This window comes from Gilliamella bombi (genome assembly GCF_900103255.1).
In the GTDB taxonomy this organism is placed as follows: domain Bacteria; phylum Pseudomonadota; class Gammaproteobacteria; order Enterobacterales; family Orbaceae; genus Gilliamella; species Gilliamella bombi.
Window position 1 is genome coordinate 1 of record NZ_FMWS01000001.1, and the last position, 57,671, is coordinate 57,671.

General features: G+C 35.4%; 51 protein-coding genes (1 of these 51 running past the window's edge). 30 read left to right on the forward strand and 21 right to left on the reverse strand.

What is annotated here, in order from left to right; translation table 11 throughout:
* From B9N71_RS00005 to tssB, 8 genes are all read right to left on the reverse strand, one after another.
* Positions 1 to 208: hypothetical protein (locus B9N71_RS00005; RefSeq protein WP_143421960.1), on the reverse strand; the 208-nt coding region annotated here is incomplete at its 3' end.
* Positions 209 to 228: 20 nt separating this feature from the next.
* Positions 229 to 3,051 carry a type VI secretion system ATPase TssH gene (gene tssH / locus B9N71_RS00010; protein WP_085163667.1) on the reverse strand — a complete coding sequence of 941 codons (2,823 nt, stop codon included), beginning with the start codon at positions 3,049 to 3,051 and terminating at the stop codon, positions 229 to 231.
* Between the two features lie 77 nt (positions 3,052 to 3,128).
* Complete coding sequence (locus B9N71_RS00015) at positions 3,129 to 3,617, reverse strand: Hcp family type VI secretion system effector (RefSeq protein ID WP_065590676.1); 489 nt, start codon at positions 3,615 to 3,617, stop codon at positions 3,129 to 3,131.
* A 36-nt stretch (positions 3,618 to 3,653) separates the two neighbouring features.
* Positions 3,654 to 5,414, reverse strand: a complete 1,761-nt coding sequence (locus B9N71_RS00020) for an OmpA family protein (RefSeq protein WP_085163668.1) — start codon at positions 5,412 to 5,414, stop codon at positions 3,654 to 3,656.
* A gap of 10 nt (positions 5,415 to 5,424) precedes the next feature.
* Positions 5,425 to 6,090: a type VI secretion system protein TssL, short form gene (gene tssL, locus B9N71_RS00025; RefSeq protein ID WP_085163669.1), complete on the reverse strand. Its 666-nt coding sequence runs from the start codon at positions 6,088 to 6,090 to the stop codon at positions 5,425 to 5,427.
* 10 nt (positions 6,091 to 6,100) lie between these two features.
* Positions 6,101 to 7,453 (reverse strand): type VI secretion system baseplate subunit TssK, encoded by a 1,353-nt coding sequence (gene tssK / locus B9N71_RS00030; RefSeq protein WP_065590679.1) that lies wholly within the window; start codon positions 7,451 to 7,453, stop codon positions 6,101 to 6,103.
* A 27-nt stretch (positions 7,454 to 7,480) separates the two neighbouring features.
* Entirely contained in the window at positions 7,481 to 9,013 is a 1,533-nt protein-coding gene (tssC, locus tag B9N71_RS00035) for a type VI secretion system contractile sheath large subunit (RefSeq protein ID WP_085163670.1), read from the reverse strand.
* 74 nt (positions 9,014 to 9,087) lie between these two features.
* Positions 9,088 to 9,588 (reverse strand): type VI secretion system contractile sheath small subunit, encoded by a 501-nt coding sequence (gene tssB / locus B9N71_RS00040; RefSeq protein ID WP_065590681.1) that lies wholly within the window; start codon positions 9,586 to 9,588, stop codon positions 9,088 to 9,090.
* Between the two features lie 606 nt (positions 9,589 to 10,194).
* Here tssB and ubiU point away from each other — a divergent pair.
* The 4 genes from ubiU to csdE all read left to right on the forward strand — a co-directional run bounded on the left by ubiU (position 10,195) and on the right by csdE (position 13,798).
* Positions 10,195 to 11,190 (forward strand): ubiquinone anaerobic biosynthesis protein UbiU, encoded by a 996-nt coding sequence (ubiU, locus tag B9N71_RS00050; RefSeq protein WP_065590577.1) that lies wholly within the window; start codon positions 10,195 to 10,197, stop codon positions 11,188 to 11,190.
* An 85-nt stretch (positions 11,191 to 11,275) separates the two neighbouring features.
* Positions 11,276 to 12,154 (forward strand): U32 family peptidase, encoded by an 879-nt coding sequence (locus B9N71_RS00055; RefSeq protein WP_065590578.1) that lies wholly within the window; start codon positions 11,276 to 11,278, stop codon positions 12,152 to 12,154.
* Positions 12,123 to 13,334, forward strand: coding sequence for a cysteine desulfurase CsdA (gene csdA, locus B9N71_RS00060; protein WP_085163672.1), 1,212 nt, complete (start codon positions 12,123 to 12,125; stop codon positions 13,332 to 13,334). Before B9N71_RS00055 ends, csdA begins: the two co-directional genes overlap by 32 nt.
* 68 nt (positions 13,335 to 13,402) lie before the next feature.
* Positions 13,403 to 13,798, forward strand: coding sequence for a cysteine desulfurase sulfur acceptor subunit CsdE (gene csdE, locus B9N71_RS00065; protein ID WP_065590580.1), 396 nt, complete (start codon positions 13,403 to 13,405; stop codon positions 13,796 to 13,798).
* Positions 13,799 to 13,842: 44 nt separating this feature from the next.
* Here csdE and dolP read toward each other — a convergent pair whose 3' ends face one another.
* Entirely contained in the window at positions 13,843 to 14,421 is a 579-nt protein-coding gene (dolP, locus tag B9N71_RS00070) for a division/outer membrane stress-associated lipid-binding lipoprotein (RefSeq protein WP_085163673.1), read from the reverse strand.
* Between the two features lie 240 nt (positions 14,422 to 14,661).
* On the opposite strand from dolP, the gene B9N71_RS00075 reads away from it, so the two are divergent.
* Together B9N71_RS00075 and B9N71_RS00080 are read left to right on the forward strand one after the other, a co-directional pair.
* Positions 14,662 to 15,360, forward strand: coding sequence for a DUF1266 domain-containing protein (locus tag B9N71_RS00075; protein ID WP_065590581.1), 699 nt, complete (start codon positions 14,662 to 14,664; stop codon positions 15,358 to 15,360).
* Positions 15,357 to 18,065, forward strand: coding sequence for a hypothetical protein (locus tag B9N71_RS00080; RefSeq protein ID WP_085163674.1), 2,709 nt, complete (start codon positions 15,357 to 15,359; stop codon positions 18,063 to 18,065). The genes B9N71_RS00075 and B9N71_RS00080 overlap by 4 nt, the downstream gene beginning before the upstream one ends.
* Before the next feature lie 66 nt (positions 18,066 to 18,131).
* Here B9N71_RS00080 and B9N71_RS00085 read toward each other — a convergent pair whose 3' ends face one another.
* From B9N71_RS00085 to xthA, 3 genes are all read right to left on the reverse strand, one after another.
* Entirely contained in the window at positions 18,132 to 19,802 is a 1,671-nt protein-coding gene (locus B9N71_RS00085; RefSeq protein WP_085163675.1) for a molecular chaperone HscC, read from the reverse strand.
* Positions 19,803 to 19,927: 125 nt separating this feature from the next.
* A complete protein-coding gene (gene xseA / locus B9N71_RS00090) occupies positions 19,928 to 21,262 on the reverse strand; it encodes an exodeoxyribonuclease VII large subunit (protein ID WP_085163676.1) in 1,335 nt (444 codons plus the stop codon).
* A gap of 40 nt (positions 21,263 to 21,302) precedes the next feature.
* Positions 21,303 to 22,109, reverse strand: coding sequence for an exodeoxyribonuclease III (gene xthA, locus B9N71_RS00095; protein ID WP_085163677.1), 807 nt, complete (start codon positions 22,107 to 22,109; stop codon positions 21,303 to 21,305).
* Positions 22,110 to 22,229: 120 nt separating this feature from the next.
* Between xthA and tyrA the strand changes: the two genes are divergently transcribed.
* The 10 genes from tyrA to B9N71_RS00145 all read left to right on the forward strand — a co-directional run bounded on the left by tyrA (position 22,230) and on the right by B9N71_RS00145 (position 31,472).
* Positions 22,230 to 23,351, forward strand: coding sequence for a bifunctional chorismate mutase/prephenate dehydrogenase (gene tyrA / locus B9N71_RS00100; protein ID WP_085163678.1), 1,122 nt, complete (start codon positions 22,230 to 22,232; stop codon positions 23,349 to 23,351).
* 107 nt (positions 23,352 to 23,458) lie between these two features.
* Entirely contained in the window at positions 23,459 to 24,790 is a 1,332-nt protein-coding gene (gene glmM / locus B9N71_RS00105) for a phosphoglucosamine mutase (RefSeq protein WP_085163679.1), read from the forward strand.
* Between the two features lie 258 nt (positions 24,791 to 25,048).
* On the forward strand, positions 25,049 to 25,831 hold the full coding sequence (atpB, locus tag B9N71_RS00110; protein WP_085163680.1) for a F0F1 ATP synthase subunit A: 783 nt from the start codon (positions 25,049 to 25,051) through the stop codon (positions 25,829 to 25,831).
* A gap of 36 nt (positions 25,832 to 25,867) precedes the next feature.
* Positions 25,868 to 26,095 carry a F0F1 ATP synthase subunit C gene (gene atpE / locus B9N71_RS00115; RefSeq protein ID WP_143421962.1) on the forward strand — a complete coding sequence of 76 codons (228 nt, stop codon included), beginning with the start codon at positions 25,868 to 25,870 and terminating at the stop codon, positions 26,093 to 26,095.
* Positions 26,096 to 26,120: 25 nt separating this feature from the next.
* Complete coding sequence (atpF, locus tag B9N71_RS00120; RefSeq protein ID WP_034911222.1) at positions 26,121 to 26,591, forward strand: F0F1 ATP synthase subunit B; 471 nt, start codon at positions 26,121 to 26,123, stop codon at positions 26,589 to 26,591.
* Between the two features lie 13 nt (positions 26,592 to 26,604).
* Positions 26,605 to 27,138: a F0F1 ATP synthase subunit delta gene (gene atpH / locus B9N71_RS00125; protein WP_085163682.1), complete on the forward strand. Its 534-nt coding sequence runs from the start codon at positions 26,605 to 26,607 to the stop codon at positions 27,136 to 27,138.
* Between the two features lie 11 nt (positions 27,139 to 27,149).
* Positions 27,150 to 28,691 carry a F0F1 ATP synthase subunit alpha gene (gene atpA / locus B9N71_RS00130; RefSeq protein WP_085163683.1) on the forward strand — a complete coding sequence of 514 codons (1,542 nt, stop codon included), beginning with the start codon at positions 27,150 to 27,152 and terminating at the stop codon, positions 28,689 to 28,691.
* Between the two features lie 14 nt (positions 28,692 to 28,705).
* Entirely contained in the window at positions 28,706 to 29,575 is an 870-nt protein-coding gene (atpG, locus tag B9N71_RS00135; RefSeq protein WP_065590589.1) for a F0F1 ATP synthase subunit gamma, read from the forward strand.
* Between the two features lie 47 nt (positions 29,576 to 29,622).
* Positions 29,623 to 31,005, forward strand: coding sequence for a F0F1 ATP synthase subunit beta (gene atpD, locus B9N71_RS00140; protein WP_034911215.1), 1,383 nt, complete (start codon positions 29,623 to 29,625; stop codon positions 31,003 to 31,005).
* 41 nt (positions 31,006 to 31,046) lie between these two features.
* A complete protein-coding gene (locus B9N71_RS00145; protein ID WP_034911289.1) occupies positions 31,047 to 31,472 on the forward strand; it encodes a F0F1 ATP synthase subunit epsilon in 426 nt (141 codons plus the stop codon).
* Positions 31,473 to 31,639: 167 nt separating this feature from the next.
* On the opposite strand, the gene B9N71_RS00150 is transcribed toward B9N71_RS00145, so the two are convergent.
* From B9N71_RS00150 to B9N71_RS00175, 5 genes are all read right to left on the reverse strand, one after another.
* Positions 31,640 to 32,038, reverse strand: coding sequence for a hypothetical protein (locus B9N71_RS00150; protein WP_085163684.1), 399 nt, complete (start codon positions 32,036 to 32,038; stop codon positions 31,640 to 31,642).
* 108 nt (positions 32,039 to 32,146) lie between these two features.
* Positions 32,147 to 32,494 (reverse strand): hypothetical protein, encoded by a 348-nt coding sequence (locus B9N71_RS00155; protein ID WP_065590591.1) that lies wholly within the window; start codon positions 32,492 to 32,494, stop codon positions 32,147 to 32,149.
* A gap of 97 nt (positions 32,495 to 32,591) precedes the next feature.
* A complete protein-coding gene (locus B9N71_RS00160) occupies positions 32,592 to 32,933 on the reverse strand; it encodes a hypothetical protein (RefSeq protein ID WP_085163685.1) in 342 nt (113 codons plus the stop codon).
* Between the two features lie 303 nt (positions 32,934 to 33,236).
* Positions 33,237 to 33,386, reverse strand: a complete 150-nt coding sequence (locus B9N71_RS13450) for a transposase (protein WP_085163686.1) — start codon at positions 33,384 to 33,386, stop codon at positions 33,237 to 33,239.
* Positions 33,387 to 33,914: 528 nt separating this feature from the next.
* A complete protein-coding gene (locus tag B9N71_RS00175; protein ID WP_085163688.1) occupies positions 33,915 to 35,204 on the reverse strand; it encodes an NAD(P)/FAD-dependent oxidoreductase in 1,290 nt (429 codons plus the stop codon).
* Positions 35,205 to 35,541: 337 nt separating this feature from the next.
* On the opposite strand from B9N71_RS00175, the gene B9N71_RS00180 reads away from it, so the two are divergent.
* The 5 genes from B9N71_RS00180 (at position 35,542) to rraA (ending at position 40,437) form a co-directional block, all read left to right on the forward strand.
* Complete coding sequence (locus tag B9N71_RS00180; RefSeq protein WP_085163689.1) at positions 35,542 to 36,513, forward strand: HlyD family secretion protein; 972 nt, start codon at positions 35,542 to 35,544, stop codon at positions 36,511 to 36,513.
* Positions 36,513 to 37,634: an ABC transporter permease gene (locus B9N71_RS00185; RefSeq protein WP_202983963.1), complete on the forward strand. Its 1,122-nt coding sequence runs from the start codon at positions 36,513 to 36,515 to the stop codon at positions 37,632 to 37,634. The genes B9N71_RS00180 and B9N71_RS00185 overlap by 1 nt, the downstream gene beginning before the upstream one ends.
* A 17-nt stretch (positions 37,635 to 37,651) precedes the next feature.
* Entirely contained in the window at positions 37,652 to 38,812 is a 1,161-nt protein-coding gene (locus B9N71_RS00190) for an ABC transporter permease (RefSeq protein ID WP_085163709.1), read from the forward strand.
* A gap of 141 nt (positions 38,813 to 38,953) precedes the next feature.
* Positions 38,954 to 39,856 (forward strand): 1,4-dihydroxy-2-naphthoate polyprenyltransferase, encoded by a 903-nt coding sequence (locus B9N71_RS00195; protein ID WP_085163690.1) that lies wholly within the window; start codon positions 38,954 to 38,956, stop codon positions 39,854 to 39,856.
* Positions 39,857 to 39,945: 89 nt separating this feature from the next.
* On the forward strand, positions 39,946 to 40,437 hold the full coding sequence (rraA, locus tag B9N71_RS00200) for a ribonuclease E activity regulator RraA (RefSeq protein ID WP_065590596.1): 492 nt from the start codon (positions 39,946 to 39,948) through the stop codon (positions 40,435 to 40,437).
* 88 nt (positions 40,438 to 40,525) lie between these two features.
* On the opposite strand, the gene dprA is transcribed toward rraA, so the two are convergent.
* Positions 40,526 to 41,632, reverse strand: a complete 1,107-nt coding sequence (gene dprA / locus B9N71_RS00205; protein WP_141672756.1) for a DNA-processing protein DprA — start codon at positions 41,630 to 41,632, stop codon at positions 40,526 to 40,528.
* 156 nt (positions 41,633 to 41,788) lie between these two features.
* Here dprA and def point away from each other — a divergent pair, with 156 nt between their 5' ends.
* Complete coding sequence (gene def, locus B9N71_RS00210; protein ID WP_065605826.1) at positions 41,789 to 42,301, forward strand: peptide deformylase; 513 nt, start codon at positions 41,789 to 41,791, stop codon at positions 42,299 to 42,301.
* A 44-nt stretch (positions 42,302 to 42,345) separates the two neighbouring features.
* Here def and grpE read toward each other — a convergent pair whose 3' ends face one another.
* Positions 42,346 to 42,930 carry a nucleotide exchange factor GrpE gene (gene grpE, locus B9N71_RS00215; RefSeq protein ID WP_085163691.1) on the reverse strand — a complete coding sequence of 195 codons (585 nt, stop codon included), beginning with the start codon at positions 42,928 to 42,930 and terminating at the stop codon, positions 42,346 to 42,348.
* A gap of 158 nt (positions 42,931 to 43,088) precedes the next feature.
* Between grpE and nadK the strand changes: the two genes are divergently transcribed.
* The gene (gene nadK / locus B9N71_RS00220) at positions 43,089 to 43,967 is read left to right on the forward strand and encodes an NAD(+) kinase (protein ID WP_085163692.1); all 879 of its coding nucleotides are present in this window, start codon (positions 43,089 to 43,091) and stop codon (positions 43,965 to 43,967) included.
* Positions 43,968 to 44,022: 55 nt separating this feature from the next.
* Here the strand turns inward: nadK and B9N71_RS00225 are convergent, their stop codons facing one another.
* Positions 44,023 to 44,520 carry a phosphatidylglycerophosphatase A family protein gene (locus B9N71_RS00225; protein WP_085163693.1) on the reverse strand — a complete coding sequence of 166 codons (498 nt, stop codon included), beginning with the start codon at positions 44,518 to 44,520 and terminating at the stop codon, positions 44,023 to 44,025.
* Positions 44,521 to 44,615: 95 nt separating this feature from the next.
* Positions 44,616 to 45,626 (reverse strand): ornithine carbamoyltransferase, encoded by a 1,011-nt coding sequence (argF, locus tag B9N71_RS00230; protein ID WP_085163694.1) that lies wholly within the window; start codon positions 45,624 to 45,626, stop codon positions 44,616 to 44,618.
* A 270-nt stretch (positions 45,627 to 45,896) separates the two neighbouring features.
* On the opposite strand from argF, the gene carA reads away from it, so the two are divergent.
* From carA to csy2, 7 genes are all read left to right on the forward strand, one after another.
* Positions 45,897 to 47,057, forward strand: coding sequence for a glutamine-hydrolyzing carbamoyl-phosphate synthase small subunit (gene carA / locus B9N71_RS00235; RefSeq protein WP_065590600.1), 1,161 nt, complete (start codon positions 45,897 to 45,899; stop codon positions 47,055 to 47,057).
* 2 nt (positions 47,058 to 47,059) lie between these two features.
* On the forward strand, positions 47,060 to 50,275 hold the full coding sequence (gene carB, locus B9N71_RS00240) for a carbamoyl-phosphate synthase large subunit (RefSeq protein WP_085163695.1): 3,216 nt from the start codon (positions 47,060 to 47,062) through the stop codon (positions 50,273 to 50,275).
* Positions 50,276 to 50,440: 165 nt separating this feature from the next.
* Positions 50,441 to 51,394 carry a type I-F CRISPR-associated endonuclease Cas1f gene (cas1f, locus tag B9N71_RS00245; protein WP_085163696.1) on the forward strand — a complete coding sequence of 318 codons (954 nt, stop codon included), beginning with the start codon at positions 50,441 to 50,443 and terminating at the stop codon, positions 51,392 to 51,394.
* Positions 51,391 to 54,714, forward strand: a complete 3,324-nt coding sequence (gene cas3f, locus B9N71_RS00250) for a type I-F CRISPR-associated helicase Cas3f (protein WP_085163697.1) — start codon at positions 51,391 to 51,393, stop codon at positions 54,712 to 54,714. Before cas1f ends, cas3f begins: the two co-directional genes overlap by 4 nt.
* Positions 54,715 to 55,475: 761 nt before the next feature.
* Positions 55,476 to 55,790 carry a hypothetical protein gene (locus B9N71_RS00255; RefSeq protein WP_085163698.1) on the forward strand — a complete coding sequence of 105 codons (315 nt, stop codon included), beginning with the start codon at positions 55,476 to 55,478 and terminating at the stop codon, positions 55,788 to 55,790.
* 75 nt (positions 55,791 to 55,865) lie between these two features.
* Positions 55,866 to 57,242 carry a type I-F CRISPR-associated protein Csy1 gene (csy1, locus tag B9N71_RS00260; protein ID WP_085163699.1) on the forward strand — a complete coding sequence of 459 codons (1,377 nt, stop codon included), beginning with the start codon at positions 55,866 to 55,868 and terminating at the stop codon, positions 57,240 to 57,242.
* Positions 57,242 to 57,671, forward strand: partial view of a type I-F CRISPR-associated protein Csy2 gene (csy2, locus tag B9N71_RS00265; protein ID WP_085163700.1) — the start only. The gene runs 494 nt beyond the window's last position; only the first 430 of its 924 coding nucleotides appear in the window; the start codon lies at positions 57,242 to 57,244; its stop codon lies beyond the right edge, outside the window. Before csy1 ends, csy2 begins: the two co-directional genes overlap by 1 nt.

A 57,671-nucleotide genomic window follows, 5' to 3' on the forward strand; every position in this document is an offset into this window, starting at 1 on the left:
ATGTTTTATCAGTACTGGTAAAAGTAATCACATAACGCCAAGGCTGGTTTAACGACTCATCACCATCAATATGCAAAACCGAAATCGGCGCGCCCAGCCCGTCAACCGTTAAGGTATAGCGATTATGGCTAACCCCACTCAAACCCGCCATTAAATCGCCAAAACCTTCACCGAGTTGCTCCAGAAGACGATTAAGTTCGTTTGACATGTTGTTCTCCTATTTATTTTTTACTCTGTACGACTAGCTGTTTCTTTTTCTAATTGTTTTTTATTACTGTCTTTTTCCTCTATTTTTGATACTTTTGAGGATGCTTTTTTTACCGTTGTTGCCTTTTTAGCTTTTGTTGGCTTAGTTTTACTATTTTTCGTTACCCATTCAAGTACAATGCCATCTGTTTCGCTAAAGTCGAGTTGTAACGTTAGTGATTGATTATTTTGGCTATTATCCTGCTGTAGTAACAAGTTAGAAACTACTGGTAAGATTTGTTGATTTAAAATACTATCGATATTACGAGCACCTGTATCTGGCAATAAGCAAGCTGAAACTAAAGTATCGTAAAGTTTTTGACCAACATTAAACTCAATTTTGTAATGTTTTTGTAATCGAGAGGCGACTTTATTTAATTTCATTTCAACAATTTTGCGTAGTGCAACATCATCTAATGGTTTATAAATGACAGTTTGAAAACGCGCTAATAATGCTGGTTGAAAGTGTTCACGTATAATAGGGCGCAATAATTCTTGCTGTGTTGCAATATCAGCATTTGGCATTTCATCAAATAATGCCATTAATTCATCGCTGCCTAGGTTAGAAGTCATTAATATTAAGGTATTACGGAAATCAATTTCACGCCCTTCACCATCTCGCATAAAACCACGATCGAATACTTGATAAAATAGATTCAATACATCACGATGCGCTTTTTCGACCTCATCCAATAATACAACGCTATATGGGCGTTTACGGACGGCTTCAGTCAATATTCCACCTTGACCATAACCCACATATCCTGGTGGTGATCCTTTGAGTTGTGATACGGTATGAGCTTCTTGATACTCTGACATATTAATGGTGATCAAAGATTGTTCGCCACCGAAGAGTGTATCAGCTAAAGCTAAAGCTGTTTCGGTTTTACCTACACCAGATGGTCCGACTAATAAGAATACTCCCATCGGCGCATCTTCTGAGGTTAGCCCCGTTTTTGCGGCACGAATCCGTTTAGCGATGTCAAAAAGCGCGTTATCTTGACCAACAACACGTAAACGCAAATCATCTTCTAACATAAGCAAATGGCTTTGTTCATCTTTTAGTAGGCTTTCTAATGGCACTCCGGTCCAATCGGCAATAATTGAAGAGACAATTCGGCTATCAACATCAAGTGACAATAAAGGTAAATTTTTTTGTAGTTCACTTAATTTTTGCTGTGTTGCAATCAGTTGCTTTTGAATTTTTTTATCTTGTTTTAGTGTTAATTTTTGTCGTAACTCAATTAGTGTTTCAACAAGTTTTTTCTCTTTTTCAAATTGTATTTGTTGATTGGTTAATTTTTTTTGTAATTCGCCTAGTTGTAAATCGATTTCCCCCATACGATCTGTTGATAGCTGTTCTCCTAATACTACATCAGCTTCTATTGCTTCTTGTTCTATTGTCAATGAGGCAATTTTGGCTTCAAGCAACGTGATTGATTCAGGTATTGTATCTAGCCCCATGCGAACCCTTGCTGAAGCTGTGTCAAGCAGATCAACGGCTTTATCTGGCAGTTGACGACCACTGATATAACGTCGAGAAAGCGAAACCGCTGTTTTAACAGCTTCGTCCAGTATATGTACACCATGGTGTTTTGCGTATCGTGATTTTAAACCACGTAGCATAAGACAGGCTTTCTCGTCATCAGGCTCATCAACTTTAACAATTTGAAAACGGCGCTCTAACGCAGCATCTTTTTCAAAATATTGTTTGTATTCAGACCATGTTGTAGCAGCAATTGTACGTAATTCACCTCTAGCTAGTGCAGGTTTTAATAAATTTGCTGCATCAGCTCCACCAGCTGAATTGCCTGCACCAATAATGGTGTGCGCCTCATCAATAAACAGTAATATTGGGGTCGGTGATTGTTGAACAGCCTCAATCACATTTTTTAATCTTTGTTCAAATTCACCTTTTACGCCAGCACCAGCTTGTAGCAAGCCAAGATCAAGCATTAATATGCTAACCTTTTCAAGATTCTTAGGCACGTTGCCTTCTGCAATACGAAGCGCCAATCCTTCAACTAATGCCGTTTTACCTACGCCAGGTTCTCCCACTAAGATTGGGTTATTTTTGCGACGACGAGATAAAATATCGATCATTTGCCTTATTTCACTATCGCGACCAAATACAGGATCAATTTTACCTGTTTTCGCTTTTTCGGTAATATCTTCAGTAAATCGACTAAGCGCTGCTTGATAATGTCTTTGTTGCACAGCTTGTTGTTGGTTATTTTTAGTCTCAGCTGTTTGCGAATCCTGATTAGTATCAATTTTTTGTTGGGATGTACTATCGATATCATTATTTGAATGATAGCTGTATTGATTTACAGGGTTTTCATCTGATGTTTCATTTAATTGAGTGCGCATTTTTTGTAATGACACAACCGATAAGCTAAGTAATTGCCATGCATCTTGTGCTTTTAAGCAATGAGGCATCTCTTGTAGCACTTGTAAAATATGTACTGAACGAATGACATCTTCTTGATCTTCAAGTGAAGCCTTTAACCATGCTGATTGTAATACTGCAATCAACGATGACGATAAACTAGGTTTTGTATTAATTGTGTGTGGTAAAATGTCTAAATAATTCAATAATCCTTGCCAGACTTTGTCCATATCTAGTTGGTAATGTCTTGCAATAAATGAAATATCACCTGCACCTTGTTCTAATAATTTTAATAGCCAATGTTCAAGTGTAATTTCTGGATGTGCTCTCGTTTGACATAATTCTGCCGCAGCTTCAAGTGCTCTTGCACAATACGGATTGAGTCGCCTTAATAAAACAGAAGGATCGGCAATCATTACTATTCCTTTCGTTATGTTATTGTTTATAAAAAAATGTTGATTCTGCCGTAATGACAGAATCAACAAAAACCACATTAGGCTCTACTTTCAACCCAGCTATCTGAGTGAATGATGTTGCCATCTTTATAAGTCCAAGTGATTTTTTCGTAACGTAATTCAATACGCTCTAAGTGATTGTATTGTTCTTTTGTTGGATCTTTAATGTTGTGCATTTCAGGTTTAATAGAAACAATTTTTACGTTATCCATTAATGTGTTGAAATATTCAATTTCCTGACCTGCATCATTAATTTTGTACCATTTGATTTCAACAGACTTTAAGTTTTGGCCTGTAGTTACAGCTTTGTAAAGATAAGGTGATGAAGCATCAACTTCTTTAACAAATTCAAGTGCTTTATGAACGCGAGTTCCGGTTAATTTACCTGTATTACCATCGGTTGGAATGTAGACTTTGTGATCAAATTCAACCACTTCAACACTACCTTCACGTCCTACTACAGTTACAGAACCTTTAATTTCTGCACCACCATCGTCTTTTAAAAACATATACGCTGGAACTGCCATTGTTTTTACTCCTTTTTTGATTATTATTAAACACTCTTAGTTTTCATTTGCCAAAATACAATTTGACATTTGAGGAACTAAGCTAATTTCTACTCGCCGGTTTTGTGCTCGACCTTCCAGAGTGTCGTTACTAACTAGCGGTTTTTTTGCTCCATACCCTTGTATTGCAAAACAGGTTTCAGGGATATCACTAGCTTTTATAATCCAGTTTCGTACTGCTGTTGCACGCTCAAATGATAATTGAATATTTTTATTTTCATCACCAGTGGAGTCAGTATGCCCTGCAACTAAAATAAGCCACCCTGTTCCGTGGTTAGCATTTATTTGTTTTTTCATTTCAACTAATGCATTGACTAATATTTTGGTTGAATCTGATTTTAAGCTTGATTGGCCACTTTCAAATAATGCTAAACTATCTAGGCGAATCACGGATGGTACTTCTTTCATGATAACTTTTTCTTCTTTAATAATAATTTTTTCTGGTTCTGGTGGTTTAGCAACATAATCACTCATAGAGACATTTAAAGGCTCAAGTAATTGTTGTCCATGATAAAGTCCCATACCTAAACGAACAGGTTCCCCTTGAGCTAAATATTGATTTAACATTGCTCTATCGTCTTTAAGTAACTCAAGTGCTTGTCGCTTTTCTTCATAACTGTCCATCGAAATTAAATGGTAATGTCGAATATCATTTTGTATTTGATCTGAAAGTTTAATATTGTTCCAAAAAGATGCGCCTAAGCATCCCATAATAAATATGGACGTGATTGTAATTAATCCACAGACCATCGTGGCAATAGGCGAAAATGGGTAAGCTATTGGCATAAATTTAATTAAGGAATCGGGCGGACTTACATTATCTTCAATTTTATGGTTATTTGGCAGTGGTAAAGTCGTGATACTTTCCCATTGTTTTTGCATAATATTGTTATTTACAATAGATTGATTTATAGGATAAATCGCTATCCCCGTTGGCTTACATTTTGCTATAGGCTGTTTTGGATCAATTAATGTTGATAATACGATTTGTTCAATCCAAGATTGTGTTTCGTTTAGCAATGGTCTTAATCGTAATCGTCTTTCTCGTTCGCTTGAAGGCGTTTTAATATCATTAACCCAATTGTTTAGAGGCGATAAATAACGATCAAGCAGAAATAATTTGTGATCGACTAATTGAAACCAGTAAACAGGTAATGGATTTTGTTCATCATAAATTAAATTATTTAGACCAATATGTGTCGATAAGTAAACAGGCAGTTGATATTTTGCAATGCGACATGTATCTGCCCATGATTGACGAAATGCTTGTAATTTAGCAATGAATAACCCTTGTTTATCCTCAAGTTCAGGCGTTAAAGCAAGAAATATGCCTACTCGCCCTATCATATCTGGCCATTTTGAAATTAATGAATCATAAACGATAGGTAAATGAGAATATTCTTCAACATAAATCCATACCGCTTCGGATGAAACAACAATATTCGATTCTGCTATGGATAGATCTTCTGGAAAAAAGTCTTTTGCTGCACTACCAGTTACCAATAAGATAGGTAATCGATAACGTTGCCTTGCTGGTAATAAATCAAGCTTTTGGGTTAAAAAGTCAATATTTGTTGTTGATAAAGCAAGCAGCCGCCGATAGCGTTGCATTCGCCATAGCAACCCACCTGCAATAACTAAAACTAAAATCGTACCAATAATTTTCCAACCGACTGTTATTGGTAAAAATACAAATAGTAACAATAAGCTTAATATAGCAGCATAAATGATTTGAATTCGTTTAGGGTAATCGCTCATAAATTCCCCTTTAACCTACAATTTTTTTAATCAACGTATCAAGTCGATAATCTAATAAAAAGTAAAGAACAATAACCAACAAAACGGATAACGCAGTACAAGATAACAGCATCGTTTTGCGTCCTAAATAACGATAAGTTTTGGTTTGTTCAATAATAGGATGAGCTTGTTCTGGCTCGTACTCTCGTACAGCTTCACGCAGGGCTAAAACCAAGTGTTCCCTTTCCATTTGAGGTTTATCTAGATAGCACCCTTGAAAGCCAAGCCCAAGCACTCTGTCAAAGCAACTTAATACTAATGGATCTTTTTTATCTGCTTTTAAGCGTCCGCGAATTTTTTCAAATAAATCATAACCAGCATTATGTGTATTAAAAAAGATGACTTGTAATGGTGCGCCTAACCACTCATCATAATCTTGTTTTTCGGGTTTATCACGATGGCGAAGTAATACTGTTTCATCTAATAATGCACATAGGGCATAACTTATATCATCAATCACATCTTGACTATATTGTGCCTTATATAACGTATCACGAACGGTCGTCACTTGCTGTTTACAAAGTTCATATAATTTATGTCCTGATGGAATATCCGCTTTCGCTTTTAATTGGACAACAACTAATATTGAATCTCGTAATAATTCATCAATGACTATTGTTTGTGGTTCTATACTCATAATCTTGACCCTATGATCGCAAAACTGCGAAAAGTTCTAGTGAAATATCTGGCATTGCTCTTGGCACATAAAACTCACAACAGCGAGTTTGCAACATATTTTTTGCTGCAATATGCGATAGATCTAGTGCAAAATATTGATTTTCTAAACGCATAGGTATTGCCGCCGGAACATGGCTAAGCGCTTTTATTGGTATACCCGATAATGCTGAATGTATAATTTGCCTTACATCATCTGGTGCACCAGCTTTACATAATATTGGAAACTGAGACTGTAATTGATGTCCAGGCAGACTTGAACGTACAGAGAGATAAAAATCAGCATCTTCAACAAGACGAGAATCGTTTAAGCGACCTGTCCATAATGTATCTTTATTATGGACTAAATCAATTTTAATCACTCGAGATGGTAAGCTTTCTTCTAATAAATTACGCACTAATCCAAATAATGGTGGGAAAACTTCATTAAGGTTGGTGTGTTGATAAGCTGGAATTTTATCAACATCATTTGCTAATGAAAACGTTAACAATGCACCTGTTAATGCCGTTAATGTTTGGTAAAGGTTTTCTGGGTGAATAGTTGGATTATCACGTAAAAATTTAAGTTGAGGCTCAAATGTGTTTAGTGCATTTAAAAGCCAAAACAGGGATACATCAGCTATTGCAAATTCAGCCATTTGTTCGTTACGTTCATGTCTCATGCCCATTAAACGTTGACGTTTAGCCTGTATTTGGATACATAATAGTTCTAACTCTTTTATTAATGTTCCACTTTGAGTGAATAAATTAATTAGTGGAGGAAGATATTCAAAATCAAGTACAAAACGACCATTTAGATCTCGCTTAAGGCATGCAATTGGGCATGTTAAATAATCACTATGATCTTCAAAATCAAATAAAAAAGTTAACGCATAACGCTCAACAGCGATTGTTTCAGCATTTTGTCCAAATAGATCTACCACTTCTACCCATTCTTGTCGATAGCGAAGTGGTCTTTCAAGTTGTTGATTGTCTTGTAGACAGTTACCCCCATTAGCTTGTAGCAATGGTATTCCAATAAATACAATGACTTCTTCACGCTCAGGTGGAACATCCGTATTTAGTGTTCTAGCTTCGGGTAATTTATCAGCAGCATCAGTATTAATCAGCACTCCATCACGAAAGCGAATACTAATAGATTCTGCCTGCAAGCGATCGATTGTCAGTGCTTGCGTATCTATGACTAATTTTTCAATACCCCATGGGTTAGCTACTGCCATAGCTGCTAACTTTTGAGAGGAAAACTGTTGCCATAACGCCTGTTGCTGAAATTGTTGAGGTGTCAAAAAGACACCTTCATTCCATAAAGGACGAAAAATTTTCATGAATCCTACCACCCAGATTGTTTGATATTAAGCTTTAGCTTTTGGCATTTGTGATACCATCGATAAATTAATATCCATTCCTTCAACTTGGAAATGTGGGATTAAAAATGTTTTAACACGGAAGAATCCTGGGTTATCCTCAATATCTTCAACAATAACTTTTGCTTCTCGTAATGGATGAGATGCTTGAACTTCGTCACTAGGATCGGTCATTTCAGTCACAAGGTTACTAATCCATTTATTTAACTCAAGTTCAAGAACTCGACGATCTTTTGTTGTTCCAATATTTTCTCGCTGAATCACTTTTAAATAATGAGCAATACGTGATAATAAGAAAATATATGGTAAGCGTGCATTAATACGGCTATTTGCTGTTGCTTCTTTTGTATCATATAGCGCTGGTTTTTGTGCCGAATTTGCAGAGAAGAAACAAGCATAATCTCTATTTTTATAGAAAGAGAGCGGTATAAAACCTAAATTAGCAAATTCAAATTCACGTGTTTCTGGGATAAGAACTTCAGTTGGGATCTTAACTTGGTTTCCTGTACCTAAATCGTAAAGATGGATAGGTAAATCTTCGACAAGTCCTCCAGCTTGTGGACCTCGAATTTGTACACACCAACCATTACGAATAAAACTTTGTACCATGTTAGCAGCAAAAGCATACGAAGCGTTAGCCCATAAATAACGACTATGTTCAATGCCTTTAACATCTTCAATATAGTTAAAACTACGGACAGGTACTGTATCAGGACCATAAGGTAAACGAGCTAATACTCTTGGTAATGTTAAGCCAACATAACGTGAATCATCCGTTTCGCGGAAACTGTTCCATTTTGTATATTCAGCTCGATCAAAATAATTTGCAATGTCTTTAATTGCAGCAACTTCTTCCATGGTTTCTTTACCAAAGAATTTTGGACCGACAGAACCAACAAATGGCATATGTGCCGCAGCTGCAACTTTTGAAATATTACGTAATAAAGCAATATCTTGTGGACCTCGATCAAACTCATAATTCGAGATAGTTACACCTATAGGTTCTCCACCTGGTGTATCATATTCTTGAATATAAGTATGACGATAAAACCCTGTTTGTATGATTTCTGGGGCATCTTCAAAATCTTGGCGAAGATCTTCTTTTGAAGCATCTAATAATTCAATTTTTACGTTGCGTCGGAAATCAGTACGATCCACTAAAAATTTTAAACCACGCCATGTCGCTTCAATTTCTTGGAACGTTTCGTTATGCATAATTGCATCTAATTGTCGGCTCAGTTTTTGGTCGATTTGGCTAATATGGTAATCTAATAAATGTTTGTCTAATTTTTCAACTTTTTGAGATGAGCCTTGAATCAATTTGAGTAAAATATCAACAGCCATCGTGACACGTTCATCTTGTGAGGACTCAAATAATACATCATTATCTTCGTATTTATCGATCTCACCAGCTTTTTGGATTGGATTTAAATTTATTTTATTAAATAAAGATTGGTAAACACTACCATTATCTTCTAAAACGGATTGGTTAACACTTTTTTGTTCTGTTTTTTCGTTCATTGCTTTTTTCCTTATTGTTCATCAATAACGATATAATTTATTTCGAAAGTAACTAGATAATTTATTAAAAACATTTATTTTGTGTTTTTAGATACAATTGATTCTAATTCTGCACGAAGCTCATCAGATAATTGTTCATCTTTAACAATTTTCTCTAGTTCGTAACGAAATGTAGCGTTGTCTAGTAAGTTAGATTTCAAATCTCTTAATAAATTACGCATAGCAAGCAAAGAACGAAGCTGAGGAATGTTTCTTGCAACTTGTTCAGGTTTAAAATCATTCATTGATTCAAAGGCAAGTTCTACACTAATATCGCTACCATCATCTGCAAGAGTATTTGGTACATTAATTTTGGCAGAAGGTCTAAATTCTTTTAATACTGCATCAAAATTATTTTTATTAATGGATACTTTTTCTTTTTCTGAAAGTGGACGTTTGTCTTTACCACGACCATAATCACCAATAGATAAAATTTTTAAAGGTAACTCAACTTTCTTTTGAGCCCCACCAGTATGAAGATCTAGTTGAATATTAACACGAGCAGGAGGTACTTCGTTTTGATAGCTATTTGACATATTTGATTCCTTATGAAACACGAATAAATTAATAATTTCTTAAATAATATAAATAGATAATCTTTATGATATAATAAATTACTCTATTTTTCTACAATTTTTGATAAAATTCCAAATACTATTAATACTTTACCCATAAAAAACCTAGATATCTTTATCATTAAAATAGTGTAAAAAATTGATAAATAATGAACTATTTTTATTCAATGAACATATTTTTGAGGATATTCCTTAGTATAAAAACCAAGCAAATGACAAATATTTTTACTCTTTTTTTTATATTTTTTATTCGCATTATAAATATTGCCATATATCTTATTTTTGTACTTAACCAAAATTTTATTTATACTGATTATAAAATCTACAATTAGATATGGTATAAAATATTTTCCAAAAATGCCGTTCCAAGAGTAATGCATGTAATCGTTTGTACTCGATTTTTACCTGTCATTGTTGTTCATATAATTTGTAGGAATTACTGTTTATACAATAAACCAAGCATCTGATGTTTTTTTAGTTAACTATATCGCTTTCTATTCGCATTACACTCGGAATTATTGCATAATACAGAGGGTATAAACTATAAAAATTGAGTTAGGAATAATTATGGAACTTCTTTGTCCAGCGGGATCTTTACCATCATTAAAAGTGGCTATTGATAATGGCGCTGATGCTGTTTATATTGGTTTGAAAGACGATACCAATGCCCGTCATTTTGCTGGTTTAAATTTTAATGAAAAGCGATTGATTGAAGCTTCAGATTATGTACACAAACACGGCAAAAAATTGCATATTGCTATTAATACTTTTGCCCATCCAGAAAATTTTCAGCGTTGGCAATATGCGGTTGATACTGCGGCTAATATTGGTGCTGATGCTTTAATTATTGCCGATCTTGCTATGCTTGATTATGCGGCTGAAAAATACCCTAATCTTGAGCGTCATGTTTCTGTACAAGCGTCGTCGACCAATGAGGAGTCGATTAAGTTTTACTATAATAATTTTCAGGTACATCGCATTGTTTTGCCACGCGTACTTTCAATGCATCAAGTTAAACAGTTATCACAAGTGTCCCCCGTTCCACTCGAGGTGTTTGCTTTTGGTAGCTTGTGTATTATGGCCGAAGGTCGGTGCTATTTGTCATCTTATTTGACTGGCGAATCCCCTAATACCGTTGGCGCTTGTTCACCTGCCAAATTTGTTCGTTGGGAAGAGACCGAAAAAGGACTGGAATCAAGGCTGAATAATGTGTTAATTGATTGCCATAAAAAAGGCGAAAATGCAGGCTATCCAACGCTATGTAAAGGACGCTATTTTGTTGGTCAGGAGCTCTATCATCCTATCGAGGAGCCAACAAGTTTAAATACCATTGAGCTATTGCCTGAACTGTTTGCCGCAAATATTGCATCAGTCAAAATAGAAGGCCGTCAGCGTAGCCCTGCTTATGTTGAGCAAGTCACTAAAGTGTGGCGACAAGCCATCGATCGCTATAAAGCCAATCCGCAATCATTCCAAGCCGAACAACGCTGGATCGATACGCTTGGTTCGGTGTCAGAAGGCACACAAACAACATTAGGCGCTTATCACCGTAAATGGCAATAAGGTGTGAGTTAGCAATAGGTAATGTGCTAACAGTATCAACGTAAATCATTGAGAAAGATCTAACATAAATATAGTGAGCAAAACCATGAAATACGCATTAGGACCAGTGCTTTATTATTGGCCTAAAACTGAAACAGAAGCGTTTTATTACGCCGCTAAAGAGAGTCAAGCGGATATTATTTATATGGGCGAAACGGTTTGTACCAAGCGCCGTGAAATGAAAGTACCAAACTGGATTGAATTAGCAAAAGAGATCGCTAAATCCGGTAAACAGGTAGTGCTTTCTACATTAGCTTTACTTGAAGCACCATCAGAATTAAATGACTTACGGCAATTGGTTAATAATGGGGAGTTTTTAGTCGAAGCAAACGATTTAGCTGCCATTAATGTTGCGCATGAGCATAAATTACCCTTTGTTGCAGGTCCGGCTATTAACTGTTATAACGCTTTAACTCTAAAATTATTACAAAAACAAGGTATGGTTCGCTGGTGTATGCCGGTTGAGCTTTCTCGTGATTGGTTGAGTAATGTGCTTAAACAGTTTGAGAGTTTAAATATTGCACGAAATTTTGAAGTTGAATTGTTTAGTTATGGTTATTTACCTTTAGCTTATTCAGCTCGCTGTTTTACCGCAAGATCGGAAGATAAGCCTAAAGATAAATGCGAAACTTGTTGTATTAAGTATCCTGTTGGACGTGAGGTGTTTTCACAAGAACAACAGAAAGTATTTGTGTTAAACGGCATTCAGACTCAAAGCGGTTATTGTTACAATTTGGGAAATAATCTAAAAGAGATGAAAGGATTGGTTGATATCGTTAGAATTTCACCACTTGGTATTGAAACACTTGATATTATTAAGCAGTTTAAAGCTAACGAAGATGGATTAAATCCACTGCAAATTGAACATAACCGAGATTGTAATGGTTACTGGAATGGGATTGCCGGACTTGAACTTACCCAATAAGCATTTTCTGCCTGAACAGTTTCGGGCAAGTTTTCCTGCACTTAATAGTGAAAGCGTATATCTTGATTCGGCAGCAACAGCACTTAAACCGCTAGCAATGATTGATGCGACACTTGCGTATTATGCCCAGAATACTGCTACTGCAAAACGTAGTTTATACCAAGATGCTTTGCAAGTAACTGCAAAAATTGATAAGGCAAGACAAAATGTTGCCGATTTGGTTCACGCTAATAGTAGTGCTGAAATTATCTGGACACGAGGTGCAACCGAGTCAATTAACTTAATTGCGCAAAGCTATGCTCGATCGTTGTTACAACCCAACGATGAAATTATTGTGAGTGAATTAGAGCATCATAGTAATTTGTTACCTTGGTTGATTGTGGCTAAGCAAACGGGGGCTAAAGTCGTTAAGTGGTCGTCGGATGTTAATGAGTTATCGTCGTTAATGTCAGCTAAGACCAAGATTGTTGCAGTGACTCAAATGTCAAACGTCACTGGATTTTGCCCTGATTTAGCTACAATAAGCAACATTGTTCATCAATATGATGCGGTTTTAGTGGTGGATGGTGCGCAAGGTGTTGTTCATCATGCAATTAATGTTAACCAGTTAGATATCGATTTTTATGCCTTTTCTACCCATAAATTGTATGGTCCAACGGGGCTTGGCGTTTTATATGGTAAAAAGGCATTACTTGAGCTAATGTCGGTTTGGCATGGTGGCGGTAAAATGCTAAAAAGCGCTTCGTTTGATGATTTTATTCAAGAAGATCTTCCTTATAAATTTGAAGCTGGTACGCCTAATATTGCAGGTATTGTTGGTTTTAATTCCGTACTTGAGTGGTTAAAAAGTTGGGATAATAAGCAAGCTGAAAACTACACAAAACAGCTAGCTTATTATGCAAAATCACAACTAAACCAATTTGCCGATATTCAATTTTATAGTGTGGATGATAGCCCGATAATCACTTTTAATATCAATAATATTCATCATAATGATATTGCTATTTTGTTAAGTGAACAAAATATTGCCATCCGTACTGGTGAGCTTTGTGCCCAGCCTTTGATGAATAAATTAGGATGCCACGGAGCGGTTCGTGTTTCATTGATGCCATATAATAATCAGCAAGATGTGGAAAAATTTATTTCAGTATTGCAAAATGTAATTGAAATATTAGTGTGATTTTATACTGAAACGTATAGTTTCCTGAAACTTTTTTACAAACATTTAATCGTAAATAGGTCAATATTATGCTATCACAGCAAAGCTTAGCCGAATTATTCGCAAAGCAACATAATTGGCAAGATCGTTATCGACAGTTAGTGATGTTAGCAAAGCAATTGCCTGATTTTCCTGAAGAGCAAAAGACAGCGCAAAATCAAGTCAATGGCTGCGAAAACCGAGTTTGGTTGACTTATCAAAAACAGACAGATGATACCTATGTTTTTAGTGGTGATAGTGAAGGTCGAATAGTGAAAGGATTATTGGCAATCTTAATTATTGTTGCTAATAATAAAACAGCGCAAGAAATTGCAACGCTCGATTTTCAATCCTTATTAAGCCAACTGAAAATTTCTGATGAGTTAAGCCAATCTCGTTTGCAAGGGGTTACTAAATTAATTGAGCGTATTAAATCAGTTGTATAAAAAAGGGGGCTAATCGCCCCCCCTGTCTTTTGTATAGTCACTATTTAATTTTCAGTATACGTATATAGTGTGATCACTTTTTTTACACCACGGACTTTACTTGCAATTTCGGCTGCTGCTTTACCTTCTTCTGATGTAACAATACCAATTAAGAAAACTTCGCCGTTTTCAGTTACTACTTTAATCTTGCGAGCTTTTGTTTTGGCATCTAAAACTAACTGAGATTTAACTTGAGTCGTTATCCAAGTATCATTGGTAATAGTCCCTGCGCCAACAGGCTCTCCAATACGAATTTGATTATAGACTTTTTTTACCCCTTCAACTTGGTAAGCAAGACTTTCAGCTTTTTCAACTTGTTCATTATTTGCTTGTCCAGTTAACAGAATATTACCACCATAAGCACTAGTAACAATACGAGAACCAATAAAAAATGGTCCATTATTTTTTATTTTCATGCTCATGCGTGAACTAAGTGTTGTATCATCAACTTGAGTACCCGCAGTACGAGGATCGGTTGCAACTTTTGCCGTAGCCCCTGCACCAATTCCTATAAAGGCAGCAACGCAGCCTTGTAATGTTAATGCGCAAGAAATTAACATTACTATTAAGCTAACTTTTTTCACTATAACTCCTTATGATTTATTACTCTGTAATAATCAAATTTCAATAAATTGTTTGTATTATGCCTTGTAGATATTGATTTGCAAATAATTTTATGATTTATGCTAGCTTATAGCAGTATTTATATTTTATTAAACTTAACCACACCATAGATTTCTGTTTGAATTTCAATTGTTATTTTAGTGTAAAATCTGCTATCTTTTGATAATAAATAAAATAAATTAGATGATTGGAATACAAATATGAATCAAGATTGTGTCGATTGGCTATATGGTTTATCTGCACCAATGGTTGTAATAAACATAGAAAATGGAGCAAGTTATACTTCGCCATTTTTTTATCCAGATCGAGATTTTGTTGATATGAAAGAGAGTTGGGGGATTGATTCCCGTGAAACTTTACTTAACTGTGTGTTCGACATGGTTGATGATGGGCACGCTTCAGCATTGTCTAAATATTATTTGATGTATTCTCGACTTTCCGAATTTGATTGGTGTGACCATTATCAAGAACAAGATGACTATCAAAAAGTTTTGCTTGATTTTGTCAAACAAACCTTTCCTGTGTGCGGTACTGCAGGTATCCGTAGTTGGGATTATGCTCGAATGGGATATATCTTACGAAATGGTATCACTAATAAATATATCACCGAACAAGAGGCCTTATGGGTTTTTTCTCGAATAGGACTCCGTTGTCAATATTATTATAGAAACTGGCACCATTACTTTTCAGGCTGGTTTGTTGGCTATCAATATTGGATATCACTCAATAGCAAAGAAGACTTAGAAACATTACGTTGCGAATTGACTCGAGCATCACGCGCTCATACCATGGCAAATTTACATGAAGATAAAGATGCCCCACATAATCGTTTATCTTGGTATATAGATATTGAAGAACTAGAAAAACCTGAGTCACTAATGGAGTATGATTGGTCATGAATGAAAATATTTGGCAACTGTTAGGCATTGAAAAAACAACCGATCAAGCGGCTATTCGTCAAGCATATCGAGCACAATTACCTTCATATCATCCTGAAACTGATCCCGATGGTTTTAAAGCATTACGCGAAGCCTATGAGTCAGCAATAAAATATGCACAATCGCCCGAAACAATGGCCGATGAACCTAAGTCTGAATCAGAACAACAACAAGAAGTATCAGTATCTTTAACAGAAAAACAGCTTAAAGCCAATGAAATTTGTGAGGCTTATCAAACATTATTAGATGATCCTCGACGCTGTTTTAATGTTAACGAGTGGCAAAAATTTATTGGTTCATTTTATGACTACTCAATGGCAGTTATTGATTCTGTAAAATGGCGATTGTTAGAAATAAGTTATGAATCAAAAAATATATCAGAGTCATGTGTCAAACTATTAGCCGATAGTTTACGTTGGCGGCAACTGCTAATGATTCAATTTACCGATGATTTTGAAAAGTATGATAATTATTTAAATCATATTGATCGTGGTGATTTGTTCAATTACACCTATTTACCGACAACAAGTAAAACACTGCAAAATGTAACTATCGATTATATGTACTATACTAGGTGGTTATTTTGGGAGCGTAGATCTGAGGATATTTATGCATTCTTATCACAAGATACGGTCATTTATCTTCCTGATGATAAAAATTTGATGCTTAAATTTTCCTATTGGCATTGTATAGCTAATATAAAAAATCAAGCTATTTTGGATTACGCTTTAAAATGTATTTCCCAAAATGATCAAGATGAAAATATCATTATCGAATGGAAATATATTGCCGCTATTCAATATACGCTACTTGATAATAAGCAAGAGTCCTTACAATCTTGGCTAGATCTTTATAGTTCTGGTCATTATCAAGATAAAGCAGCCAGCTGGATAGCTGGTTGGTGTGAATATTATAATAAAGATTATTTCCCATTATTAATCATGGCCCTTAATAATTCTTACTGTATTGATATAGATAACACTGAAAATTATTTAAATGCAATACCTCAGCTAACAGCAACAACTGTTTCACGATTGGCGGAACTTGAGGCTAGTGATTATTCCCCTGAAATAGCCAATTTTATTGATTGGGCGTTAAATGTAAATTGGAATTATAGACAAGTTTTATCCATGCTGTTACTTGATGACGGTACCAATCGATTGTATCGCTTATATCGCCATGCCATCATGCTTCGCCACGGTAATGAAAGATTATTGCAAGAAATCCTTGATGAACGCAGCGATGATCCATTTGAACAATTTATTTTGCAAAATTTACAAAGGCAAGCACGACAAAACCTAACATGGTTATCAGAGCTACCGCCCGTACAAGAGTTTAAAGCTTGGCTATATGATAGTGATGAAAATGCGCCTATTCCAGCTAAATTTGATCCTAATTCTGAAGATAATCATTGTTTGTATTGTCGTTTATGGCTAGATAGGCTTGATTATTTGCCTTATGTTGCCATGTTTCATCTTTATAATAATTTAGAGTATTCATATATGGAAATGTATGATTGGGTAGCTTTTCTTACAATACGAATACCTTACAAATTACCCGCTCCTCCAGATGCTTCTATCTGTTCAAGTAATAAAAATGCCTATTGGCAATGGTATCGTAATTGTTTATTAGTTATATCAATTGCCAGTCAACCCTTTGCAACGGCCAAATATCTTCAAACTGAAAATAATACATTCCAACTACCGGATGATAATTTGCTATCCCCTCTTATTAATATTTTTAAACAAGGAAACTGGCAAAATGAAACAGAGTTATATAATCTGATTAACAATGACAGTAAGTTAATTGATTGCATTTTAATAAATTATCCAAATTCAATTGAATCGTATATTGATGATACACCTGATAGCATTGATTTTAAAGAAATTGAGCAAAAACTTGAACAAGTATGGCAAACTAAATTAGCGAAACAAAACCCTATCTACTTGATGATTTTATACACCATAGTATTTAATAAGCCCGATCAAAAAACAAAATTAAATACAATGTTACAAGATATTACTGGCGATAATAAAGAGTTAATAAAAATATCAACAGTTCTACAAAAAAATTGGGAGTCATTATCATCTGATGATAAAATAAAATACAATTACACCGAACTAGTTGATGAAATAGTGACCATTGCTAAACGTTTATCTAACTCTTACGGTATATGCGATGAAAGTGAACTTGAAAGGTTATACAAGTTTAAAAACAACAGTGACAATGATTTAGTCTTACGGCTTTGTGCGTCATTACTTATAGCAAAAAATCATGAAAATCAACAAAAACTGGAATCACAGCCATTACCTAAAAATAAATGGTGGCAGTTTTGGCGTTGGAAAGGGCGAACTAATATAAAAGGTTTTATTATACAATTATGTTGTAGCTTCATTGTGTTAGGATTGATGACCGTATTTAACAACAATTTTGAATTGAATAGTTCTACTTTTTCTATGATTTGTTATTCTATTGCTGTAACCAACACGGTTTTTGCATTAAAACGACGTTTTAATGATATCGATAAAGGTGAACCGCTCATCGGTTTTTTGGCCGAAATATTAGTTTTTTTCTTATTTTTTGCGCCATTTTGGGTTTCTGGTGTCAAATACACTAACCGTTTTGGATCACCCGTAGAAGAAACAAGCAAAGAAAAGGAAAAGTAAACAAATTAAAGTCCTCTTTTTTATGTCTAAAAAAGAGGACTTTTTATATTTTTTAAATTTTATTGGTTATCGATTCAGATCTTGTAGATTAGATTCAATTTCACAACGAATTTCGTTAATTTCTTCAGAATTTTGTCTATTTAGTACTTCCATAAAAACTTCGATATATGATCCAATTAATAGTCGTTCATCACCCAATGATTGTGCCCATGCACGTTCTAGCCTTGCTAATAAAGTACGATTCGGCATTTCGTCGCGAGGGTGAATTTTAAGTGCTTTCAAGCGATCATGACTGTCTTGTTTTTGTTTGTCTGTTAATCCAATTGGACTATGATCAATTACTTTGCCATGTTGCTTACCTGTTTCAAGCAAAACCACATCAACTTCTAATAAGCCATTTAGATCATAACTAAAGCGGACATCAATTCCTTGGGTTCTTTCCATTGGCGTTAGAGGCACTTCAAACTCATCAATTAAAACATTATTTTCAACGCGTGGATTTTCACCTTGATAAACCGAAATACATATCGCTTTTTGCTGAGGGTGCGTTGTGTAAAATGTTTTTACTTTCGAAGTTGGTACAATGGTATTACGTTCAATAATGGGTGAAAATAATCCACTAACATTATTTGAACAACTTTCAATCCCTAGTGTATAAGGGCACACATCAGTAAGAATGACTTCTTCAACATCAGCATTTCGCAATCGACAAGCTGCTTGAACTGCGGCACCTTGTGCAACGATCGTTGTCGGATTTATGTGGCGATAGGGTAATTTACCAAATAATTTAGTAACCAGTTCTCGTACCACACCTAATTGAGATGAACCGCCGACTAATACGATATGTTCAAGTTGATTAGGTTTTAATCGGGCATCACTTAATGCTTGTTCTATTGGTGCTCTTAGTCGATTAAGTAGTGGTAACCATAGTGTTTTAGCTCGGCTTTCGTTTAAGGTAAATTGCCACTGCTTATCTTGCCAAAACCAAGTTAAAGTATGTGATTCTTCAACATTTAATTTACATTTTAGTTGTTCGGCTAAATCTAACAGGCGAGCATAATCATCGGTCGGAATATCTTGTTGTTTAAGATTCCATTCACTTAAGCAAACTTTAACAAGCTCTTGGGTAAAATCTTCACCACCTAAATAGTTATCACCAGCAGAAGCATGCACTTCAATAATGGGCATTGAATATTCAAGCACTGTTACATCAAACGTACCACCACCTAAATCAAATACTAAAGTATTACCCGATTGATCTTCATGTAATCCGTATGCCATAGCGGCTGCTGTTGGTTCATTGATTAAGCGTACAGCATTTAACCCAGCTAACTCGGCAGCAAAGCGAGTTTGCTTGCGTTGTTCATCATTAAAATAAGCAGGAACAGAAATGACAACATCACGAACTTCTTGGTTTAAAAAAGCCTCTGCATCTGCTTTCAATGATTTTAAAATTATGGCTGAAAGTTCAGTTGGCGTAAATTTTTTGTCACCTAATTCGAAAACTTTATTTGAACCTAAAAAGCGTTTAAATGCTGCTGCACTGCGATTTGGATGAGTGGTTAAACGAGACAATGCCGCATGTCCGACTAAAATAGAATCGTCTTCATCAACACTAACTACAGATGGTGTAACAACTTCACCAATTGAGTTAGGAATGAGGACAGTTTTACCATCTTGCCAAACACAAATTAAACTGTTTGTAGTGCCTAAATCAATACCGATTGGATAATGCATAAACTCTCTAAATAATATAATAATTTCCTATTGTTTAGATTATATACTAGCGATCACCAGAATTGCAAAAATGATACTAAAGATTAGTAAAATAGGTTTATCTATTATCTTTAAATATAATTATTTTATTCGTTAATTTTTGTTATTTGGCTAACAAGTTTACCTTTTTTCAGCTTTGTTACGATAATGTCACCCACCGTGACTTGTTCAGAGCGACGAACCACTGTGTTGTTTTGGTCGGTGGTAACTGAATAACCTCGTTCGAGAGTAGCTAGCGGACTAACGTTGTTAAGTTGAGAGGTTTGTAAAACAAATTGATGTTGTGATTTTATTAACTTTTGTTTAATTAAATTAATTAATTGTTGCTGTTTTTGCCAAGTAAGTTGCCCTAAATAGGTAATATTATTTTGTGGAGATACTCGTAATAGTCTTTTATCGAGTGAATTATGACGATTTGATAGTCTGAGAAAATATTGCTGAATATTTTCAGATAATGAATGGCGATAAGCTAAAAGTTGATTTAATTGTTTTTCTAGCTTTGTTTGTGGATGTTGAGTCTGTAATTGGTGTCGCCATTTATTGAGTTTTTCTCGGCATTGCATTAAATAATAATCCATTGCCATGGTTAAATGCTGCTGTTGAACTTGCAAACGTTTTACTTGTTGTAAACTGTCTTGACTAACAAGCTCGGCTGCTGCAGATGGGGTTGCCGCTCTAACATCAGCCACAAAATCGGCAATCGTAAAATCAATCTCATGCCCAACCGCACTCACAATCGGTATTTGACTAGCAAAAATAGCTCTGGCTACCACTTCTTCATTAAATGACCATAAGTCTTCAAGCGAGCCACCACCTCGTCCAACAATTAATATATCACATTCTTGACGAATGTTGGCAATGTGAATCATGTTAGCGATTTGCCCTGCCGCTTCATTGCCCTGAACTTGCGTTGGGTAAATAATTAAATGCAAACTTGGATCTCGGCGTTTTAATATCTGACAAATATCATGCAATGCCGCACCCGTTGATGAAGTGATAATTCCAACTATGCGAATGTTTTCTGGTAATGGCTGTTTATTGGTAGAATCAAATAAACCTTCCTCAGACAGCTTTTGTTTTAGTTGCTCAAACTTTTGCTGTAATAATCCCGTACCTGCTGCTTGGATTTTATCAATAACCAGTTGGTATTCGCCACGTGCCTCATATAGTGTTACTGTGGCCCTAACTAAAACTTGTTGCCCATTTTGTGGGATAAAACCTGCACGAAAATTGCTGTTGCGAAACATAGCACAGCGTACTTGTGCACTATCGTCTTTTAACGAAAAATACCAATGACCTGATGATGGACGTGAAAAGTTTGATATTTCACCTATTAACCAGATCTGGCCAATAGCATCACAAAGCAATTCTTTAACCATTTGATTAAGATCTTTCACTGATAAAATTGAATTGTTTTGCATGCTATTATCCTTATTACAACTATATTATAACTATAAAGGTTTATACTAAATCAAATTGAGCCCAAATTGGTGCATGATCAGATGGTTTTATCATTGCACGAATATCATAATCAATACCCGTTTGTTTACAATAAGTCATCATTTTTTGACTAGCTAATATTAAATCAATTCTTAACCCATTATGGGTTTCAAAACCTTTAGTACGATAATCAAACCAAGAATACTCAAGTTCAGTTGGGTGAGCATTGCGGTAAGTATCAATAAAACCGAGAGACATTAATTCGTTTATCCATTTTCGTTCTTCTGGTAAAAATGAACATTTTCCCGTACGAAGCCATCGTTTACGGCTATCATCTGGAATGCCAATATCTAAATCGGTTGGGCAAATATTCATATCGCCCATAACTAAAGTTAGTTGATTATTTAATTGATGATCTTGTAAATACTGTATTAAGTCATTGTAAAATTTACGTTTGGCTAGATATTTAATTTCATGGTGTAAACTTTCTCCTTGAGGGAAATAACCATTAATTATTGTTAGATTACCTTGACTAGTAGGTAACTCAATTATGATCAAACGACATTGAGCATCATCACTATCGTTTGGAAAGCCACATTGCACAGACAAAGGTTGTTGCTTGGTTAACAACGCTACTCCATAATGCCCTTTTTGTCCGTGATAATGTAAGTGATAACCAAACTTTGCTAATTCATCAATGGGAAACTGATCGTTATGAACTTTAGTTTCTTGTAAACCAATAATATCTGGTTGGTGTGTCTCAATAATTGCTGATAATTGATGAATTCGAGCGCGAAGGCTATTAATATTAAACGAGATAACTTTCATAATAAATTTATTATATTTAATTCCATGTTATAAACTAAATACGCATCGTAACAAAAATACGTTATACTGTTAAGCTATTACAATAAAAACCACCATTTGTGATAAAGGGAATCACTAAATATGTCTACGGAATTACTTGCCTTGCGCGATAAAATCGATGAAGTCGATAAATCCATTTTATCTTTAATTACAAAGCGATTAGCATTAGTTGCCGAAGTTGGCGAAGTAAAAAGCAAACATGGCATTCCGATTTATGATCCCAATCGTGAAGCGGATATGTTAGCTAAAAGGCGACATGAAGCTGAAAAAGTAGGTATATCCCCCAATTTAATAGAAGATATTTTACGTCGTTTAATGCGTGAGTCTTATATTAGCGAAAATGATAAAGGTTTTAAAAAAGTCTATAGTGGTCAAGGATCAATAGTGATTGTTGGTGGTAATGGGCAAATGGGACGATTGTTTGCTCGTTTATTTACCCTATCTGGCTATCAGGTTAAAACATTAGGCTCCAAAACTATGCATCAAGCAGCCGAAGTGGTTACTGATGCAGTGGCTGTTATCGTGACAGTACCTATTAACAAAACCTGTGAAGTCATTAAACAACTACCACCATTACCCAAAGATTGTATTTTAACGGATTTTACATCCATAAAAGCCAAGCCTCTCCAGGCAATGCTTGATAAACATCAAGGACCTGTAGTCGGTTTACACCCAATGTTTGGTCCAGATGTACCAAATTTAGCCAAACAAATTATTGTTTATTGTGAAGGACGATATCCAGATAAATACCAATGGCTAATTGAACAAATGCGTATTTGGGGTGCCAATTTATGTGCGATTAATGCCAAGGAGCATGACAAATGCATGTCATTCATCCAAGCATTACGCCATTTCACTTCGTTCTCATATGGTGTCAATTTGCAACGAGAACAGGCCGATTTAGAGCAATTGATCGCACTTTCTTCGCCAATTTATCGCCTTGAATTGATGATGGTTGGGCGCTTATTTGCTCAAGATCCTGAGCTTTATGCCGATATCATCATGGCGTCAGATGATAATATTGAATTAATTAAACGCTACTATGAACGCTTTGGGCAAATGGTCAAACTAATTGAACAACGTGACAAAACTAAATTTATTAAAAGTTTTAACGAAGTAACTCAATGGTTTGGTAGTTATGCCGAACGTTTTATTAAAGAGAGCCAAGGATTATTAAAATTTGCCAATGATAATCGAGAGTAGTTTTATATTAAAAAGTATACTTTCCTGAAAGTTTTTCACAAATTAAAATATACTTTTTATCAAAAGATAGTTGTTAGAAATAATAAATGTTAGTGTGAGGGAATATCATGTCTAATCGGAAATATTTTGGTACAGATGGGATTCGCGGTAAAGTTGGCCAGTATCCTATTACACCAGATTTTGCGCTTAAATTAGGCTGGGCTGCTGGGCGAGTGCTAGCCAAAGATGGCGTTAAAAAAGTATTAATCGGTAAAGATACCCGCATTTCAGGCTACATGCTTGAATCAGCACTAGAGGCGGGATTTGCTTCTGCTGGTGTTGCCGCTGCGTTTACAGGACCAATGCCAACCCCGGCCATTGCCTATTTAACCCGCACTTTTCGTGCTGATGCTGGCGTTGTCATTTCTGCCTCGCACAATCCTTTTTATGATAATGGTATTAAATTCTTTTCAACCGAAGGGAAAAAACTTGATGATACAATCGAATTGGAAATTGAAGCCGAGCTTGAAAAAGAGATCGATTGCGTTGAATCCAAACAACTCGGGCGAGCTAGCCGTATTACCGACGCTGCAGGGCGTTATATTGAATTTTGTAAAAGCACATTTGACCATGATTTAAGTTTGTCTGGATTAAAAATTGTTGTTGATTGCGCTAATGGTGCCACCTATCACATAGCACCAAAAGTATTACGAGAACTAGGAGCACAAGTAATAAAAATTGGTTGTGAGCCAGATGGTGTTAACATCAATGAAAACTGTGGCGCAACTGACATAAAAGCGCTTGCTAAACGAGTTATTGATGAAAAAGCCAATTTAGGTTTTGCCTTAGATGGCGATGGTGACCGCATAATCATGGTTGATCATAAAGGTCGAAAAATTGATGGTGATTTAATTATCTATATCATTGCCCGTGAAGCATTAAGACAAGGTCAACTAAAAGGCGGCGTTGTCGGCACATTAATGAGCAATATGGGGCTTGAAATTGCACTTAAAAATCTCGGTATCCCATTTGCTCGTGCTAAAGTTGGTGATCGTTATGTACTTGAAAAACTAATCGAAAAAAAATGGCGCTTAGGTGCCGAAAATTCGGGACATGTTTTATTGTTAGATAAAACCACCACTGGTGATGGTATTATTGCAGGTTTACAAGTATTAGCCGCAATGATTCGTAATGATATGTCATTAGCTGACTTGTGCAGTGGTATGACAATGTTACCACAAGTATTAATTAATGTTCGGTTTTCAGGTGAAAACGACCCCTTAAATAGTGATGAAGTAAAAGCGGCAATTAAACATGCAGAAAAACAGCTTGGTCATAATGGTCGAGTTTTGATCCGTAAATCAGGAACCGAACCGCTAATTCGTGTTATGGTAGAAGGAAGCAATGAAAACGAAGTGCAAAAGTTGGCAGAAACTATCGCTACAGCAGTTAAAGCCTAAAAATACCCCCAATCATGCCCATTAATTAAGCCATTAATTGAGCTATATTGAAGTTAGAATAGTAAAAGAAGTTGCGTGCATTTACGTAAAATTAGTAAAAAGTGTCTAAAATTTTAATTTTGTTAATCAAAGGTTGACTTGTTATAGGCAATTAGGTTTAAAATAGTAACTTCAGATTATTATAGCAATTGCTTATATCTTTCAACTGAAAACATGAGCAATATTTTTTATTTTTTAAAAATAGGTTAAGAGGGTTATATGTCGGTTTCCTCTCCAGCTTCACCACAAGCTTATATCAAGCATCATCTTGAGAACTTGCAAGTAGGTTCTGGTTTTTGGACCTTAAATCTTGACTCATTGTTCTTTTCGATCTTACTTGGTGTTATTTTTTTGTGGATATTCCATCGTGTAGCAAGAAAAGCCACCAGTGGTGTCCCAAGTAAACTGCAATGTGCAGTAGAAATGATCTTCGAATTTGTCAATAATACTGTTAAGGACATGTTTACTGGTCAAAATAAACTCATTGCGCCGTTAGCATTAACTGTGTTTATTTGGGTTTTCTTGATGAATTTAATGGATCTTATCCCTGTTGATTTTCTACCTTATGCAGGTCAGTACCTAGGTCTGTCACACTTGAGAGTTGTACCAACCGCAGATGTAAGCATTACTATGTCGATGTCCTTAGGTGTGTTTGCACTTATCATCATTTACTCGATCAAGTACAAAGGGATTTCAGGGTTTGTTAAAGAATATACCTTGCATCCATTTAATCACTGGGCGTTTGCACCTATTAATTTAGTACTTGAATTAGTTAGCCTATTAGCAAAGCCTGTTTCTTTAGGGCTTCGACTTTTCGGAAATATGTATGCAGGTGAGCTTATTTTCATCTTAATTGCTGGATTATTACCTTGGTGGTCACAGTGGGTATTATCGTTACCATGGGCCATTTTTCATATTTTAATAATTACGTTACAAGCTTTTATTTTTATGGTGTTGACGATCGTCTATTTAGCTATGGCGTCGGCAACGGAAGATCATTAATTTTAATATTTTTTTGTTAATAAACTGGAGTATATAATGGAAATGTTATTTGTAGCCGCAGGCATTATGATGGGATTAGCTGCAATTGGTGGTGCAGTTGGTGTTGGTTTATTAGGCGGTAAATTTTTAGAAAGTGCTGCTCGTCAACCGGAATTAATGCCTATGTTACGTACTCAATTCTTTATCGTTATGGGTCTAGTTGATGCAATCCCAATGATCTGTGTAGGTATTGCACTTTACGTTATCTTCGTGGTTGCAGGTTAATAAAAATTTAAGGGGGAATCGTGTCATGAATATGAACGCAACTCTCCTCGGCCAAGCAATTACATTTGTATTGTTTGTTTGGTTCTGTATGAAGTTTGTTTGGCCTCCTGTTATTGGCGCGATTGAAAAACGCCAAAAAGAGATAGCCGAAGGACTTGCTTCAGCAGAAACAGCAAAAAAAGATTTGGAATTAGCCAAAGCGAATACATCTGACATAATGCAACAGGCTAAGGTTGAGGCTAATGCAATTATTGAGCAAGCGAATAAACGCAAAGCAATCATTCTTGAAGAAGCAAAACAAGAAGCTTCTCGCGAAAAAGAACGAATTGTTGCTCAAGGACTTGCCGAAGTAGAAGCTGAACGCAAACGAGCAAGAGAAGAGCTTAAACAACAAGTCGCTACACTCGCTATTGCTGGTGCAGAAAAAATTATTGAACGTTCTGTTAATGAAGCCGCAAATAGCGACATCATTGATAAACTCGTAGCTGAACTATAAGGAGAATAGAGCAATGGCTGACTTAATTACGATTGCTCGCCCTTATGCTAAAGCCGTTTTCGAATTTGCGGTAGAAAATAACAGCATCGAATCATGGCATAAAATGTTAGTGCTAACATCTGAAGTGAGTAAAGATACTCAAATAAGAAGTGTCTTAACATCTGATATGAAAACTGATTCGGTGGCTAATTTACTCATCAACATTTGTAAAGATGTGTTAGATGAGTTTGGTACTAATTTTATTAAGATTATGGCTGAAAACAAACGATTATCACTTCTTCCTGAAGTGTTAACCTTGTTTGAACAATATTGTTTAGATAGAGAATCGCAAGCAGATGTTGATGTAATTTCTGCTAGTGAACTAACTAATGAGCAACTTAATAAAATTTCTGTCGCTGTCGAAAAACGTTTATCACGAAAAGTAAAACTAAAATGTCATATAGATAAATCGCTCATTTCTGGTTTTATTATTCGTACGGGCGATATGGTTATTGATAGTAGTATCAGAGGGCGTTTAAATCGTTTAAATAACGCTCTACAGTCTTAAGGGGACTGATAATGCAGCTAAATTCAACTGAAATAAGTGAACTAATTAAAGAGCGGATAGCTCAGTTCAATATTGTGAGTGATGCTCACAATGAAGGAACTATCATATCTGTAAGTGATGGTATCCTTCGAATCCACGGATTAACTGATGTAATGCAAGGCGAAATGATTGCATTACCAGGCGGCCGATATGCAATGGCATTAAACCTTGAAAGAGACGCCGTTGGTGCGGTAGTCATGGGACCATACGAAGACTTGTCTGAAGGTATGAAAGTACAATGTACTGGACGTATTTTACAAGTACCAGTTGGTGAAGGTTTATTAGGTCGCGTTATTAACACACTAGGTGAACCAATTGATGGTAAAGGCTCACTTCAACATGACGGTTTTTCACCAGTAGAAGTAGTTGCACCTGGTGTTATCGATCGTAAATCCGTTGACCAAGCATTACAAACTGGTTATAAAGCCGTTGACTCAATGATTCCAATTGGACGTGGTCAACGTGAACTTATCATCGGTGACCGTCAAACAGGTAAAACAGCACTTGCTGTCGATGCAATCATCAACCAACGCGACTCAGGTGTAAAATGTATTTATGTTGCCATTGGTCAAAAACAATCAACTATTGCCAATGTTGTACGTAAACTTGAAGAGCATGGTGCACTTAAAAACACAATTGTGGTTGTGGCATCAGCGTCTGAATCAGCTGCGTTACAATACTTAGCGCCATATGCTGGTTGTGCAATGGGAGAATACTTCCGCGATCGTGGGCAAGATGCATTAATTGTTTATGATGATTTATCTAAACAAGCTGTTGCTTATCGTCAAATTTCGTTATTACTTCGTCGTCCGCCTGGACGTGAAGCTTATCCTGGTGATGTATTTTATCTTCATTCTCGCTTACTTGAACGCGCAGCGCGAGTCAACGAAGCCTATGTTGAAGAGTACACCAAAGGCGAAGTAAAAGGAAAAACAGGCTCATTAACAGCATTACCAATTATTGAAACTCAGGCTGGTGACGTTTCAGCATTCGTACCAACTAACGTAATTTCGATTACTGATGGACAGATTTTCCTTGAAACTAGCCTATTTAACTCAGGTATCCGCCCTGCGGTTAACCCTGGTATTTCGGTTTCACGTGTGGGTGGTGCTGCACAAACTAAGATAATGAAAAAATTATCAGGTGGTATTCGTACTGCGCTTGCACAGTATCGTGAATTAGCTGCGTTCTCTCAATTTGCATCAGACTTAGATGAAGCAACAAGAAACCAATTAAGTCACGGTGAAAAAGTAACAGAATTGTTAAAACAAAAGCAATACTCGCCAATGACTGTTGCTGAACAATCAATAGTACTTTACGCCGCTGAACGTGGTTATCTTGAAGATGTAGAATTAGCTAAAGTATTACCATTTGAAACAGCACTACTTGCTTATGCCCATAGTCAATATGCCGATTTTGTTAAATCAATTGATGGAACAGGTAATTACAATGATGAGATTGAAGCTAAGCTAAAAGAATTACTTGAAAGCTTTAAATCAACTCAAACATGGTAAGGGTGAGGTAAAAAATGGCTAATGCAAAAGAGATTAGAACAAAAATTGCCAGTATCCAAAGTACGCAAAAAATCACTAAAGCGATGGAAATGGTTGCCAATTCTAAAATGCGTAAGACGCAAGATAGAATGGCTGCTAGTCGACCATATGCCGAAATGATTCGTGAAGTAATTGGACATTTAGCGTTAGCTCAGATAGGCGCCAAACATCCTTATTTAGAAGAAAGAGATGTAAAGCGAGTTGGCTATCTTATCATTTCAACCGATCGTGGTTTATGTGGTGGTTTAAATATCAATCTTTTTAAAACTGTCATTGCTGATATGTCAGCATGGCAGGAAAAAGGTGTTGAAGCTGATGTTGCTTTAATTGGTTCGCGTGGTGTTTCGTTTTTCTCGTCAGTGAAAGCGAACATCTTAACTCAAGCTACTAATTTGGGCGATGAACCAAATTTATCCGATTTAATTGGGCCGGTAAAAACAATGCTTGAGGCATATGACAACGGTAAAATTGATAGATTATATATTGTCACAAACAAATTTATTAATACGATGTCACAAAAGCCGACAATTCAGCAATTATTACCTTTACCACCATCAGAAGATAAAAAACTCAAAGCTTCATCATGGGATTATATTTATGAGCCTGATGCTAAATCACTATTAGACGTGATTTTACGTCGCTATATTGAATCACAAGTTTATCAAGCAGTGGTTGATAATTTAGCGAGTGAACAAGCAGCAAGAATGGTGGCCATGAAAGCGGCAACGGATAACGGTGCAAACCTAATTAATGAATTACAAATTGTGTATAACAAGGCACGTCAAGGTGCTATTACTAATGAATTAATTGATATTGTATCCGGTGCAGCCGCTGTTTCAGGTTAGTGCTAAATATTAGCTTATAGTTAAGAAAAAGACGTAGAGGATTAAAAATGGCTACTGGAAAGATTGTCCAGATCATCGGTGCGGTGGTTGATGTCGAATTCCCAGAAGATGCAGTACCAAAGGTATATGATGCATTAGAAGTGGAAACAGGCACTGAAAAATTAGTTCTGGAAGTTCAGCAACAATTAGGTGGTGGCGTTGTATGTTGTATCGCAATGGGTTCATCTGATGGTTTAAGACGTGGACTTGACGTAGTAAACACTGGTCACGGCATTGAAGTACCTGTTGGTACAAAAACACTAGGTCGTATTATGAACGTACTTGGTGATCCTGTTGATAAAGCAGGTCCTATTGGAGAAGAAGAACGTTGGGCGATTCACCGTGCAGCCCCAACCTATGAAGAACTTGCAAACTCAACAGAACTACTTGAAACAGGTATTAAAGTTATCGACTTAATTTGTCCATTTGCTAAAGGTGGTAAAGTTGGTCTGTTTGGTGGTGCTGGTGTAGGTAAAACCGTTAACATGATGGAGTTGATCCGTAATATCGCTATTGAACACTCAGGATACTCAGTGTTTACTGGTGTGGGAGAACGTACTCGTGAAGGTAATGACTTTTACCACGAAATGAAAGAATCAAACGTACTTGATAAAGTATCATTAGTTTACGGCCAAATGAATGAGCCACCAGGAAACCGTTTACGTGTTGCGTTAACTGGTTTAACTATGGCTGAAAAATTCCGTGACGAAGGTAAAGATGTTTTATTATTCATCGATAATATTTATCGCTATACATTAGCTGGTACTGAAGTATCTGCGTTATTAGGTCGTATGCCATCGGCAGTAGGTTATCAACCAACATTAGCTGAAGAAATGGGGTTACTACAAGAACGTATTACTTCAACTAAGACTGGTTCGATTACTTCAATCCAAGCGGTGTATGTGCCAGCAGATGACTTGACTGACCCATCACCAGCAACAACCTTTGCTCACTTAGATGCGACAATCGTATTAAGTCGACAAATTGCTTCTTTAGGTATCTATCCGGCAGTGGATCCATTAGATTCAACTAGTCGTCAATTAGATCCTTTAGTTGTTGGTCAAGAGCACTATGATTGTGCACGAGGTGTTCAGTCAATTCTACAACGTTATCAAGAATTAAAAGATATTATTGCTATTCTTGGTATGGATGAGTTATCTGAAGATGATAAATTGATCGTTGCTCGTGCACGTAAAATTCAGCGCTTCTTATCTCAACCATTCTTTGTTGCAGAAGTATTTACTGGTTCACCAGGAAAATATGTACCTTTAAAAGATACGATCAGTGCATTTAAAGGAATCATGAATGGTGATTATGACCATATTCCTGAACAAGCATTCTATATGGTTGGTTCAATTGATGAAGCGATTGAGAAGGCAAAATCTCTCTAAGAGATTCATTGAACGAAGATCGTATTAATGGAGATCGTATTATGGCACTAACTTCCTATCAATTAGAAGTTGTTAGTGCTGAATCTCACCTGTTTTCGGGTGATGTTCAGCGAATCAGAGTCACAGGTAAGGAAGGTGAACTTGGGATTTATCCTGGCCATACCCCTTTACTCACAACCATAAAACCAGGCATGGTCGGCATTGTGAAAGCGGATGGTGAAGAAGAGTTTATCTATCTATCTGGTGGCATCTTAGAAGTACAACCTAACATCGTAACTATCTTGGCAGATACTGCAATTCGTGGTGAAGATTTAGATGAAGCAAGAGCACAAGAAGCAGTAAGACAAGCACAAGAACATATTAATCACCCAAGCGATGATATGTCATTTGCACAAGCATCTGCTGAATTATCAAAAGCTTTGGCAAAAATTCGCGTTATCGAATTGACTCGCCGCATGGGTCAATAGTTTGCTTTTGATTTTTTATCATACACAAAAGGCTATTTTGTATTACAAGTAGCCTTTTTTAACTTTCCGATAAGTTGATTGCTAAAGGACTTTCCAACATTTAACTTGTGAGTTGTACCCATTCTATATCCAAATTAAAGCTAAAAAAGATTAGTTAATCAATCGAATTATTTACTATCTACACTTAAATTATTTTTCGATACAAAATAAACGTCGCTCAATCCAGCTGAACAAAATTCAGTAATATCATTTTCGTTAACTTCTACTGCATCACCTTTTGTTATAACTTGATAGCTATTGCCATTATCATCATAAAAAACGAAGCGATAAATTTGGGTATATACATATTTTTTCTTTATCATATTATTTGTATTTTTCTTTTTTTCTGATGCCAATAATGTTACTGTTGTTTTTGATGGATCTAAATCAGCCATCTCAACGATTCCTCCATCATATTGCATCCACCGAGCCGCATTATTCATGAAAGCATTTGCACAATTAGGTGTTTTAGCAAAAGAGATTATAGGCCACATTATTAGCCCAATAATTAAGAAATTTTTTTTCATTTTACAACCTTTAATTTTTTGTCTTGCCGTATTCATTTAGCTAAATAATTGATAAAGCAATAATATAGTTTGGTTAAACACGTCTGAAATCTTTAGTAATTTCACTAATTAATCAAAATAATCAACCTGGCGTTTTGCTACTAAATAACTATCAACGTTACCTATTGAGCATTCTTTATCAGAATCTTCATTTTTTGTGATGACTTCGTAAGATTTATTTTGATTATCATACAAAACAAAGTGGTAAATTTGTGTATATAAACCCTTACTTTTCTGTTCAGATGCTAAAAGTGTTATTCTCAATTTTGATTGATTCAAGTTTTCAATCTCCACTATATTACTACTTTTCAACCACTCTTTAGCCTTATTCAGAGCGTGATTATGGCAATCTGGCCCCTTAGCAAAGGATAGAATTGGACATAATATTAACAATATTAATAAAGAAAGCTTTTTCATATAATTACCTTAAATTATTCTTTTTTACCTATATTACTTATATCGTTGACTAAAAACAGTCTAAAATACCGAGTTTACTTACCTATTATTAGATAACCTATTGATGAACTTGGCTTTTGGATATTAGATATTTATTCACATCACTCATTGAACATTCTTCGTATGATGCTTGGCTTTTTGTAATAACTTCGTAACTATTACCATTCTTATCATAAAAAACAAATTGATAAATTTGCGTATATAAATCTTTTTTTATTTTCTCTGAGGCCAATTGCATTATTTTGGTTTTTGATTCATCCAAGTCTTGGATATCTACTATCTTTTCATTTTTCATCCAAACCATGGTCATGTTCATAGGCCAAGTATAACAATTAGGTCCTTTGGCTAAAGATACTAGTGGCCATGACATTAACAATATCAGTATAGTTAGTTTTTTCATATTATTACCTAAATTGATTTCTTGTAGATGACGCCACAAAGTGTACCATGTAAAAATTAAGTTGTAATTATAGACTGCTGATCTTTTGTGTTTATATATTAATCAACAATACATTGGTAGCCACAAAAGTATAAATACCAGCGATAACATGCTGGCATAATTCCTATTTGTTCTAAATGTTGAGTTATTGCACCTGAGCTATGTTGATGTGCTTGCACAATATAATCATCAAGTAAAACCCATTCGATATCAGCAATACTTAATAATTATTTGATAATATACATTAATATGCTTTTTTCTAAATCATAAATTAAAACGTCTATAGACTGTATTACATTCACTAAATGTAGTCGGTAAATTTCGCCAAGAAATACCCGTTCTTATTTGGAACAGTATTTCCTCAAATGTCACTCTATATTCTGTTTTATTATAAACTCGACTCGTACTTTTCATTATTTTCAGTCGCGTTTTCCTTCCCACTGCTTATCTGTTAACCGTTGTTAACGGTATAATGAATTAAGTTATGGTTATTTTTGGCAAAATTATTATAACGTTCACTATGTCATTTAAAAACTACCATCAAAGATAAATACATCCTAGATAAATTGTGATTTTTTAATCGTGTGATAACGTAATTTTTTATTTTACCACGTGAAACCCAACTAGTTAGTGGTGTATAAATTACTTTATTAGCCGTTTCAAAAATATATGGCTTACCATTTGTATTAAAAATAATTACCATATGAATGTATGGAGAGTTTGTTGCTTGTTTAATAGCCAGACTTTGTTGATTGTGTGGATGGAAAAATAAAATCACTATCTTGAGGTTTATAACTAGCAATACTAAAAAGCTAACTAGAGACAGACAGCATAAATAATATAATAAAACGTATTAAATTCCCCTTACCTGTAAATAATGTTATAAATTATAAAATAGCTACTTATAAAATAGTATTTGTAAGTAGCTATCTAAATGGGAAACTAGTCTTGATGAGTAAAAATAGAAGCAAATTTATTTTTATACATCTCTTTACTAGCCTTAACAAATCGAATTGTTTTGAAAATACCTAATAAGCTTGCTTGATGCATACGGTATAACAAACGATGAATAGTTAAAGCAAAAAAACCTTTAACATTCATTTCGCGTTTACCAGCAATTTTAACTACACCTTGTGCTGTATCATGGAGAGAAATAATCGTTCCATTATCAACATAATTAAATGATTTCATGGGTTTATTATTTAACATGTTAATGATATTTTCATAACATATTTTTGCCATTTGATGTGCGGCTTGTGCAGTAGCTGGTGAGGCTCGCCCGCTGTTTTGCATAGCATAAGCACAATCACCAATAACAAAAATATTATCATCGCGCGTTGTTTGTAATGTTGGTTTAACCACCAGTTGATTCGAACGGCTTGATTCTAAACCAGCAATATCTTTTAAATAGTCTGGTGCTTTTACACCTGCAGTCCAAATCATAATATCTGCGCTAATAATATCGCCTTCCTTTGGATAAAAGCCGTCACTTTCCGCCTTGGTTATCATGGTTTTTGTTAATACATGAATACCACGTTTTTGAAGGGTATCGGTAATATTTAATGCCGTTTTTTCAGGTAAAGCAGGTAAAATACGGTCAGTTGCTTCAATAATAGATACATCAAGCAAATCAGAACACATTTTATTACGACCACAGTTGCCAAATGTTTCAACCATATGAGGTAACTCAGAAGCTAATTCAACACCTGTTGCGCCACCACCAACAATAGCAATACGAATTTTATCTTCAGTCGTCGTTTCATGTTCATCAATAATTGAACAAAAACTAGCAAATTTTGTAATAAGTGTTTCACGTAGACGAATTGCAGCGTTTTGGTCATCTAAAAAGATACAATGTTCTTTAACTCCAGGTGTGCCAAAATCGTTTGAAGTACTTCCTATTGCCACAACTAATGTATCATATGGTACAGAAATAGATTCACTATTTGAATTCTCAATAATAACATGCTTTTCTTCACGATTAAGATTAGTAAACGTGCCTTGAATAAATTGAAAATGGTGTTGTTGTCCTTGTTCAGCATAATCAATTTTATCAGCTTGCTCATTTAGAATACCAGTAGCAACTTCATGTAATAAAGGTTTCCAAATATGATAAGTATTTTTATCTATTAGTGTAACCTCGGCTTGATTACTTTTCCCTAATTTATCGCCGAGATCAGTTGCTAATTCTAATCCTCCTGCGCCACCACCAATAATAATTATTTTAACCATATTAAATACCTTAAATTTTTATTTTTTAATAGTTTACTAAATAAGTAGGTTTTTATCTATTTTATTTGACTAATATCACTTATAAATAAAACCTATTAAAGTATCATTTTATAATTAATAAAATTTATTTTAAGTAGATATAAAAAATCAGTTACCACTATAATAACTTAGTATTGATATTAATTCATTTTTAAATTAAATTGATATGCTTTGTGTAAATAAAGCAATTTTCGTATAATGGGAGAGAGTAAATTTTACATATGCTTATTTTACAAAGTATATAATAATTTTAATTCTCTATTTCTTATCTCTTTAATACCACTCTATACAAAATTTTATGAACAAAAAAGTTTTTACTATTATTGCGTTAATCGTTATTTTAATATCAATGACGATTTTAATTCGCTCACACAATAGTCAGTTTATCTTACAAGGAGAAGTTGATGCACCGAATGTTAGCGTTGCTTCTAAAGCCAAAGGTAGAGTGCAATTTATTCATGTTCATCGAGGTGATGACGTTAAACCTGGTGATATTCTTATTACTCTCGATAGCCCTGAGCTTTTAGCTCAAGTCAAAGCGGCTGAAGCAGCGCGAGACCAAGCAAAAGCTCAATTAGCACTTTCGGAGCATGGAACTCGTGAAGAAAGCATTCGTTATTATGAAGCAATTCTTGAGCAAGCAAAGGTAACATATGATAATGCTTCCAAAGAATATGAGCGTAACAAAGCTATTTCGGCCAAAGGTTATGTTTCTCAATCTATCTTAGATAGCGCATTAAAAACACGCGATTCAGCGTTTCAACAGGTTCAATCAGCACAAGCTAATTTAGACCAAGCTAAAAATGGAGATCGCATTGAGCAACGTGAAATTTATGCTGCCAAATTGGAAGAAGCCGGAGAGCAACTTAAACAGCTACAAATACAATATGATGATTTACAAGTTAAAGCGCAAGTAGCAGGTGAAATTGGTTCTATTCCTGCTGAAGTTGGCGAATTGTTTAATGCTAACAGCCCATTGTTAACAGTGATTCAATTACCTCAAGCTTATTTCGTATTTAACTTGCGTGAAGATATTATGTCTAATATTCGCAAAGGTGATCATATTATACTTGAAGTACCTGCACTCAATCACAAAGAAATTGAAGCCGAAATTCGTTATATAGCACCAATGGGCGATTATGCAACTAAACGTGCAACAAGAGCAACAGGAGATTTTGATTTAAAAACCTTTGAAGTAAGACTCTATCCTATTGCACCTGTTGAAGGTTTACGTGCAGGTATGAGCACATTATGGAAGCTAGACAAATAATGTTAGATTTCTGGCATCGTTTTAAAGAGGCGTTTAACGCCGAAATACCACAAATTTTTAGGCGGTTTACCTTTCACTGGCTAATGTGGATTATGCCACTAATTATCTTTGTGTTAATTAGTAGTATTTTTTATCGAGGTGTATTATATGATTTACCAGTAGGTTATATTGATCAAGATAAGAGTACTTTATCACGCGAACTCGTGCGTAATCTTAATGCTGCAGCACATGCAGATCTTATCAATTATGATAGCCAACTTTTTGATGCTGAGCGTGATCTGCAAAAAGCAAAAATTTATGCGCTACTTTATATTCCACCTAATTTTGAAGCGGATGTATTATCAGGTCGCCAACCTACACCAATGCTTTATTATAATGCGTTATATTATAGTGCTGGATTATATTCGATCATGGATTATTCTGGGTTGATAGCAACAATCAATACCCAATATCGAACCACCATGGCTACTAGCATTGGCATGCCAGTTCCCCCATTGGCAAAAGTTAACTTTAATTATGATGGTTTATTTAATGCTAGTGGTAACTCAATGTACTTCCAACAATTTTCCGCAGTAGTGCATTTATTGCAGCTATTTGTTGTAACCACAACAATTCACATTTTAGCACAGTTGCCAAAGCGAACTCGTCCTAGCTACCCTTTTGTTTTAGGGAAATTAGCACCTTATACAATTTGGTTTACTATGCTGCTTATTTTTGAAATTGCTATGCTGGTTTTGTTTTCTAATGCGCGTGTATCAGGTTCTCCTTTTGCCATGATGATAGTGGTATTTTTCTATGTTATTGCAGCACAAAGCATTGGTATTTTGCTATACACTTTTACTAAAACTCCTATTGATGCCTATACTTATATAGGTATTTTAGTTGGACTTGCATTAACTTATTCTGGTGTTGTTGTACCTGAACTATCCATGCCATGGATTGCTAGATTTATCTCTTCGCTTGAACCATTAACTTATGCACTAAATAAACTGTTCGATCTGTTTTTGCGTCACTCTAGTTATTTGTCGGTGTTAAAAACATGCGGAATTTTAATGATCTATCCAATTATTATTACCGTGTTAGTCAGAAAGCGTCTAGTAAGACGTTTACATTCACAGTAAGAGGATAAATTTAGATGATTAAAATATTTTGGTCTTCATTTATAAAAATATTCTTTTATCTGTTAGGACGACCAATGTGGTTATTGTTACTATTGTCAGTATCATTAATGAGCCTTGTTTATATTAATGGAACTATCACTAATTTACCGATAGCAATTGTTGATCAAGATCATACTCCAACAAGCCGTGGTTTAATTCGCTCATTAGAAACAAGTTCAAAAATTGATACGATTATTTATGAAAGCTCTCTTCAAGCTTATGATGATATCAATAATCGTAAACTTTTTGCTGTGATCACAATTCCAAGAGATTTTGAAAAGCGTCTAATAAATGGTGAAGAAGTTACAATTCCTGCATATGGTGATGCTTCAAGTCGTTTAGCTAATGGTTTAATACAAGTTGATATAAAAGGGATATATCAGCAGATATTGACTGAATATAATACTAAAATAATGCGTAATAACGGATTTTCAGATAAACAGATCAATATTATTTTATCACCTATAAAAGGTCAAACCGAACCACTTTATAATGCAGGCATCAGTTTTGCTGCCATTACCTTTCCAGGTTTGTTAGTCATGTTGTTACAACACTCTTTTTTAATTGCTTCAACTCGTACTAATATCACCCTAAATTCGCTACCCCAAGGCAAACCGCCTAAAATTGTTGTCTTTGGCAGTTTATGTGGGTTATTACCTATCTGGTTATTTTTATCTATTGTATTATTTGGTTTATGGCCTTGGATACTTGGTTATCGGCAATTGGCTAGCATTCCCGAAATATTAATCATGACATTTCCACTATTACTTGGGGCGCTAGGTTTGAGCAAATTACTAACAGAATGTTTACGCCGTACTGAGATGATATATCTTACATTAGCATTTTTAACCACTCCTGTTTTCTATCTTTCAGGAACCATTTGGCCTATTGATGCAATGCCATTATGGGTACAATGTGTTTCTTATTCTCTACCTTCAACTTGGGCAACCAATATGATTGCAGGAGTGAATCAAATGGGGTTAAGCTTATCAGATAACTGGCTAAATATATTTATGATACTTTTACTAGGAGTAATATATAGCTCGTTAGGTATTTTCATATCAGCCTTACGAGAAGGAAAAGTTAGAAGTATATTTAGAAAAATGAAAACGTTTCGATATTCAAAAATGCGTAGCTAAATGATAAATATGGGTAAAGTGCATATACGGAAAATAATCTGAGTTTTACTGAAGGAGCTTTTTATTACTAACACAGTGAATTGATTCAGTATTCCTGTTATTATGATTTATAGTTTTCACTAAAAATAATACAGTTATTGAATGTACAATAAATTTTACCCATGGATTATTAGTTTACGGTTAAAAACCATACCTCTTTCTCTTTCTGCGATATTAGTAGGTAATGCACTAGCTTATTGGCAACATCAATTTAGTTTTTGGATACTACTGTTTTCATTAATTACAGCATCATTGTTACAAATTCTTTCTAATCTAGCCAATGATTACGGAGATGAAATTAAAGGTAGCGATCAAAACAATCTTACTGCCCATAATCGAGGTATACAATTAGGCTTAATTACACTTAAGCAGCTAAAAATAGCGCTATGGATTAATATTTTTTTATGTATTTTATTTGGGCTGATTTTGCTTATATTTGCTTGTAATAATATTTATGAATTATTTATTTTTATATTATTAGGATTATTATCTATTGTTGCCGCAATAACTTATACCATAGGTAAAAAACCTTACGGCTATATTGGATTTGGCGATCTATCAGTACTTACTTTTTTTGGTTTGATTGGTGTCATGGGGAGTTTCTACTTGCAAACTAAGGTATTCTCTTTATCCATTATTTTACCTTCTTTAGGCTGTGGTTTGTTATCCGTTGCTGTGCTTAATATCAATAACCTTCGTGATATAGAACTAGATCGAAAAAGTAATAAGCGTACTTTAGTGGTAATGATTGGTAAATGTATGGGGCGATATTATCATTTATTGCTATTACTCATAGCATTTTGTTTGCTAAGTTTATTTGCATACAATAAATTACAAACAATCTGGAGCGGTTTGTTTATATTAACATTACCGTTATTTATTAAGCATATTTATATGGTTTTTCAATTTAATACGCACAAAGAAGGGGTACCTTTATTATTACAGATGGTCAAACTTGCTTTATTGACTAATTTACTTTATTGTTTGGGGATTATTTTGAGCTAGTTCACGTTTATTTAATTTTAATATCATTTTACTTGGTATTAGCGTTATACTAAATAAACTTATATATCACAGCAAAAGGAGACTTGATAATGGAGTTTGATACTTCAATTCTTTGCGATTATTACCCAGAAGATGTTAACGTAGTTGAACCAATATTTAGTAATTTTGGTGGCGTAGCATCGTTTTCAGGTCAAGCTGTAACAGTTAAATGTTTTGAAGATAACGGCTTACTATACGAAATTTTGCAATCAGACGGCTCAGGAAAAATCCTTGTTATTGATGGGGGGGGCTCTGTTCGTCGAGCGCTAATTGATGCAGAGCTAGTAGATATTGCTGTTCAAAATCAATGGGAAGGAATAATTATCTATGGTGCTGTTCGCCAAGTTGATTATCTAGCTGAAGCCGACATTGGCATTCAAGCTCTAGCAGCTATTCCTGTTGGTGCTGAAGATCAAGGCATTGGTGAAATTGATATTCGTGTTAATTTTGGTGGAGTGACTTTCTTCTCAGGTGATTTTGTCTATGCTGATAACACAGGTATCATCTTATCTGAAATTGCTCTTGAAATTGAAGATAAATAAAAAATAGTGTGAACCGCCGGTACATATCGGTGGTTTTTATACTTAAACGTATACTTACCTGAAACTTTTTAACAAAAAATCTTTAATTTTAAATCACTCGATTACGAATATAACCACCTGTTACCGTCTTTACTAAACCTTCTAGTTCCATATCTAATAATTTGACGCTCACTTCTGAAATCGACATATTTACTTGTTGAGCAATAATATCAATAGGGATAGGTTGATGATGAATCACAGCAAAAATTTCAGGATACAAAATAGAATTATTCTGTTCTTCTTTAAGCTGATTACACGAACTATTTACTGCTGATAAATAACTATAATAATGCTCTAAAATATCAACTGGTTTAGAAACTAAATAAGCGCCTTGTTTAATTAAATAGTGAGTTCCACTACAGTTTTCATTGTTAATATCACCTGGTAAGGCAAATACATCTCGATTTTGTTCAAGTGCATAGCGCGCAGTAATTAACGAGCCGCTTTTTTCTGAAGCTTCAACCACGAAAGTTCCTAAACTTAACCCGCTAATAATTCGGTTCCGACGAGGAAAATAGACGGATCTGGCTTTTTCAAATGGAAAAAATTCGGACACAATAGCTCCACCTTGCTCCAAAATATCATTGGCTAAGTTTAAATTTGATCTTGGTGCAATTTTTGCTAAACCGCTACCTAACACTGCGATGGTATGACCCGATACTTCAAGTGCGCCACGATGGCAAATAGCATCTAATCCAAGCGCTAAACCGCTGGTAATTGTTAAACCATTAATAGCTAATTCACTAGCAAAATATCGTCCCCACTGTGCTCCATATTCACTAAATTCACGACTTCCAACCATGGCTAATTGAGGTGAATGTAATAACTGTCGATTACCTAAAACAAACAACAATAAAGGCGGAGAACAAATTTGTTTAAGTAATAAAGGATAATCGTTATCACAATAAGCAATAAGGTGTTTTTGTGGGTGGGGTGATTCTAACCATTGAAGTATTGGTTCTAAATGAAGATATGATGTTTCATAAAAACGCACTATTTGAACATCCGACAATCCTAGTTTATTTAACAAACAAGGCACATTTTGTATGCTACTTGGTAAACCGTTAGCAAAAAACTGTCCAATTTTTTCAAAAATATTTTGTTTTCCATATCCAACCATTGAAATTCTTAATAAGAATTCATATTTACTCATCATAATCTTTCCGCACTCGTTTTAAATGATTTAGATATCTTGAATTGATAAGATAAATACTACCAATAGCCAACAAGGGCTATTCATCAGTATGATAAATGTTTACAATGAGCAATAGTTTGAATAAACCCGAAATTTGAGGAGTAGATCGAAGAATTTATGGCTATTTTACCGGTATTACGTTTTCCTGATGAGCGACTTCGCAAAGTTGCTAAGCCTGTTACCAAGTTCACCCCTGAGCTACAAACGATCATTGATAACATGATCGAAACCATGTATGACGAAAATGGTATTGGGCTTGCAGCAACCCAAGTTGATGTACATGAACAAATTATTGTTATTGATGTATCAGAAGATAAAAGCCAAGTTTATGTGATCATCAATCCTGAAGTGATAAGCCAAGAAGGTGAAACGGGTATTGAGGAAGGGTGCTTATCGGTTCCTGATTGTCGTGGATTTGTGCCAAGAGCAGAAAAAATCAAAATTAAAGCTCTAGATCGCCATGGCAATCCTTACGAAATTGATGCCGATGAGTTACTTGCTATCTGTATCCAACACGAAATGGATCATTTAAAAGGTAAACTTTTTGTTGATTACCTTTCACCATTAAAACGTCAACGAATTGAACAAAAAATGAAGAAACTTGCTCGTGAGGAGCAACGGAATCAATAAAATTAACCGCCACAGTGATTGGCGGTTAACCTATCTAAAGATAACTATTTAGCAACAATTACCATCGCAGGACGAATTAACCGGCCATTTAAGGTATAGCCTTTTTGGATGGTATTTACTATTTGACCTGATTGATGTTCTGGTGATTCAACCATACTAATTGCTTGGTGCACATCAGGATTTAGTTGTGAATCTTCAGTATTAATCACTTCAATACCAAATTTTTTGACAGTATCTAGGAATGATTTTAATGTCAGCTCTAACCCTTCAACAGTAGCTTTATGCTCAGGGTTGGTTTTATCTGTAGATTCTAAAGCTCGTTCTAAATTATCAATAACGGGTAATAATTCATTAGAAAATTTTTCTAGTGCAAATTTACGAGCTTTATCAACATCTTGTTCAACACGTTTACGAACATTATCAATTTCAGCTCGCGCACGAATCATGGCTTCGCTTTCATTTTTTTTAGCCAACTGTAATGCTTGTTCTAGCTCTGCAATACGTGCATCTTTTGCGCTTAATTGCTCTTCTAGACTTGGTTGCGCTGGAGCTTCTTGCTCTGTTGTTTCTTCAGCTGGTGTGTCAATGTTAGTTTCATTTTCTGACATATTTTTATCTTGCTCTGTCATAAGGTACTCCAAATAATGTAGTCGAAAACTTAGTGAATTACGGTTATTATGGGGACAATTTTTATGATTACAAGCTTATCAGTAAATTGATATGTAATTTTTTGACCTGTGACGAAAAAATACATATCGTTTATATAAAAGAATAACAAGGATATTTTATGAATACACCTTTTAAATGCGTTGGTCTCATTGGGCTTCCTCGTAAATTAGAGGCAATCGAAACTCATCAAGTGCTTTATGATTGGCTTGTTAGTCTTGGTATTCATGTGCTAGTTGAAGATCGCTTAGCGGATCATATTCAATTTCCAGTTAGCCATTACGCTTCGTTAGAAGCAATTGGTGAACAAGCTGACCTAGCCATTGTTGTGGGTGGTGATGGAAATATGCTACGTTCAGCTAGGTACTTGTCACACTATAAAATCAAAGTGATTGGTGTTAATCGAGGTAATCTCGGTTTCTTAACGGATATCTCGCATGAACAAGTAATTGAACAATTAAGTCCTGTTATTGCCGGTGAATATGAGGATGATCCTCGTTTCTTATTAGAAGTTTCCATTTATGATAATAGTAATTTGATTAATTCGAGTTTCGCCGTAAACGAAATTGTCGTCACTCCTAACACTGTAGCGCATATGATTGACTATGATGTTTACATTAATGAACGTAATGCGTTTTCACAGCGAGCTGATGGGTTAATTATTGCAACGCCAACAGGCTCTACCGCTTACTCGTTATCGGCTGGAGGCCCTATTTTAGCGCCTCATTTAGATGCATTAATTATTACGCCAATGTTTCCGCATTCGTTAGCAGTTAGACCTTTGGTTATCAAAGGCAATAACCCAATTCATCTTAAATTTCCAACTACTGCGCTTGATTTAAATATTGCCTGTGATAGCCAAATTATTTTACCGGTCAAACCAACGCAAGATGTGATTATTCGCCGATCTTTATATGAATTTAATTTAATTCATACCAAAGATTATGATTATTTTAATAATCTTTCGACTAAGTTAGGATGGTCGCAAAAGATGTTTTAATCTATTTTTGTAAAAAACTTTCAGGAAAGTATGTGTTTTAGTATAAGATTACATCTTAAATAACCAATGTCATGATATAAACGGTGAATGATGAAAAGATAGCTGCAATCACATCATCCACCATAATACCAAAACCGCCAGGTATACGTTTATCAAACCAACGAATTGGCCACGGTTTTGCCATGTCAAAAATCCTAAATGTTACAAAGGCTATCGCAATCCACATAACAGAAAGTTGTGGAATAAAAAATAGGGTGATCCACATGCCAACAAATTCATCCCATACTATATGCCCTGAATCGTGCGTATGGGTATCATCCGATGTTTTTTGGCAAATAAAACAACCAAAAATAAAAGTCACTAAAATAAATACCCAGTATAAAGCTGGTTGTAAACCATAAAATAATAGCCAAAGTGGAATCGCCATTAACGATCCCATTGTTCCGGGCATAATTGGAGATAAACCACTACCTAGTCCTACAGCTAAAAAATGAATGGGATTGGTTAACTTTAGGAATTTTTTAAAATCTTTATTTCGTTCTTGTTTTGTCATAATCCAATATTCTTTTAAATAAAACCGACATTAAGCCGGCAAAAAGAAAGTGCCTAATTTTTTAGCTAAGCATTTAAGTATTGATTATGACAATATTATTCATCTTTGGCTAATGTTGCAACCATTACCGCTTTAATGGTATGTAGCCTGTTTTCGGCTTCATCAAAAACAATACTATGTTCAGATTCAAACACATCATTAGTCACTTCAAGTCCATTGGTTAAACCATATTGAGCTGCCATCTGTTTACCGACGGTAGTGTTCATATCATGAAAAGCTGGTAAACAGTGCATGAATTTGACATTTGGATTATTGGTAAGTTTAATAACATTTTCATTCACTTGATAAGGTGTTAATAATTTAACACGCTCATCCCAAACTTCCTTAGGCTCACCCATTGATACCCATACATCAGTATATAAAAAGTCGACGTCTTTAACTCCTTTGGCAACATCTTCGGTTAAGATAATTTTTGCACCCGTATTTTTTGCTATATCTTGGCACTTTTGTACGAGTTCGGCTTCGGGATGACAGGCCTTTGGTGCAACTAAACGAATTTCCATTCCCATTAAAGCCGCACCTTCCATTAACGAATTTCCCATGTTATTACGGGCATCGCCTAAATAGGCAAATTTAATGCTACTTAATGGGCGATTGCCTATATGCTCTTTCATTGTCATAAAATCGGCTAAAATTTGGGTTGGATGTGCTTCGGTCGTTAAGCCATTCCATACTGGTACACCAGCATATTGGGCTAATGTTTCAACGATCTCTTGACCATAACCACGATACTCAATACCGTCATACATTCGACCCAGCACGCGTGCGGTATCCGCAATTGATTCTTTATGACCGATTTGACTACCACTTGGCCCTAAATAAGTGACATTTGCACCTTGATCAAATGCACCAACCTCAAAAGCACAACGCGTACGGGTGGAGTCTTTCTCAAAAATTAATGCAATATTTTTACCAATCAAATGTTGTTGTTCTTGCCCTTGTTGTTTGGCTTGTTTTAATTCGATAGCAAGATTAATTAATTGATTGATTTCGGTAGGGGTAAAATCAAGTAATCGTAAAAAATGACGCTGATAAAAACCGTGCATGATATAGCTCCTAATAACCGTAATGATGTAAATGATTCTATTTGAATAATTATGCAAATTCAAGTTAAACATCATAATAACTCTAACATTTTACCTTTATGCTGAGGTAAGTCTCAAAAATTAGACTTAATTATTAAAATAATTTTTATAATATTGCTTTTTTTGTACAAAAAAGTGTAATAAAATGACCAAATATTGTATCTTTGTAGCTAGGTAAAATTGAATTTTTATTCAAAATTCATGATAATTCATTCAAAGGATCTTTTAGTCATGCAAACTTATGCCCTCCTTATGTTACAAGATGGTTCGCAATTTATTGGGAAATCAATTGGTGCTGATGGTCAAACAGTTGGGGAAGTGGTATTTAACACCTCAATGACAGGTTACCAAGAAATTCTTACCGATCCGTCTTACTGTGAGCAATTGGTTACATTAACCTACCCGCACATTGGTAATGTAGGAACGAATGATACCGACGCCGAATCGAACCAAGTTTATGCAAAAGGCTTGATTATTCGTGATTTGCCATTATTAGCTAGCAACTATCGAAGCGAACTCAGCCTTTCTAGCTATTTAAAAAAACATAATGTTATTGCCATTGCGGATATTGATACGCGGCGCTTAACCCGTATTTTGCGTGAAAAAGGTGCACAGCATGGCGTCATCATAACAGCAACGGACAAAACGACCTTACTTGAAAAAGCCGAAATAGCTAAACAGCAGGCAATCGATTTTAAAGGATTAAGTGGGCTTGATTTAGCCAAAGAAGTGACTTGTTTGACAAGTTATATTTGGTCACAAGGCATATGGACAAGGCAACAGCAACAGCCTGCTCCAAAACCAGAAAGCCAATTACCATATCATGTTGTTGCTTACGACTTTGGTGTAAAACATAATATTTTGCGAATGTTAGTTGAGCGTGGTTGTAAATTAACTGTTGTACCAGCAAAAACGACAGCAAAACAAGTCCTTGCTTTAAAGCCCGATGGGATATTTTTATCTAATGGTCCAGGAGATCCTGCACCTTGCAGTTATGCGATTGATGCCATTAAGCAGTTTTTAAACACAGATATTCCTATTTTTGGCATTTGTTTAGGTCATCAACTTCTTGCGCTTGCTTGTGGTGCTAAAACTATCAAAATGAAGTTTGGTCATCATGGTGGTAATCATCCTGTTAAAGATCTAGAAAATAATAAGGTAATGATCACTGCACAAAATCACGGCTTCGCTGTAGATGAAGCAAGCTTACCAGCTCATTTACGAGCGACGCATAAATCACTGTTCGATGGTTCATTACAAGGCATTCATCACAATCAAAAACCGGCTTTTAGTTTTCAAGGTCATCCCGAAGCCAGTCCTGGGCCTCATGATGCAGCATCACTTTTTGACCACTTTATTGAGTTAATTAAAATTTATAAGCAGGAGCAATAATCATGGCTAAGCGAACAGATATAAAAAGTATACTAATTATTGGTGCTGGCCCAATTGTTATTGGTCAAGCATGTGAATTTGATTATTCTGGTGCTCAAGCCTGTAAAGCGCTGCGTGAAGAAGGTTATCGGGTTATTTTAGTTAACTCTAATCCAGCCACTATCATGACAGATCCTGAAATGGCTGATGCCACTTATATTGAACCCATTCATTGGACAAGCGTTCGTAAGATTATTGAACAAGAAAGGCCAGACGCCATTTTACCAACCATGGGCGGTCAAACAGCATTAAACTGTGCATTAGAGCTTGAAAAACAAGGTGTATTGAAAGAATTTAATGTTGAAATGATAGGTGCAACAGCCGATGCTATCGATAAAGCCGAAGATCGAAAACGCTTTGATGAGGCGATGAAAAAAATTGGTCTTGATACCGCTCGCTCAGGGATTGCTCATTCGCTTAAAGAAGCTTACGCCGTTCTTGATCAAGTCGGTTTTCCTTGCATTATTCGTCCATCATTTACCATGGGGGGCACCGGTGGCGGTATTGCTTATAATACCGAAGAGTTTGACGAAATTTGTACTCGAGGACTTGATCTTTCGCCAACCAATGAACTACTTATTGATGAATCATTAATTGGTTGGAAAGAATATGAAATGGAAGTAGTTCGAGACAAAAATGATAACTGCATTATTGTTTGTTCAATTGAAAACTTTGATCCAATGGGTATTCATACAGGTGATTCAATTACGGTGGCTCCAGCACAAACCTTGACTGATAAAGAATACCAAATCATGCGTAACGCTTCGATCGCGGTACTGCGTGAAATTGGTGTTGAAACTGGTGGCTCCAATGTACAATTTTCGGTTGATCCAAAGACAGGACGATTAATTGTTATTGAGATGAATCCACGGGTGTCGCGATCATCTGCCTTAGCTTCGAAAGCAACGGGCTTTCCTATCGCGAAAATCGCCGCTAAACTGGCTGTCGGTTATACGCTTGATGAATTATCTAATGATATAACAGGCGGAAAAACCCCCGCTTCATTTGAACCGTCAATTGATTATGTTGTCACCAAAATTCCACGCTTTAATTTTGAAAAATTTGCTGGTTGTAATGATCGTTTAACCACACAAATGAAATCAGTTGGTGAAGTGATGGCCATTGGGCGTACCTTCCAAGAATCAATACAAAAAGCGTTGCGAGGGCTTGAAGTTGGCGCTTCAGGATTTGATCCTAAAATTGATAATTATGCTGATGAAAAAAATATCACCAAAATTCGTTATGAGCTCCAAGAAGCGGGCGCTGATCGGATTTGGTATATTGCTGATGCTTTTAGGGCAGGATTCAACTTAGAAGATATCTTTTTACTAACCAATATTGATCGTTGGTTTTTAGTACAAATTGAAGAGTTGGTTAACCTTGAAAACAAGCTAAAGGAACAATCACTTGCACAGCTTGATCAAGAAACATTGTGGCAATTAAAACGTAAAGGTTTTTCAGATTTACGCATCGCCAAACTGCTTAATACCACAGAACAAGCTGTTCGCGATTTACGTCATCAATATCAAATTCACCCTGTTTATAAACGTGTTGATACCTGTGCGGCTGAATTTGCAACAGATACCGCTTATCTTTATTCAACCTATGAGCAAGAGTGTGAAGCTAATCCTCAATTTAGTCGTAAAAAAATTATGATCCTTGGTGGTGGTCCTAATCGGATCGGACAAGGTATTGAGTTTGATTATTGCTGTGTACATGCGGCATTAGCACTGCGTGAGGATGGTTATGAGACAATTATGGTTAACTGTAATCCCGAAACGGTTTCAACCGATTATGATACTTCTGACCGTCTCTATTTTGAGCCCGTTACGCTTGAAGATGTGCTTGAAATTGCACATGTTGAAAAGCCAAATGGTGTTATTGTGCAATACGGTGGGCAAACACCGCTAAAACTTGCTCGTGCGCTTGAAGCAGCAGGGCTACCAATTATTGGTACCTCACCTGATGCTATAGATAAAGCCGAAGATCGTAAACGCTTTCAAGAAGTCGTCGATAAACTGAAATTAAAACAACCTGTCAACGCCACAGTGACCGATATTAATGAGGCTGTCATTGAAGCAGAAAAAATAGGTTATCCATTAGTGGTTAGACCTTCTTATGTATTAGGAGGTCGCGCAATGGAAATTGTTTATAATGAACAAGATTTACGCCGTTATTTTAAAACAGCCGTAAGCGAATCGAATAATGCGCCTGTTTTACTCGATCACTTTTTAGATGATGCAATTGAAGTTGATATTGATGTAATTGCTGATGGTGAGCAAATCCTGATTGGTGGCATTATGGAACATATTGAACAAGCAGGCATTCACTCTGGTGATTCTGCTTGCTCACTGCCAACCCACACCTTAACTGCAGATATTTTAGACAAACTACGACAACAAGCCAAACAATTAGCACTTGAACTCAATGTAAAAGGTTTAATGAATGGGCAATTTGCGGTGAAAGATAATCAAATTTATTTGATCGAAATCAATCCTCGTGCAGCTCGCACTGTACCTTTTGTCTCAAAAGCAACAGGTTTACCATTGGCGAAAATAGCGGCTCGCGTTATGACGGGACAATCACTTGCCAAGCAAAATGTGACTAAAGAGGTGATTCCTCCTTATTATTCGGTAAAAGAAGTGGTATTACCGTTTAATAAATTCAGTGGCGTCGACCCAATCTTAGGTCCTGAAATGCGCTCAACTGGTGAAGTAATGGGAATCGGTAAAACCTTTGCTGAAGCCTTTGCTAAAGCTCAGTTAGGTAGTTTATCCAATATGAAAAAATCAGGGAAAGCATTATTATCGGTTCGCGATCAGGATAAAACAAGGCTGTTAGAGGTAGCTAAACGGTTAATTACTCATGGGTTTAGTATTGATGCAACTATTGGCACGGCAAAGGTATTACAACAAGCAAATATACCATGCCAAGTCGTAAAAAAAGAAAACGAAGGGCGACCAAATATCCATGACCATATAAAAAATGGCGAATATAGCTATATTCTTAATACCACCTCTGGACGAGCAGCTATTGAAGCCTCAAAAGTATTACGTCGAAGTGCCATTCAATATAAGGTACATTACGATACCACGATGAATGCTGCTTATGCTACAACTGCAGCGCTAGATTACGATCCGGCACAAACTGTAACGCCATTACAGCAACTTTATTGCTAATCACAAAGATAAAGACGAGTATCACTCGTCTTTAAAAATTCCATCCACAATATAATAACTTAGAAGTCATGCAATTGTTCTTAATAAACAATAAAATGCTCGTTTTTGATACAGAATAATGTTAATTTATTTGCTATATTTCAATCAATTTAATTAGTTATTATCATGGATATGATTCATTCTTCTGATCTAAAAACGATCATGCATTCCAAGCGTGCCAATATTTATTATTTAGAGCATTGCCGTGTTTTGGTTAATGGCGGGCGAGTTGAGTATGTTACTGAGCAAGGTCAACAATCGTTATATTGGAATATTCCAATAGCTAATACTACCTGTATTTTATTAGGCACGGGAACATCATTAACGCAAGCGGCAGTGCGAGAGCTTTCACGGGCAGGTGTCATGATTGGCTTTTGTGGTGGAGGCGGAACGCCTCTATTTTCATCAACCGAATCTGAATTCGCTTGTCAATTTTTTTCGCCACAAAGTGAATATCGCTCGACAGAATATCTACAAAGCTGGTGTCAATTTTGGTTTGATGATGAACGTCGATTACAAGCAGCTAAATTATTGCAACAAACACGGCTTAATATTATTAGTGAGTGTTGGCCGCAATTTGATTGGGATATTGATAAAACGCAGTTAGCGCATATTCTTACTGATGCAACACAACAATTTACCGATGTTGATAATAGCCAAGCACTTTTAGCCGCAGAAGGGCGAATTAGCAAACGTCTTTATAGCATGGCAAATCAATTAACCTTACAAGATGACAAATTTAAACGGGAACAAGGCACACGAGGCAAGAGTCATGATCCCGCTAATCAATTTTTAGACCATGGTAACTATTTAGCTTATGGACTCGGCGCAACGGCTTGTTGGGTGTTAGGTCTCCCTCATGGACTTGCTATTTTACACGGAAAAACTCGCCGGGGTGGATTAGTTTTTGATGCGGCAGATATTATTAAAGATGGCATTGTATTACCTCAGGCCTTTTTATCAGCCAAACAAGGCGATAGTGAAAAAGAATTTCGTATGGCATGTATTGCGCAATTTGCTCAATTAGGTGCACTTGATAGGATTATTGATACTTTAAAACAGATAGCAGATCAAATATGAATATTTTACTTGTTAGTCAATGCAAAAAAAATGCCTTAACCGAAACAAGGCGGATTATCGATCAGTTCGCTGAGCGCTGCGGTGAACGAACATGGCAAAGCCCAATGACCGAAGCAGGGTTACAAACGCTCTATAAATTATTACGCAAAACTGCACGAAAAAATACTGCTGTTGCATGTTATTGGACACATGGTAAAAATTTAACTGATCTTTTGTGGATTGTGGGCGATCGCAGTCAGTTTAATCAAGAGGGACGAGTCCCAACTAATCGTACTAAACGTAATATTTTACGCAGTGACAGCGAAAATTGTTGGCAATATGCAACCACCATTCAATTAATTACAACCATAGCGGCACTACTTCATGATTTAGGTAAAGCAACGATTGGTTTTCAATCTAAATTACGAGCAGAAACGGCTGTGGCGGCTGATCCTTACCGACATGAGTGGATTTCGTTACAATTATTTTTATTAATGATTCAAGGCTGCACCACGAACGAAGCCTTATTTGATCGATTAGCGCATTTTGATCAATATCGACAACAGAATCCTAATTGGTACCAGCAACTAACCAAAGTCGACAAAAATGATCTCACGCAGTTACCGTTATTGGCACAATGGATTGCGTGGCTCATTGTGTCGCATCATCGAATGCCGTTTTTACCGGATTCATTAACGGGGGATATTAAAAATTTACAGAAAATAGATTTTGATATATCTGGTTTAACTATCCGAAGTTTTTATAAAACATTTAAGGCAATTGATAAATGGGTTAAAAATAGTCATAGTCAACACGCTTCACCCAACGATTTTTGGCTGCTTAAAAGCGATATAACCTTAAGTCAGCCTTGGCTGAAAAAACTAAGCCGTTATGCAGCCAAAGCCCTAAATCATGTGCCTTTAATGCAATTGTCTAATATTGACGAGTTTTTATTGCATATTTCACGTTTAAGCTTAATGGTGGCTGATCATAACTACTCAAGTTTATCTTTAGCATGTGAAGAGGCAAAAGAAAATGAAGCAATATTGATTGCTAACACGAATTACCTAAAAAAAGCGAAGCAACGTTTAGATGATCATTTAATCGGTGTTGCTAATTTTTCAGCCCGTTTTGCTCGTTTATTACCTAAAATAACCACGGAATTACCCGCAATCAATCAACATAAACCTTTTACCAAACGAACAACTATAAAACGATTCCAGTGGCAAAATCATGCTTTTGATTTAGCAAAAAGTTATCAACAACTATCTGATGAATGTGGCTTTTTTGGTGTTAATATGGCATCGACTGGCTGTGGTAAAACCTTAGCCAATGGGCGGATTATGTTTGCGCTTTCAAATCCAAAACGGGGCGTGCGTTTTACCATTGCATTGGGATTACGTGTTTTAACGTTGCAAACAGGTAAAGCATTAAGAGAAAGATTACACTTAAGTGATGAACATCTGGCGATTTTAGTGGGTGGGCGAGCCACAAAAACCTTGTTTGAACTGAGTAGTGAAGACATTGAACAAAACGATTCTCCAACAAATTCAGAAAACCAAGGTAGTGAATCTATCGAATCGTTACTTGATGAATATATTGATGTAGCAGAAAGTGGTATTGCTGATTGTGAATTAGGTACTATTATTGAAGACAGTAAAGCACGGCAATTACTTTATGCACCTATTGTGACATGTACAATTGACCATATTATTCAAGCTAGCGAATGTACCCGAGGCGGTAAATATATTGCACCCACGTTAAGATTGTTAACCTCAGATTTGATTTTAGATGAGCCGGATGATTTTGATCAACATGACTTACCTGCACTGGCTCGCTTGGTGCATTTAGCTGGGTTATTTGGTAGCAAAGTGCTACTCTCATCAGCAACCTTAACGCCAGATTTAATTGCCGGATTATTTGATGCTTACCAAGCAGGACGAAAAATTTGGAATCAAAATAACCAATATGCCGATAATACCATTGTATGTGGTTGGTTTGATGAATATGAACAGTCGATATCACAAATTGCTGATACTAAAACGTTTCGAGATCACCATCAACAATTTGTAGCAATGCGCATTCATCAATTAGCACAAAGCGCAATCCGCCGTAAAGGGCATATTTTAGATCTACTAAATTACCAAGAAAATAAAACAGAAAACCAAAAAATAAATTATGGTGTGCTAGCTAAACAATTATTGGATCAAGCTTATCAATTTCACCAAGATCATCATCAAATTGATAAAAAATCACAAAAAAAGGTAAGTATCGGTTTAATGCGTTTTGCCCATACAGAAGATGTTATTTCACTTACAGAACAAATTTACGCACAAAAGAAGTTACCTAGTGATACTGCTTTTCATATCGTGGTTTATCATGCTCGACAACTGCTGTTATTGCGTAGCCAATTAGAAGAAAAACTTGATAGAATTTTAAATCGCAGTGATGAACAGGCTCTATTTAGCCAACCCGAAATTCTCCAATCTATAAAAGGTAGCAAGAAAGAAAATCATATCTTTATTGTGATTGGCACACCTGTCACCGAAGTCGGGCGCGATCACGATTATGATTGGGCGATTGTCGAACCATCATCCATGCGCTCTATTATTCAGTTAGTAGGGCGAGTATGGCGTCACCGACCACAAAAAATTGCACAAAAGGCCAATGTGGCCATATTAGGCTCGAATTTAAAAGCAATTGAATCTAAGTATCGTACGGATAAAGCCTGTTTTACTAAACCAGGATTTGAAGAAAAACCATTATTTTTGCTGAAAACCCATAAAACAAATGAATTAATTCCTGCTCATCAGTTAGTGAATATAGATGCGGTTCCTCGTATTAAGTCTTGCCCTGAAGATGGGCTAACGCTAGCTGAATTAGAACATAAGGTCATGGCAGATCTCTTTGCGATTAATGCCCGTAAAAGTAATTATGTCACCAGCTATTGGCAACAAGGCTTAGCCCATCACCATTGTGTGCATTTACAGGCGATTTCGCCATTTAGAGAGAATGATAAGACACAAGATGAATATATTTGCCAACTTGACGACGATGGCGATTATCAATTTAGCTATGCAGATGTAGCATGGCAGACTCCAGATGAATCTTGTCCAAGCAAACAAAATAGCCAAATTGAATACAAACGTTGGTTATTTGAAAATCCGCAAGTTAAACCGTGGTTAGAAAATAGTGTCGAGCAAGCCATAGCAAAAATAACCGAATATTTCCCAAATAAAACGCCATATCGATTAGCGAATGAATTTTGTAGCGTAAGCTTATATCGTAATAGCAGTTGGTATTTTCATCCTTATTTAGGATTTTATGAAAAGAAAGGATAAAAGAATATTGTTTTTATACTGAAACACATAGTTACCTGAAACTTTTTGACAAAATATCGTCAGGTGAATAATGGTTGCTAGTAAAAGGTAGGGAATTCTTTTATACTTGATGACACTGCTGTATAAGCAGTTTAGAAATATTAAATTCTTTTCAAATATTGATTTATACATTCTACATTCACCGCCGAATAGGCGGTTTTCATTCTTAGTTATTAATTTATGTTTTTTTAAATTTAATTAACCCTATTAAATTCTTTTAAAATTATAAATGTATTGATTTGGCTTTTTCATATAGATATATTACAAAAATGTAATTTTATTTTTTGTAACAGCGCATTACAAAATCGAAGTATTAAATATAGAGAAAATTCAGATATTCACGCATCTGAAGTATAAACTTTAACAGCGATAAATAACAAAAAGTTATGTAATTATTTATAGTTAGTTATGATTTTGTATAAGCAGTTTAGAAATATTAAATTATTTTTGAACACTAATTTATATAATTCACCTTATAATATATATTCTATTATTAATCAATAAATTATTTATGTTTTGTTGGTTTTACTACCCCTATTATAATCTATTCAAAATTAAATTTGTTGACTTGTCTTTTTTATATAGTTATATTACATAAATGTAATGTTAAGTTACATAACAACGTACTACAAAATTGTAGTATTAAATACAAAAAAACCCCAGATGTTCCAGCATCTGAGGTTTAGAATTTTATCAACCGTGCATAATAGGAAGACAAAACTATGTCTAAGAATAAATTTTTAAAAATTCAATGTCAAATTTTAATTGAAAATATTAAGTTAAAAAAATTCGATATTAATACTTCAGCAGCTAATGATGAAGTAAATATCGAATTTTCTCATCAAATTAATGATTATTCAATTCGAGATCTAATGAAAATTCTAAATATTTCGACGATTAAAGAAGTCAAATATTTAATTAAAAATTTAGAACTAGAACAATCTAAGTATCGCTCTTTAAATTCTCATAAAAAATGGGTTTATAACAACAATGCATTAAATATATTGAAGTTATATTTAAAATATAAAGCAGCATAGCATTAAATCAAAAGGTTTATAGATGATGATATAAGCCTTTTTGATTTTGAATTTGCAAAAATATAAGGAGGGTCAATGAATAACATATCTTGGCAAGATATAAGAAAAGTAATTTTAGATTTTCTGCAACAACGGCTTGCCAATAATAGTAATTATAAAAGTGAAACCGCTAAGCTAGAAAAAGCAAAAGAGTTAGGCGATCAGGTCGCAGTTAATGAAGCTCAGCAAAAGTTAGCTGAACTTGCTAAAAGGTTTGATTTTGAAACGTGGATGGAAGATGCGGCAACTAGAAGAATTTCGTGGATAACAATAGGAACTCATTTAAGCAAAGGTATCCATTCATCTAGCTCTGGAGATAACGTTAACATTGCGACCCAATCTAAACTGAGCCATCAAACAGTTATATCTTCTGCAACACCATCCTTGTTAGAACTTGATAGCTCTGGTAATGCCGCTTCATTAGATATATTTTCTCTTTTTAATCAATATGTTGGTGAAAATAAAATTTTGCAGTTAATTATAGAAAATCATCCAGCTGTTTTACCTGCACTTTCCGATGATAAGCAAAAAGCATCACTCTATTTAACTAATTTTAAAAAAGCAATCTTTAATGATTTCGATAACCCCAAAGCCTCGGAATTGAATAAGCAATTATATTGGCCGAATGATGAAGAACCGTATTTGTCAAAGCAAGATAATAATTATCGATTGTTAATTCCATTACATCCTAGCTCATTGTGTAATTACTTATACGAGAAGGTGCAAACACGATTTTCAGAAGAAAATAAATATGCACGAGAATTACGTAAAAAAAAGGATGTTGAGCATCAACCTTATTTTTCTTTCCATGACTTAGCCGTAGTTAAACTGGGAGGAAGTAATCCTCAAGGTGTCAGTCAATTAACTAGTAGTCAGGGAGGACGTAATTTTTTATTACCCTCTATGCCTCCTATATTTCAAAAATCTCAATTCCCATCGATTTCTAAACAACAAGAAACAATTTTCAATAATGCACTGCAATATTTTTGTCGATTTGGTTTTAAATTACTGTTTGATATGGTTGAAGCGCCAAAAAATATTGTAGAAGAACGAGATGATCGTAAAGATGCGTTTGCGGTGATTTTATCTTTACTACTTAAGTTTGCTCGCTATATTCAAACTACTCAACCAGCTGGTTGGAGTCGTGATTATTCACTCAATTTTGATGAAAAACTTTGGCTTGATCCACAGCGAGTCCAATTAGAGAATGAAGAGGATTTTAAAAAGCAGTATGAACAAGGTGATTGGCAACAAAGTCTAGAAAAGCTTTTTGCAACTTGGGTTCAAAATGCTTTAAAAGAAAAATTTAAAAATTTTAAACAGCAATTTGCTGATCCTGAATTTAGCGAATGGCGCCGTGAATTTAATGCAGCGGTAAAAGCAAGTCAACGTAAAAGGGAGGGGATCTTTTAATGGCATCATTACGTTATTATTTATTATTTGATCATGTCAAAGTTCATAATGCTAATGCAATTTCTAGCCCATTAACGTATGGCTTTCCGGCTATTTCGGGGTTTTTGGGTGCTATTCATGCTTTAAGTCGTAAAATTGAATCAGAAAATCCTATTTACTTAGATGGTGTGTTAATTGCATGTCATGAATGTGATGTACAAGTTTATCGACCAAACAACTATGCCGATTATACGTTTCGATTAACACGCAATCCATTAGCTAAAAATGGTAGTACTCGTTCAATTATTGAAGAAGGGCGAGTTCATCTAGATGTTTCATTGCTTGTTGAGGTAAAAATTGAAGATCGTGAAACATTAGATGATGCAGATGAACAGCAAGCATTTATCCAACAGATGAAACAAAAACTTTACCAGCAGCGTGTTGCTGGTG

Coding starts and splice junctions, on each gene's coding strand:
- tssH (WP_085163667.1), bottom strand. CDS start 3,051: ATGATTGCCGATCCTTCTGTTTTATTAAGGCGACTCAATCCGTATTGT.
- B9N71_RS00015 (WP_065590676.1), bottom strand. CDS start 3,617: ATGGCAGTTCCAGCGTATATGTTTTTAAAAGACGATGGTGGTGCAGAA.
- B9N71_RS00020 (WP_085163668.1), bottom strand. CDS start 5,414: ATGAGCGATTACCCTAAACGAATTCAAATCATTTATGCTGCTATATTA.
- tssL (WP_085163669.1), bottom strand. CDS start 6,090: ATGAGTATAGAACCACAAACAATAGTCATTGATGAATTATTACGAGAT.
- tssK (WP_065590679.1), bottom strand. CDS start 7,453: ATGAAAATTTTTCGTCCTTTATGGAATGAAGGTGTCTTTTTGACACCT.
- tssC (WP_085163670.1), bottom strand. CDS start 9,013: ATGAACGAAAAAACAGAACAAAAAAGTGTTAACCAATCCGTTTTAGAA.
- tssB (WP_065590681.1), bottom strand. CDS start 9,588: ATGTCAAATAGCTATCAAAACGAAGTACCTCCTGCTCGTGTTAATATT.
- ubiU (WP_065590577.1), top strand. CDS start 10,195: ATGGAACTTCTTTGTCCAGCGGGATCTTTACCATCATTAAAAGTGGCT.
- B9N71_RS00055 (WP_065590578.1), top strand. CDS start 11,276: ATGAAATACGCATTAGGACCAGTGCTTTATTATTGGCCTAAAACTGAA.
- csdA (WP_085163672.1), top strand. CDS start 12,123: ATGGGATTGCCGGACTTGAACTTACCCAATAAGCATTTTCTGCCTGAA.
- csdE (WP_065590580.1), top strand. CDS start 13,403: ATGCTATCACAGCAAAGCTTAGCCGAATTATTCGCAAAGCAACATAAT.
- B9N71_RS00075 (WP_065590581.1), top strand. CDS start 14,662: ATGAATCAAGATTGTGTCGATTGGCTATATGGTTTATCTGCACCAATG.
- B9N71_RS00080 (WP_085163674.1), top strand. CDS start 15,357: ATGAATGAAAATATTTGGCAACTGTTAGGCATTGAAAAAACAACCGAT.
- B9N71_RS00085 (WP_085163675.1), bottom strand. CDS start 19,802: ATGCATTATCCAATCGGTATTGATTTAGGCACTACAAACAGTTTAATT.
- xseA (WP_085163676.1), bottom strand. CDS start 21,262: ATGCAAAACAATTCAATTTTATCAGTGAAAGATCTTAATCAAATGGTT.
- xthA (WP_085163677.1), bottom strand. CDS start 22,109: ATGAAAGTTATCTCGTTTAATATTAATAGCCTTCGCGCTCGAATTCAT.
- tyrA (WP_085163678.1), top strand. CDS start 22,230: ATGTCTACGGAATTACTTGCCTTGCGCGATAAAATCGATGAAGTCGAT.
- glmM (WP_085163679.1), top strand. CDS start 23,459: ATGTCTAATCGGAAATATTTTGGTACAGATGGGATTCGCGGTAAAGTT.
- atpB (WP_085163680.1), top strand. CDS start 25,049: ATGTCGGTTTCCTCTCCAGCTTCACCACAAGCTTATATCAAGCATCAT.
- atpE (WP_143421962.1), top strand. CDS start 25,868: ATGGAAATGTTATTTGTAGCCGCAGGCATTATGATGGGATTAGCTGCA.
- atpF (WP_034911222.1), top strand. CDS start 26,121: ATGAATATGAACGCAACTCTCCTCGGCCAAGCAATTACATTTGTATTG.
- atpH (WP_085163682.1), top strand. CDS start 26,605: ATGGCTGACTTAATTACGATTGCTCGCCCTTATGCTAAAGCCGTTTTC.
- atpA (WP_085163683.1), top strand. CDS start 27,150: ATGCAGCTAAATTCAACTGAAATAAGTGAACTAATTAAAGAGCGGATA.
- atpG (WP_065590589.1), top strand. CDS start 28,706: ATGGCTAATGCAAAAGAGATTAGAACAAAAATTGCCAGTATCCAAAGT.
- atpD (WP_034911215.1), top strand. CDS start 29,623: ATGGCTACTGGAAAGATTGTCCAGATCATCGGTGCGGTGGTTGATGTC.
- B9N71_RS00145 (WP_034911289.1), top strand. CDS start 31,047: ATGGCACTAACTTCCTATCAATTAGAAGTTGTTAGTGCTGAATCTCAC.
- B9N71_RS00150 (WP_085163684.1), bottom strand. CDS start 32,038: ATGAAAAAAAATTTCTTAATTATTGGGCTAATAATGTGGCCTATAATC.
- B9N71_RS00155 (WP_065590591.1), bottom strand. CDS start 32,494: ATGAAAAAGCTTTCTTTATTAATATTGTTAATATTATGTCCAATTCTA.
- B9N71_RS00160 (WP_085163685.1), bottom strand. CDS start 32,933: ATGAAAAAACTAACTATACTGATATTGTTAATGTCATGGCCACTAGTA.
- B9N71_RS13450 (WP_085163686.1), bottom strand. CDS start 33,386: ATGAAAAGTACGAGTCGAGTTTATAATAAAACAGAATATAGAGTGACA.
- B9N71_RS00175 (WP_085163688.1), bottom strand. CDS start 35,204: ATGGTTAAAATAATTATTATTGGTGGTGGCGCAGGAGGATTAGAATTA.
- B9N71_RS00180 (WP_085163689.1), top strand. CDS start 35,542: ATGAACAAAAAAGTTTTTACTATTATTGCGTTAATCGTTATTTTAATA.
- B9N71_RS00185 (WP_202983963.1), top strand. CDS start 36,513: ATGTTAGATTTCTGGCATCGTTTTAAAGAGGCGTTTAACGCCGAAATA.
- B9N71_RS00195 (WP_085163690.1), top strand. CDS start 38,954: ATGTACAATAAATTTTACCCATGGATTATTAGTTTACGGTTAAAAACC.
- rraA (WP_065590596.1), top strand. CDS start 39,946: ATGGAGTTTGATACTTCAATTCTTTGCGATTATTACCCAGAAGATGTT.
- dprA (WP_141672756.1), bottom strand. CDS start 41,632: ATGATGAGTAAATATGAATTCTTATTAAGAATTTCAATGGTTGGATAT.
- def (WP_065605826.1), top strand. CDS start 41,789: ATGGCTATTTTACCGGTATTACGTTTTCCTGATGAGCGACTTCGCAAA.
- grpE (WP_085163691.1), bottom strand. CDS start 42,930: ATGACAGAGCAAGATAAAAATATGTCAGAAAATGAAACTAACATTGAC.
- nadK (WP_085163692.1), top strand. CDS start 43,089: ATGAATACACCTTTTAAATGCGTTGGTCTCATTGGGCTTCCTCGTAAA.
- B9N71_RS00225 (WP_085163693.1), bottom strand. CDS start 44,520: ATGACAAAACAAGAACGAAATAAAGATTTTAAAAAATTCCTAAAGTTA.
- argF (WP_085163694.1), bottom strand. CDS start 45,626: ATGCACGGTTTTTATCAGCGTCATTTTTTACGATTACTTGATTTTACC.
- carA (WP_065590600.1), top strand. CDS start 45,897: ATGCAAACTTATGCCCTCCTTATGTTACAAGATGGTTCGCAATTTATT.
- carB (WP_085163695.1), top strand. CDS start 47,060: ATGGCTAAGCGAACAGATATAAAAAGTATACTAATTATTGGTGCTGGC.
- cas1f (WP_085163696.1), top strand. CDS start 50,441: ATGGATATGATTCATTCTTCTGATCTAAAAACGATCATGCATTCCAAG.
- cas3f (WP_085163697.1), top strand. CDS start 51,391: ATGAATATTTTACTTGTTAGTCAATGCAAAAAAAATGCCTTAACCGAA.
- B9N71_RS00255 (WP_085163698.1), top strand. CDS start 55,476: ATGTCTAAGAATAAATTTTTAAAAATTCAATGTCAAATTTTAATTGAA.
- csy1 (WP_085163699.1), top strand. CDS start 55,866: ATGAATAACATATCTTGGCAAGATATAAGAAAAGTAATTTTAGATTTT.